This is a genomic window from Ignavibacteriota bacterium (genome assembly GCA_016218045.1).
In the GTDB taxonomy this organism is placed as follows: Bacteria; Bacteroidota; Ignavibacteria; order SZUA-365; family SZUA-365; genus JACRFB01.
Genome location: JACRFB010000057.1, coordinates 1 through 57,671, shown reverse-complemented (window position 1 = coordinate 57,671; position 57,671 = coordinate 1). Strand labels below are relative to the sequence as shown.

At 56.1% G+C, this 57,671-nt stretch carries 36 protein-coding genes and 1 pseudogene (1 of these 37 running past the window's edge); 22 read left to right on the top strand and 15 right to left on the bottom strand.

Annotated features, from left to right (window positions below; genetic code table 11):
- The 4 genes from HY962_14970 to HY962_14955 all read right to left on the bottom strand — a co-directional run.
- Nucleotides 1–576, bottom strand: partial view of a VWA domain-containing protein gene (locus HY962_14970; protein ID MBI5648231.1) — the 5' end (the start) only. 648 nt of this gene lie to the left of the window's left edge; 576 of the gene's 1,224 nt are visible here — the first part of the coding sequence; the start codon lies at nt 574–576; its stop codon lies off the left edge, out of view.
- A 111-nt stretch (nt 577–687) separates the two neighbouring features.
- Nucleotides 688–1,344 carry a VWA domain-containing protein gene (locus tag HY962_14965; GenBank protein ID MBI5648230.1) on the bottom strand — a complete coding sequence of 219 codons (657 nt, stop codon included), beginning with the start codon at nt 1,342–1,344 and terminating at the stop codon, nt 688–690.
- A 12-nt stretch (nt 1,345–1,356) separates the two neighbouring features.
- Nucleotides 1,357–2,667, bottom strand: a complete 1,311-nt coding sequence (locus tag HY962_14960) for a hypothetical protein (GenBank protein MBI5648229.1) — start codon at nt 2,665–2,667, stop codon at nt 1,357–1,359.
- Between the two features lie 20 nt (nt 2,668–2,687).
- Nucleotides 2,688–3,266, bottom strand: coding sequence for an RNA polymerase sigma factor (locus HY962_14955; GenBank protein ID MBI5648228.1), 579 nt, complete (start codon nt 3,264–3,266; stop codon nt 2,688–2,690).
- 761 nt (nt 3,267–4,027) lie between these two features.
- On the opposite strand from HY962_14955, the gene HY962_14950 reads away from it, so the two are divergent.
- From HY962_14950 to HY962_14925, 6 genes and pseudogenes are all read left to right on the top strand, one after another.
- Nucleotides 4,028–4,483, top strand: coding sequence for a hypothetical protein (locus HY962_14950; GenBank protein ID MBI5648227.1), 456 nt, complete (start codon nt 4,028–4,030; stop codon nt 4,481–4,483).
- Nucleotides 4,484–4,929: 446 nt separating this feature from the next.
- The gene (locus tag HY962_14945) at nt 4,930–5,688 is read left to right on the top strand and encodes a type I restriction-modification system subunit M N-terminal domain-containing protein (GenBank protein ID MBI5648226.1); all 759 of its coding nucleotides are present in this window, start codon (nt 4,930–4,932) and stop codon (nt 5,686–5,688) included.
- Nucleotides 5,689–5,838: 150 nt separating this feature from the next.
- Nucleotides 5,839–6,933, top strand: coding sequence for a DNA cytosine methyltransferase (locus HY962_14940; protein ID MBI5648225.1), 1,095 nt, complete (start codon nt 5,839–5,841; stop codon nt 6,931–6,933).
- On the top strand, nt 6,933–8,912 hold the full coding sequence (locus tag HY962_14935; GenBank protein ID MBI5648224.1) for an ATP-binding protein: 1,980 nt from the start codon (nt 6,933–6,935) through the stop codon (nt 8,910–8,912). The genes HY962_14940 and HY962_14935 overlap by 1 nt, the downstream gene beginning before the upstream one ends.
- Nucleotides 8,909–10,081 (top strand): hypothetical protein, encoded by a 1,173-nt coding sequence (locus tag HY962_14930; GenBank protein ID MBI5648223.1) that lies wholly within the window; start codon nt 8,909–8,911, stop codon nt 10,079–10,081. Before HY962_14935 ends, HY962_14930 begins: the two co-directional genes overlap by 4 nt.
- Before the next feature lie 230 nt (nt 10,082–10,311).
- Nucleotides 10,312–11,399, top strand: a pseudogene (locus HY962_14925) (IS3 family transposase).
- 1,055 nt (nt 11,400–12,454) lie between these two features.
- On the opposite strand, the gene HY962_14920 reads toward HY962_14925, so the two are convergent.
- From HY962_14920 to HY962_14905, 4 genes are read right to left on the bottom strand one after another with little or no spacing between them, the layout of a single operon-like run.
- Complete coding sequence (locus HY962_14920) at nt 12,455–15,625, bottom strand: type I restriction endonuclease subunit R (GenBank protein MBI5648222.1); 3,171 nt, start codon at nt 15,623–15,625, stop codon at nt 12,455–12,457.
- On the bottom strand, nt 15,622–16,596 hold the full coding sequence (locus HY962_14915; GenBank protein MBI5648221.1) for a restriction endonuclease: 975 nt from the start codon (nt 16,594–16,596) through the stop codon (nt 15,622–15,624). The genes HY962_14920 and HY962_14915 overlap by 4 nt, the downstream gene beginning before the upstream one ends.
- Nucleotides 16,593–17,921 (bottom strand): restriction endonuclease subunit S, encoded by a 1,329-nt coding sequence (locus tag HY962_14910; GenBank protein MBI5648220.1) that lies wholly within the window; start codon nt 17,919–17,921, stop codon nt 16,593–16,595. The genes HY962_14915 and HY962_14910 overlap by 4 nt, the downstream gene beginning before the upstream one ends.
- A complete protein-coding gene (locus HY962_14905) occupies nt 17,911–19,554 on the bottom strand; it encodes an SAM-dependent DNA methyltransferase (GenBank protein ID MBI5648219.1) in 1,644 nt (547 codons plus the stop codon). Before HY962_14905 ends, HY962_14910 begins: the two co-directional genes overlap by 11 nt.
- Nucleotides 19,555–20,586: 1,032 nt before the next feature.
- On the opposite strand from HY962_14905, the gene HY962_14900 reads away from it, so the two are divergent.
- Together HY962_14900 and HY962_14895 are read left to right on the top strand one after the other, a co-directional pair.
- Complete coding sequence (locus HY962_14900) at nt 20,587–20,931, top strand: hypothetical protein (GenBank protein MBI5648218.1); 345 nt, start codon at nt 20,587–20,589, stop codon at nt 20,929–20,931.
- A gap of 159 nt (nt 20,932–21,090) precedes the next feature.
- Nucleotides 21,091–22,323, top strand: coding sequence for an HNH endonuclease (locus HY962_14895; GenBank protein MBI5648217.1), 1,233 nt, complete (start codon nt 21,091–21,093; stop codon nt 22,321–22,323).
- 120 nt (nt 22,324–22,443) lie between these two features.
- Here the strand turns inward: HY962_14895 and HY962_14890 are convergent, their stop codons facing one another.
- Nucleotides 22,444–22,653, bottom strand: a complete 210-nt coding sequence (locus HY962_14890) for a hypothetical protein (protein MBI5648216.1) — start codon at nt 22,651–22,653, stop codon at nt 22,444–22,446.
- Between the two features lie 197 nt (nt 22,654–22,850).
- On the opposite strand from HY962_14890, the gene HY962_14885 reads away from it, so the two are divergent.
- The 5 genes from HY962_14885 to HY962_14865 all read left to right on the top strand — a co-directional run bounded on the left by HY962_14885 (nt 22,851) and on the right by HY962_14865 (nt 31,255).
- On the top strand, nt 22,851–23,315 hold the full coding sequence (locus HY962_14885) for a mobile mystery protein A (protein MBI5648215.1): 465 nt from the start codon (nt 22,851–22,853) through the stop codon (nt 23,313–23,315).
- Nucleotides 23,306–23,902 (top strand): mobile mystery protein B, encoded by a 597-nt coding sequence (locus HY962_14880; GenBank protein MBI5648214.1) that lies wholly within the window; start codon nt 23,306–23,308, stop codon nt 23,900–23,902. Before HY962_14885 ends, HY962_14880 begins: the two co-directional genes overlap by 10 nt.
- Nucleotides 23,903–24,171: 269 nt before the next feature.
- Entirely contained in the window at nt 24,172–24,537 is a 366-nt protein-coding gene (locus HY962_14875; protein MBI5648213.1) for a hypothetical protein, read from the top strand.
- A 28-nt stretch (nt 24,538–24,565) separates the two neighbouring features.
- Complete coding sequence (locus tag HY962_14870; protein MBI5648212.1) at nt 24,566–24,961, top strand: carboxymuconolactone decarboxylase family protein; 396 nt, start codon at nt 24,566–24,568, stop codon at nt 24,959–24,961.
- A 375-nt stretch (nt 24,962–25,336) separates the two neighbouring features.
- Nucleotides 25,337–31,255: a VWA domain-containing protein gene (locus HY962_14865; GenBank protein ID MBI5648211.1), complete on the top strand. Its 5,919-nt coding sequence runs from the start codon at nt 25,337–25,339 to the stop codon at nt 31,253–31,255.
- A gap of 313 nt (nt 31,256–31,568) precedes the next feature.
- On the opposite strand, the gene HY962_14860 is transcribed toward HY962_14865, so the two are convergent.
- The 3 genes from HY962_14860 to HY962_14850 all read right to left on the bottom strand — a co-directional run bounded on the left by HY962_14860 (nt 31,569) and on the right by HY962_14850 (nt 34,559).
- Nucleotides 31,569–32,237, bottom strand: coding sequence for a hypothetical protein (locus tag HY962_14860; GenBank protein MBI5648210.1), 669 nt, complete (start codon nt 32,235–32,237; stop codon nt 31,569–31,571).
- Between the two features lie 28 nt (nt 32,238–32,265).
- Nucleotides 32,266–33,243, bottom strand: coding sequence for an alpha/beta hydrolase (locus HY962_14855; protein MBI5648209.1), 978 nt, complete (start codon nt 33,241–33,243; stop codon nt 32,266–32,268).
- A gap of 152 nt (nt 33,244–33,395) precedes the next feature.
- Nucleotides 33,396–34,559: a helix-turn-helix transcriptional regulator gene (locus tag HY962_14850; protein MBI5648208.1), complete on the bottom strand. Its 1,164-nt coding sequence runs from the start codon at nt 34,557–34,559 to the stop codon at nt 33,396–33,398.
- Nucleotides 34,560–35,177: 618 nt separating this feature from the next.
- Here HY962_14850 and HY962_14845 point away from each other — a divergent pair.
- Nucleotides 35,178–35,696 carry a hypothetical protein gene (locus HY962_14845; protein ID MBI5648207.1) on the top strand — a complete coding sequence of 173 codons (519 nt, stop codon included), beginning with the start codon at nt 35,178–35,180 and terminating at the stop codon, nt 35,694–35,696.
- Nucleotides 35,697–36,247: 551 nt separating this feature from the next.
- On the opposite strand, the gene HY962_14840 is transcribed toward HY962_14845, so the two are convergent.
- Nucleotides 36,248–40,963, bottom strand: coding sequence for a PAS domain S-box protein (locus HY962_14840; protein ID MBI5648206.1), 4,716 nt, complete (start codon nt 40,961–40,963; stop codon nt 36,248–36,250).
- Nucleotides 40,964–41,659: 696 nt separating this feature from the next.
- Between HY962_14840 and HY962_14835 the strand changes: the two genes are divergently transcribed.
- Nucleotides 41,660–45,205, top strand: coding sequence for a VWA domain-containing protein (locus tag HY962_14835; GenBank protein MBI5648205.1), 3,546 nt, complete (start codon nt 41,660–41,662; stop codon nt 45,203–45,205).
- A gap of 270 nt (nt 45,206–45,475) precedes the next feature.
- On the opposite strand, the gene HY962_14830 is transcribed toward HY962_14835, so the two are convergent.
- Entirely contained in the window at nt 45,476–46,141 is a 666-nt protein-coding gene (locus HY962_14830) for a dihydrofolate reductase (protein ID MBI5648204.1), read from the bottom strand.
- Between the two features lie 628 nt (nt 46,142–46,769).
- Here HY962_14830 and HY962_14825 point away from each other — a divergent pair.
- The 7 genes from HY962_14825 to HY962_14795 all read left to right on the top strand — a co-directional run bounded on the left by HY962_14825 (nt 46,770) and on the right by HY962_14795 (nt 55,604).
- A complete protein-coding gene (locus tag HY962_14825) occupies nt 46,770–47,954 on the top strand; it encodes a hypothetical protein (GenBank protein ID MBI5648203.1) in 1,185 nt (394 codons plus the stop codon).
- Between the two features lie 79 nt (nt 47,955–48,033).
- The gene (locus HY962_14820) at nt 48,034–48,783 is read left to right on the top strand and encodes a 4Fe-4S dicluster domain-containing protein (protein MBI5648202.1); all 750 of its coding nucleotides are present in this window, start codon (nt 48,034–48,036) and stop codon (nt 48,781–48,783) included.
- Entirely contained in the window at nt 48,783–49,940 is a 1,158-nt protein-coding gene (gene nrfD / locus HY962_14815) for a polysulfide reductase NrfD (protein ID MBI5648201.1), read from the top strand. The genes HY962_14820 and nrfD overlap by 1 nt, the downstream gene beginning before the upstream one ends.
- A 166-nt stretch (nt 49,941–50,106) precedes the next feature.
- The gene (locus HY962_14810; protein ID MBI5648200.1) at nt 50,107–51,765 is read left to right on the top strand and encodes a hypothetical protein; all 1,659 of its coding nucleotides are present in this window, start codon (nt 50,107–50,109) and stop codon (nt 51,763–51,765) included.
- A 287-nt stretch (nt 51,766–52,052) separates the two neighbouring features.
- The gene (locus HY962_14805) at nt 52,053–53,312 is read left to right on the top strand and encodes a hypothetical protein (protein MBI5648199.1); all 1,260 of its coding nucleotides are present in this window, start codon (nt 52,053–52,055) and stop codon (nt 53,310–53,312) included.
- A 249-nt stretch (nt 53,313–53,561) separates the two neighbouring features.
- Nucleotides 53,562–53,708 (top strand): hypothetical protein, encoded by a 147-nt coding sequence (locus tag HY962_14800; GenBank protein MBI5648198.1) that lies wholly within the window; start codon nt 53,562–53,564, stop codon nt 53,706–53,708.
- A 129-nt stretch (nt 53,709–53,837) separates the two neighbouring features.
- On the top strand, nt 53,838–55,604 hold the full coding sequence (locus tag HY962_14795; protein ID MBI5648197.1) for a hypothetical protein: 1,767 nt from the start codon (nt 53,838–53,840) through the stop codon (nt 55,602–55,604).
- Nucleotides 55,605–56,085: 481 nt separating this feature from the next.
- Here the strand turns inward: HY962_14795 and HY962_14790 are convergent, their stop codons facing one another.
- The gene (locus tag HY962_14790) at nt 56,086–57,468 is read right to left on the bottom strand and encodes a sodium:proton antiporter (protein ID MBI5648196.1); all 1,383 of its coding nucleotides are present in this window, start codon (nt 57,466–57,468) and stop codon (nt 56,086–56,088) included.
- Nucleotides 57,469–57,671: the final 203 nt, after the last annotated feature.

The window sequence follows — 57,671 nt, the reverse complement described above, 5'->3', positions numbered from 1 at the left end:
ACCTCCGTCCGTCATCACCACCACGGCCTGCGACGAGGTGTCGTTCATGGCGTTTGTGTATTCCAGTCCCATATATGTGGCGTCCCATACTGCGGTGGCGCCGGTCGCGGCGAAGCTGCGTATGGCCGCGATGAGATCCGCGGTGTCGGCGGTGTATGGACGAATCAGATTCGGCTTGGAACTGAAGGTGATGATGCCGAGTGAATCCGTAGCCGGATCCATGTATCGGACGAGTGTTGTTGCCGCGGTCTTGAGTCCATCGAGACCCTGTCCGGCCATGCTTCCGCTTACATCCAGCACAAGCATCGCTTTGAACGGTTTGCGTGTCTGCGCAGAAGCCGAATTCCCGATGGTGAACTGCTGCACGAGTCTGCCGTTGTCGGTGAGCACAATCTTCGAGGATTCGAGACCGTAGTACGTGAGTCCGTTGCAGAGGACGTGTAACGTCGTCCGTGCCTGCACGTTACCCTGTGTCGCCTGTACAGTCGTGACGCGTGCGCTTGTCTGCGCCTGCGCGGCCGTCGCCGCGAGCAGCAGGACAAGGAGGAACAGCGGAAATGTGTGGCTGCGTTTCATGATCGCTCCGTGCTGATCAGGTGGTGTAATAATAGGTAAGAATCAGGTCCTGTGGAATTCGTCTCGTGCGCCGCTGTTCGCGGGTGCGGAGCTTCTATCGTGTGCGGAGTTTCAGCGCCGCGTGCGTAACGTCTGGAGGACCTGTAGATACGCGGCCTCCGACTGTGTGTTGTTCGTGATCCCTAGATAGCTGCCTCCGGTCGAATCGGCGAAGGCGGTGAAGTCGGCCGCGTTCTGTCCGCCCGTGTCGAAGTAGATGAAGAACACCGGCACCTTGTTCTGTACGGCGAAATCGAGTGCCTCGCCGCGCGTGTGTGTGCTGGAGTTGTCGGCGCCGTCGGAAAAGACGATGACACCGCGCGACGGATTTTTCGCGGACGCGCGGAGTGCGTTCGTGCCGGTGTATATCGCATCCCACACCGCTGTCGCTCCGCCCACCGGCAATCCGTAGATACTTCCGCGCAGCGAATCCTGATCCGTGGTCATCGTCATCCGCTGAATGATGACGGACGTGAACGAGAAAATGGTCGCCTCGTCCTGGCTCCCGTCGAGGGAGTCGACAAAACGCAGGCCGCCCGCGATCGCGGCGCTGTTGCCCGCCCCGAGCATGCTGCCGCTCGCGTCGAAGACCAGGGCGACCGACACGCGCGCCCTACCGAGCGAATCTATCCCGTCCACATCGCGTTCACGCGGCGTGTCAATGTCGATGGGGGATGTACATGCGGCGATGATACACAGAAGCAGAGGGACAATGATGCGGATCTTCATGCGTGAATGCTCCTAGAATGTGACCGCCAGTCCGGCGGTCGGTCCGTATTTTTTGCTTGTCAACCAGAGATTGCTGTGGCGGTACGCCACGATTACACCTTCACCGGCGAGATATGTTTCCACACTGCCCGTGATGGGGACGCGGACCCCCGCGCTGCCGCGCAGCATGGGTCCGAGTTCATTCACCGCGCCGGCGTTGATCTTTGTGAACACGGTCAGCAGACCGGAGAACAGCGACACGTGTGCACGCTCGTAGTAGGCCGACAGCCAGTACTCGAGCGGATTCTGTTGATACCGCGCATATCCCTCCGTCTCGAGTACACCGAAGCGCTGCGCGAACGCCTCGCGGCCCAGCTCCACACCGACCCTGTCCTTGCCGCTCACGGCATATCCGGCTGCGAAGGCGAGATCGCGCAGCGCGGTGGACGACTTCGAACCGATAGTCACCGCGGGTGATGAAGTGCCCGCCGAATACCGCAGCACAAGAACCATTCCCCGGAGAAATGTCCCTTCGTTGTGAGAAACGTCGTCTGTGTGTTTCGACACCGTATCCACGTGCACTGACGAGTCTGCCCTGAGTCCGGGTGTTCCCGCATCACTCCGTATCGGCGGCATTACCGCGGGTGTGTGCACGGTCGCGGCAGGAGGGAGTGTGATGCGTAATTCCCGCGTGGCTGCATCCTCAGAAGGGGCGCCGAGAGTAATGGATCTTTCCCCGTTGATACGCGGCTGTGTTGCCATGTGACGAGAATGATTGACGTGAGACTTTGTTGCTGTGATCTCCGTCCGCAATGTGTTCGTGACAGAACTGCCGGCGGCTGTGTCCGGCACCGGCGGAATCGTGTATACAGGTGGAAGCTGTTCGGCTTCCTGTACCGGGATGGCTGTGTTGCTCTCCGCGGATGGCGACACGGACGGCGATCGCCATAGAAATACCATGACGGCGGCCGTACCGAGCAGACCGAGCAAACCGGCCAGGCGGCCTGTGGTCCACCAGACTGCCGCTGCCGTCTGCACCCCGGGCACAGTTGCAGCGGGGGCCGCGATTTCAACACCTGCCGGTGAGGCCGTGTGTGTTACCGCTTCGGGAATGGCCAGGCCCAGCGACGAAAACACCGCGGCGGTGTAGGCGGGCGGGACGGACAGCGAGCGGGCGTCCTCCTGCATGGCGCTCTGAAGCCGCACGAGTTCACGGTAGCGGCGTTGCAGTGCGACGTCGCGCGACAGACGGCGGAACACGTCCTGCTGCTCGACATCATTCAGCTCGCCCTCTATCAGGGCATGCAGCATCATGTCGTCGTTCATGTCGTATGTGGAAGCCATGTATCTCTACCTCGTACGAATCAGTTTTCCGTGAAATAAGGCGCGAGGATGGTGCGAAGTTTTTCCTTCGCCCGATAGAGGCGGATCTTCACCGTCGAAATCGGAATGCCCAGGATTTCGGCGATGTCGGCATAGGGGAGATCATTGTACTGCCGCAGTATCAGCGGTTCCCTGAACTCGAGCGGAAGCAGTTCTATGGCGAGGCGCACGAGTTCCGCGCGTTCCGTTCTCTCGAGCGCCGTGTCCTCCACACCAAACGTATACTCCTCGGCCGGGACCGTGTGTTTACGATCGCGCAGCGCCGTCAGGCAGCGGTTGCGGGCGATGGTGTAGAGATATGGTGCAACACGCACCGCGGCCTCCGCCGTGAGCGCCTTGCGGTACAAGCGGATGAAACACTCCTGAAACACATCCTTCGCGTCGTCGCGGCTGCCCAGCATGCGGATGCAGTAGGCAAAGATCCCGGGCGCATGCCGCTGATACAGCAGGTGAAACGCCTCCTCTCCGCCGCCCGAGCGCACGTGTTGGAACAGTTCTTCGTCCGTTTCCAGGCCGAATCGTGTCACATCCATCTGCGTTTCAGTATCCAGCGGTGTCATGCTGTAATCAGGTTCTTCATGTCTACACAACTCACCGGCAGATTAAAAGTTACAGATGCCAGCGGTGTCGGGTGTTGCGAAGGCGGGGTCTGAAGGTTCAGATGCCCTTCATCACACTACAAGACAACACACTGTGTGGAGACCTGACGAGGACGGGGAGCGGGGACGGGGGACGGGGGAGTGGGGACGGGGGACGGGGGAGTTGGGAGTTGGGAGTCGAAGTGCGACGAGGCAGCGGAACAACGAACCTGTGTCTCACGGAGCGGAGTCGAAGTGCGACGGAACAGCAGAACAACGAACCCGTGTCTCACGGAGCGGAGTCGAAGTGCGACGGAACAGCAGAACAACGAACCTGTGTCTCACTGAGTCCGCCGCCGACGGAAAGTGCGACGGAACAGCGGAACAACGATCCTGTGTCTCACTGAGCGGAGTCGAAGTGAGACGGGGCAGCGGAACAACGAAGCTGTGTCTCACTGAGCGGAGTCGAAGTGCGACGGGGCAGCGGAACAACGAAGCTGTGTCTCACTGAGCGGAGTCGAAGTGCGACGGGGCAGAGAGGAGGTACTAGTGGTGCGGTGTTGCTGGAAGTCTTAGGAAATATTTCCGCACGTCTAAATGGTTTTGTTGAACTGTACTCCCGTTTTCCAATACGTTTGTTTTCAGAGTGGCGAACCGGCACTTAATAAAACTCATGGAACAGGGGCCTATCTCGAAGGTGTTCCAAACAGCTACCAGATCAACCATGTTTGAGGAGGAATCACATGCTCGCATTCATGAATGGATTCATGTCCGATCCGGCTGTAGCAGCGGCTGTACTCTCAGCGGTTGCAGCAGCCGTGAGTTTGCTTATCGGCGTCTGGACGTACCGCCGGCAAATCAACGTCCAGGCGTTTTTCGAATACACGCGGCGTTTTGAAGACATTATCAATCAGCTCTCCGTCGAAGAACGTTCGACATTGTTCGACGCAAACCCTCCGCCGGAAACGATCAGCCCGGAAGCAAATCGCTTCATTCTGCGTTACCTGAATCTGTGCTCGGAAGAGTACTACCTTGTGAAAAAGGGATGGCTCTCGAAGGATGTCTGGAATATCTGGAAACAGGAACTCGAACGGACGATCAAGAGTCCGGTCGTGGATAGGGAGTGGAAGACATACCGCGACGAATTCTCGGCATACACGGAGTTTCGGAGTTACGTGGACCAGCTCCTACGGAAGTGAAGGTGAGTCAACCATCCCGCAGTACAACCGCACATGAGATTCCCCTGTTTAGGCCAGGAAGGCAACCCATGGTTGCTGGATTAATGGCTGATATGATGTTCCTGCTTCGGTCGGTGCGCGGTACCACAAAGGTGGGACAACGGCTGCCCACAGTTTGATTCACTCCCGTTTCCTTCGCACATTGCGGCATAATTACTGAGAGACGTGGGTCGTCGAAGTATGAAGTGTGTGTGGTAGTCTGATTCATTCAGGGAATTCCGTTCTATCTGTCCGATTTTGTACATTTTGTTGTACCACCATTACACGTGAACAATCGAATTGTGGTTTGCCATTTCCCCGACAGGGATACCTGCCAATTCACTTCCACTCTGCATACGTTTTTCCTCCCTGCCGATAACTGCGCCGGCATGGCGAATCGTTTCTTGACCCACCTCCTCACGTAACACATGCCCCGTACAAAAACCAAGACCTTCGCACAGTCCACCGCCAACATCGGGTTCGAGGCCAAGCTCTGGCTCGCCGCCGACAAGCTGCGGAACAATATGGACGCGGCGGAATACAAACACGTCGTCCTCGGTCTCATCTTCCTCAAGTACATCTCCGACACCTTCGAGGAACACCGCACAAAACTCCTCGCGGGCGTAGGCGACTACGCCGGCGCCAATCCCGAAGATCCCGACGAATACAAAGCCGAGAACGTGTTCTGGGTGCCGGCAGAGGCGCGTTGGGCGCAGCTCCAGGCCAATGCCAAACAGCCCACCATCGGCAAGGCAGTGGACGATGCGATGGTTGCCATCGAGATCGACAAAGTGCGCCTCAAGGGAGGCAATGCGGGGCACGGTTGGGCAGAGCATTTCAGCCATCACTTCGAGCAGCAGAGCATGGCCGGGTTTGTCCTAGCCAACGGCAGAATGTTCCCCAACCAGAGCGGCGGAGGCGACAACCACCGCGTCTGTAACGAGGCCTACCTCATGGATAGTATGATCGTCTGCCTCTGCCAGCTATATTACGGCACGCAGATAAAGGCCTGCTTATGGTTTCTCTTGAAGACCCGAAGAACCGTTACAAAACGCGATCTTGGCGATAGAAGCAAGCACTCCAAGTTGATCGACGCCCGCAAACTCGGGACTCTCATCGACCGCGTACACCACGTGCTGACCGAAGCCGATCTATATAAAATCATAAGCAAATATCATACGGCATGAAAAAAGGTAAGAAAAATGATGCAGTGCCTCTGGGGCGAAGAGCCGGTCGCTTTCACAGTACGGACTGTAGGAAAGTCTCCAATTCGCTCTGTTGAATAATCCTTGAATTTCTCGCCCAGGCTGGCGCAACACGCAAATCACTGATTGAAAATGCTTCTTCACAACCAAGACATCGGTACCAGTAGACGGCGAACCACGACACAACACAACGGCGAGGAAGATGGTATCGCCCAAAAATCAGGACCTTCGGATGCCGCTCTTCCGAAGATTGTAAGCCTCTTTTCTGGGGCAGGCGGTCTAGATCTGGGATTTCGCCAGCAAGGTTTTATCATACCTCTCGCAATCGATTTCACCGCTGCTGCAATCAAGACGCACCAACGAAATTTTCAGGAAACGCACGGAGTAATTGCCGATTTGGTAAAACTTGGGCCGATCGGTGTTCTAGCCCGTGTTACTTCAAGGATTCCACGAGGGGAACGAATAGGTATCATCGGAGGTCCCCCATGCCAGGGCTTCTCTCGAGGAAACCAAAATTCTCGAACCGATGATCCACGCAATGAACTACCTTCTCTCTACATCCAAATCGTTCGGTACCTCAGGCAGCACTACTCGGTTGATTTTGTCGTGTTTGAGAACGTTCTCGGAATGAAAGACAAGAAGCACTTACCAACCTTTCATGCACTTTTAAAAGATCTCAAAGGCCTGCAATTCGACGTAACTGAGAACGAACTGTGTTCCTTGGATTTCGGTGTGCCGCAGAATCGGAGGCGGCTCATTCTAACAGCAATGCGGAGTGATCTGGCTTGCGAACTCCCGGCTCCGAAAAAGCGGAAGGGACCTGCGACGGTTAGTGACGCCATCGCCGGGCTGCCGGACCCAGTGTTTTTTACCCGTGGACTTACAGCGAGTGAATTCCCGGTTCATCCAAATCATTGGACGATGAAGCCGAAGTCTTCGCGATTCACAAATCCGGCGACTACAGTTGGCGGCCGAAGTTTCAGAAGACTCGCCTGGGATAGGCCGAGTCCTACAATCGCCTTTGGCCATCGTGAAATCCATGTTCATCCAGATGGGCAACGACGGCTGAGTATTTACGAGGCGATGGTGCTACAAGGATTCCCAAAGAGTTTTGTGCTCGAAGGTAACCTCTCTGAACAAGTTTCACAGATCTCGAATGCCGTCCCGCCTCCAATGGCAAATAGTATTGCTGAAGCGGTGAAGGTTGCACTAAAGAAAGCCAATTAATGAAAACGCCATCACCATATTGGGTTATCGATTCTGCCGAGAAGGATCTTGTTGCTAAAATTCACAATAGTGAAAGTAGCGGTGAAGTCGCCGAGACTACTTTACGGACAGATGAAAGAGTAATCGCACGAGTTACCGATGGCATTTATCGCCGCCCAGGGTCAGCAATCCGTGAATTGATCTCGAACGCCTATGACGCAGATGCAACTAGAGTCGTGATCAAGACCGATGCCCCACGTTTCGATCGAATTACTGTTGAAGATAACGGCCATGGCATGAGCCCTGAAGTGTTGGCTCACATGATTTTCCACATCGGGGGAAGTGCCAAAAGGAGTAAGGAAGGACAATCCCTTGGTGTTGCGGCAGCTGATAGTCAGTTTCACAGTCCGGGTGGCCGCCGTTTGATTGGAAAAATTGGGATTGGATTGTTTTCCGTCTCACAACTTACACGTACATTCCAAGTTATAACTAAGGTTGAGGGAGACAATTTTCGTACAATCGCGACAATTGTACTAAAGCAATACGCTGACGATCCTATCGAAGGCCTCCCGCTGGGCGAAAAAAGGTATGAATCTGGAAGGGTCAATATTTGGCGAGAATTTGCGAGCGATGTTGATTCACATGGTACGACAATTGTCCTGACAAGTATAAGGCCACAAGCCAAGGATACGCTTCGAAGCCGAGATACATGGGCAGCAATCGAACAGTCTGAACGGTCCGACGACTCGGATAGTAGTTCAATCTTGACACCGCCTCGATTTCATATTGGCCGCGTCTCCTCTGATGAACGGCTATTAAAAAGGGCAGGCACGTATTATTCCTCACTGCCTTGGGATAAAAATGATGACCCAGAAGTAGCATTCAGTAAGCTTGTGCAGGCGGTCTGGGACGAAATTGGTCCATCAGGCCCGAATCCAAAACTTGAGAGGATCTTTGACAACTATCTCCAAATGGTGTGGCAGTTGGCTCTGTCCATTCCTCTTCCCTATGTGGACCGACATCTTTTCGACCTCGAACCCAAAGGTTTAGCTAATGTTTACGAGCTTTCAAATCAGCCGAAAGAGGTTGCAACACCTGTTTCCTTCAAAAAAGGGCAAACTATCCGAGAGCGATTAGCACTCATGGATCCAGCCGGCTCAATTGGCCGCTTTGATATCTGGTTTGATGAAATAAAACTTGCCCGTCCGCTCAAGTTCGAAAAACTCCCCGAGAGTCGAGGTGCGTTAACTACACCGCTGGTGTTCATCGGTAAGCTGAGAGAAACTTTTGAGAAAATACCTAGAGAATTTAGTGGCGGTCCTTTGGAGTTTGAGGCGTACTTGTTTTGGACGCCGAAGATAGCACCTACTGAACACCAAGGAGCATTAGTCAGAATTCATGGATCGAGCGGGACTCTTTTCGATTCAACATTCTTGCGTTACCAGACTGCTGAACTGATAAGGTTGAGACAAATTACCTGTGAGATCTTTGTTCAGGAGGGCTTAGAGGGCGCTCTGAACATTGATCGTGAATCGTTCAATGCATCCCACCCACATTCTGTATTCATAACAAAATGGCTTCACCAAGCACTTTTACAACTCACGAACACTCAGAAAAAGCTAGCGCACGAAGCTCGGCAACGAACCCGAGACGCAAGCAAGGATTTGGCGGTCTCAGGCATCCAGCAAGTAGCGTTAGATGTTTGGATGAAGGAATCAGGAGACTTTGATTCAATACCACCCCAGATAGAGTTTACAGACTCGGAAGCAAAAGCGAGAACTGGAAGCGATATATATGTTTTTAGTCGCACTGCTGTTATTCCTGAAGGCAAAAAGATTCTGACTCAGAAACAGCGTGCTCACGAGGCAATTCTTGAGGAGAAACTTAAGTCGATTGCCCAAGTGCTCGCTGCTTATGGATTGCTCGACTCTCTCAATAAGAGCAAGCAAGAGGGGCTTCTTCGTGCAACCTATAAAATTCTTACAGCACCTGAGGAATGATGACGAATAAAGGTAGTGGCCAAGCAATTGGTTTGATGGATACGTCCTTCGACAACGCCAAGTACGAGGCACCGAAACCTTCGAAAAGAAAGTTTTTACCTTGGCATCGTCCAAGAAAACACTATGTCCGTAAAGAGCAATGGCAACACCAAATTGAAGAACTTGCCAATATTGGTGCACTTGAAGCACAGACCCTCAGGTATTTAGGGTTACCTGGGACGGATTTGTTAGACATAAGGCATTTTCATAAAACGCTTTGTGTACCTAAGAATCTCGCCTTGTATTTCCTTGGGTTTAACAATGCAGCGCAATCCCAACATGACGACCAGATTGAGTTGAATATATCACTCGACGAGGTTCGAAAGATGCCAAGGGTTGATGCTCGCTCCGACGTCATCCAAGATGATTTCTGCCTTCTGGCTGACGATAGTTCGCTGGCTTGGAGCCGTGTTAGGGAATACGGGCCTTTCAACGTAGTGAACATTGATTTGTGCAACGGCTTTGCGAGACATAAACCGGGTACCATAGACATCAATTATTACAACGCCATAATTAGGCTGATGACGCTCCAAGCTAAACAAAAGCAGCCTTGGCTATTATTTCTCACCACAAGAACGGGTAAACAGGATATCCATAAGGATGTGTTGGATATTCTGACTGATAAATATCGCAGCAACTTAGCCGATTGCGAGTTGTTTAAGGAACAGTCATCTATAGAGTTTGGGATAGCCGACGAAGATGAATTAAGCAAAGCGGTGATCACTCCGGACGGGCACCTTTCCGTGTTTTTAGTCGCCTTGAGCAAGTGGATGATAGGAATAGGCACAGTCCAGCAACCGCCTTTTGCAGTTACCATTTCGAGCACGTTGACCTATCGAATAAAGCACAATGCGAAACACAATGATTTAGTTTCAATTGCGTTTAAATTCGATCCGACATTTGCGGCCGCTCCGGATCCTATGGGGCTTGCCAAAGTAGTCGATGATCTGCCTACCGAGTGTAAACTTGCCTCTGCCACGGTTAGGCACATCAAGAATCGGAAATGCGTTGATACCATACTTCGTGATAATCCTGCGATTAGATCCGCTCTGGTGCACGAGACGGTTGAGTTACTAAAACTTGCTAGATACGACACTTCGGGATTCGTCGATTGGTTGGAGGCACAGTAGACTGCTCCTTCCTCGGCTAAGGTATCACGTAAATTCCACAACGGTGGTAACATGATTGAAAGGAAAGGCAGCTTATCCTAGTTCTTCGCGAGCAACTACACGACGTCCTGCAGAATGCACCGTTCATCGGTTTCATAGAAACACCCATTAACCTGACACCTGTAAACTGGTCCGGCAAGAAGTAGAGTTGTTTGGCATATTCCCGTCAAAGAAAGAGGATGGAGGTGCCGATAAAGAGGTCGAAGTTCACCGAGGAACAGATTGAATTCGCGCTCCGCCAGGCGGAGGGCGGGATCAATGTGGAGGAGGGCTGTCGTAAGCTGGGGATCGAGGAGACGTCATTTTACGTCAGGAAGAAGAAGTACGGAGGGTTGGGAATGACGGAGTTGCGACGATTTAAACAGTTGGAAGAAGACAGCCGTCAGCTCTAGAAGTTGGCGGCGGACCTGAGCCTGGATAAACAGATGCTGCAGGACGTGCTGCAAAAAAACTCTGAGGTCCGTTGCGAAGCGGGCCGTAGCGGCCCATTTGTAGGAAGCGTACTGGGTGAGCGAACGGCGCTCCTGCACCGTCACGGACCTGTTCAGGTCGCAGCTACGTCGGCACGCGCGATGACGATCTGCCGATGCGTATACGTATCCGTGAGATCGCAGCGGTGCGTGTCCGGTACGGTTTCCGCCGCATTCACACACTGCTTCGCCGCGAAGGGCACATCGTGAATCAGAAGAAGGTGAATCGCCCGTACCGGGATGAGGACCTGCACCTACGGCGACGGTGCCCCCGCAGCCGTGTGAGCGCCTACCACCGTCTGTTTCAACCTCGTGCCACGAGCATCAACGAGTGCTGGAGCATAGATATTGTGACCGACAGTCTGTCCACTGGGCGCAGGTTCCGGGCGTTAACCATAGTCGATAATTGTACACGCGAATGCCCGGCGATCCACTTGGCACCAGCGCTCACAGGGGAGTGATGTGGTGGACGTTATGAACCGTTTGAAAGCAGACCGCGGACTGCCGAAGCGGATCCAGGTCGACAACGGGAGTGAATATATCTCGAAGGCACTGGACAATGGGTGTACGAGCACGATATGGCGCTGGACTTCTCGCGGCCCGGAAAGCCGACAGACGATGCGTTTATTGAATCGTTCAACGGCAGCTTCCGCGACGAGTGTCTGGATGTGCATTGGTTCTTGTCCCTGGAAGATGCCACCGCGAAGATCGAGGCCTGGCGCACGGAGTATAACGAGCTTCGTCCGCACAGCTCACTTGCGAACAAAACCCCGAAGGAGTTTGCCGAATCACAAATCGTCGTAAATTAAAAATCTCAAATTTTGTGTGGACCAGATTTGGGCTTCAGGCAACAAGCAAAAACCTCTAGTATTGAGTGGACCAAATTAGGGCTTTAGGTTACCGCTTTTTACTTATATTTGCAATTGAAGACATGTAAAAAGTTTATTCTTCTAATAAGGTACTATTAGGATAAGTTTATGACAACCAAAGATATTCTATTGCTGCTCTTCGGTGCGCTTCTATCAGCCATTCCAACGTGGTTATTCTCAAAATGGTATTATCATCGCACATATCGGATCCGTAATTTGAGGATAAAAGCGAGAAGGCTCCCGAGTAATGCGGACCTGTCCAATTCAGCAATTGTGATATCGAATACAACTCGAGCTAAACTAGCGGCCCTCGTCAGTAAATACGGTCAGGAAGTTGATATTTGGAATATAGTTATTACCAATACGTCTGACCAAATTATAAAACCGGAAGATCTTAATTCCGTATTGAAAATAAATATATCCGGAGAGACGCAATTAATCGACGCTGTTTGTGATGCAGAGGATACGACAGGATCTCGTGTGACACTTCGCGACTCAGTGCTAAAGGTTGAATTTAAACGATTAAAACGGCGCGCGAGGATCGTAATTGACGTTATTACCGAGAAGGGGAGCGACATCTCGTTTTCGACTGATAACTTTCTGAATGGTGCGTCAGATGTCATGTCGGTAATGAACGTGCAGACCTATACCCCAGCGCCTCCGAGTACTAGAAATGATCCAATAGACCTAATTACCATTTTGCTTGTGTTAACTCCATTGTTTGCATTGTGGTATGGCCCCAGTTTGGCGGATTACCTGTCAGGCATTACGTTCATAAGAACATTTATTTGCCAAGACAGTCTATCTTTAGCGAGTAGGTTGTTTTTCTTTCGATGGGGATTCACAGCGTGCTTGGCGATAGTAACCGGGACGATCACGACGAAGATTATTAGAAAGTACTTGTGGCGACGTTTTGTTCGACCATACATTCTATGGATAGAAAATCAGTAGATTTATGAGCAACGAGATTGCATCGCTGTGGCGCCAGATAAACGTCATTCGGTATGTACTTCGATCCACCCCTCCGACAGCACTTCTGCCTGCTCCAGGACTGTCTGTGTAGCTTTCTCCTGCTTGTCGGGCGGATAGCCGTACTTCCGCAGGATACGTTTGACAATTACGCGGAACTGGGCGCGGACGTTCTCCCTGATCGTCCAGTCGATGGTGACACTTTCTCGAACCTTCACGACGAGCTCTCGAGCGATTTGTTTGAGTATTGCGTCTCCAAGTTCGAGGACGGCACTGTCATTGGCTTCCAGTGCATCATAGAAGGCAAGCTCGTCGGTCGTGAGTCCCAGTTTTTCTCCACGTTCAGCTGCTGCCTTCATGTCTTTGGCGAGCTGAATGAGTTCTTCGATCACCTGTGCCGTCTCAATCGCGCGATTCTGGTAGCGGCGGAGGGATTGTTCCAGCAACTCTGCGAATGACCTTGCTTGCACGATGTTATGGCGACCTCTTGTCTTGATCTCTCCTTTGAGTAGTCGTTCGAGGAGTTCAACGGTAAGATTTCGCTGACGCATCCCTCGCACTTCTACGAGGAATTCATCGGACAAGATGGAGATATCTGGCTTCTTGAGTCCAGCAGCAGTAAAGATGTCGATGACTGAGTCAGACGTGATGGCCTTTGAGACAATCTGGCGGATAGCGAAATCTAGTTCCTCATCGGTTTTTTGATCTGTGGGTTCGGACTTGGCGAGCACGGACCGGATGTTCTGGAAGAATCCGACATCATCCCGGATCTTGTATGTTTCCGCGTGTGGGACAGAGAGGGCGAATGCTTGCGACAATTCAGTCACAGTTCTCAAGAGCCGTGGCTTCCCATCATCCTGGGCGAGAATATGTTCCAGGGCTTGTTTCAAGACAGTCAGTCGTTTGATCTGATCTGGAGTGAAGTACTCATGCCAGTCGAATCCATGAAATAGACCACAGCATACTTCATATTTCTCCAGCATCACTGCAACTGCAGCGGCTTGATCGATTGCCGTATTTCCAATCCCACCGGCTTGCGTGTAGGTGGCAAGTGCATTCTTCAGGTCATCTGCCAGACCGAGGTAGTCTACGACTAGTCCGCCCGGTTTGTCCTTAAACACACGATTCACGCGTGCTATGGCCTGCATGAGTCCATGTCCACGCATGGGTTTGTCGACGTACATGGTATGCATACTTGGAGCATCAAATCCAGTAAGCCACATGTCGCGAACAATGACGATCTGGAAATGATCCTTGGGATCGCGGAATCGTGTGGCAAGTATCTCGCGTCTCGACTTGTTGCGAATGTGATCCTGCCAGTCTAGTGGATCTGATGCAGATCCAGTTACTACCACCTTGAGCGTCCCAGTGTCATCTCCCTCGCCATGCCACTCGGGCCTAAGAGAGACGAGTTCACGATAGAGTTCGATCGCGATCCTGCGGCTCATGACAACGATCATCGCCTTGCCATTCATGACGGACAGGCGGTTCTCAAAATGGTCCACAATGTCGCGTGCGACGAGCCGCATGCGCTTCTCTGATCCGACAATTGCCTCCAACTGCGCCCACTTGCTCTTCAGCCGCTCCTTCTTCTCGACCTCTTCACCTTCTGTTGCCTCCTCGAAATCAGGATCGATATGTGGCCGCTCTGTTTCACTAAGGTCTAGTTTGGCGAGCCGCCCCTCGTAATAGATGGGTACGGTCGCACCATCAGCCACGGCACGCTGGATGTCGTAGACACTGATGTAATCACCAAATACGGCACGAGTGTTGGCATCTGTCAATTCGATGGGTGTACCGGTGAATCCGACGAACGAGGCATGTGGGAGTGCATCCCTCATGTGTCGTGCGAATCCGTCGATGAAATCGTATTGACTCCGATGTGCTTCATCTGCAATAACAACAATGTTCCTGCGTTCCGAGAGAATGGGGTGGCGATCTCCTTTTTCATCCGGGAAGAACTTCTGTATCGTGGTGAAGACCACTCCCCCGGATGCGACAGTCAGTTTTGACCGGAGATCGGCCCTGTCCTCTGCTTGTTGAGGAGGTTGTCGTAACAGGTCCTTGCACCGAGCGAAAGTGCCAAAGAGTTGATCGTCCAGATCATTACGATCTGTGAGGACCACGATGGTGGGATTTTCCATTGCTGGATGAAGAATGATACGCCCCGCGTAATACGCCATCGTAAGACTCTTGCCAGATCCCTGTGTGTGCCACACGACACCGACCCGCCTGTCACCCGGTTCACCACCCGGGCGTTTCCGTGTCATGTATGTGCCTCTCTCCATCGCGGCTATGGGTCTCTCGCTTTCGAGGGCGGCACGCAATGTTTCCTCGACCGCTATATTCACGGCGTGGTACTGGTGATACCCAGCAATTTTTTTTGTGAGCGACCCGCCGCCGCCGCCCGAGGAAGAATCCTCGAACACGATGAAGTAGTGGATGAGATCGAGAAACCTCTGCCGCTCGAAAACGCCCTGCAGCATGACCTGCAATTCTGTGAGTGCAGAGGGCGCGTCCCCAAGGCCGTCTATCGTGCGCCAGGGCTTGAACCATTCCTTCCCCGACCCCAGTGCACCAATGCGTGCCTGGATGCCGTCAGAGATGACGAGAACCGCATTAGAATTGAACAGGGATGGGATCTGGTGCTGGTACGTGACAAGCTGTTGGTGTGCCGTCCAGATTGTGGCATTTTCGTCCGCGGCGTTCTTGAGTTCAATGACACAGAGTGGCAATCCATTTACAAAGATCACAACATCCGGCCGGCGCGTGTGCTGTCCTTCCGCCACAGTGAATTGGTTGACGGCGAGCCAGTCATTGTTCTCTGGGACGTCGAAGTCGATAATGCGAGCCAATCCGCCGGAAATGGATCCATCAGGACGGATGTACTCCACCTGCACTCCATCGAGGAGCATGCGATGCATGGCGTGGTTGCGCTGCAGAAGTGAAGGGAAGTCCTGCCGCGTCACCTTGCGGAATGCCTCGGTGAGTGCCTCCTGGGGCAGCAGTGGATTCAATCGCTGTAACGAGGACCGAAGCCGACCTTCGAGAATGACATCTCGGAAAAGTGGATCTGAACGCTCTGGAGTGTTGCCGTCAACTGCGATGGATGGACCGTAGGAGATATCGTATCCCAGACCATGCAGCCATTGCAAGGTCGCTTCCTCAACAACTGATTCAGTCATGAAGTGTGTCATGCGAGCACGAGTCCGGGCTTCAAGCCAAGCAATTCCTGGAAATCCTGTGGAATGTCATTCCAGTGTTCGATGAGGAGGTCGACGAGCTGACGTCCATTAATGAGGCCGATGCGTGGGAAGCCTTGCTCCGTGGCAACCTCTGCCGCCTTCGACTGGAAATCTGCCGTAGTGATGAATGCGCCTTGACCGCCAAATGGAATTGCCTGCCGGAGCTGCCTGACTGCTGACGCGGAGATTTTCGTCCCCTGCTTATACCGCTTGGCCTGAACAAATATTTTCACCTTCGCGAGGTTTGATGCATTCAGTTCGCCGATTGCGTCAACTCCACCGTCACCCGTTTTCCCAACAACTTCAGACCCCTCGAATCCGAGCGCAGTGAGAAGATGACCGACAAGGATTTCAAATTCAGTTGGATCGAGTTCGAGGATTTGTTCGATGACCGCGGCGTATGGATCGTAGGTCGACTTAGACACTGTTGTAACGAGATCCGTACGACCGATAACTTGGAAGAACTCATCTCTCTGGGATACAGAAAACACACTCTGCATCGATGTCATTGTACGCTGGAAGGGAACAGAGAACTCACTCCGGCGCTTACGGTCATTTGCCCATGCTACGGGACGGCGATGACGATACGGGCAACCATCCTCCCCATCCCAGTAGATGTACAGTGGAGCAGACTGTACGAGGCCATAATGAAACCATTCTGTGTCTTCGGCAGGAGTGATGATATAGTCACCAGGTTGGATCTCGAGTAGAAATCGGCCCATCTGTCCCACCCACAGTCCAATGACTACTGGACTGGCAACATCAGAATATGCATCCTTGAAAAGTGGATACAGCTCATCTCGAGATGTTATATGAGCGAGTGAAAATGGAATTTCGTCCGCACCAACTCCAGCATATCCTCCTTTGAGATAATTTGCCGTATACTTTCCACCGCTTGCCCGGACACACCAAACATTTGTCATGTTGTCACCTCGGTGAGGAATTTATCGGCATTATGTATTCGCAATTCACCTGACATGAGCTTGGGTAGAAGCGTGTCGCGCAGGGTGGCGAGGGTGCGGGATTCAAGACTGTTCAGGCGCATTTTGGCGAACCAGACACTAGCGTGGGCATCGAAGGCATCGACTATCTCCTTCGGTGGGACGAGTACATTTTGCTGGCCGACCAAGTTCGTGTTGAGGTTCTTCTGGACCGAGCCATCAGCGATGTGAACGAGGTGTTCCGCCAACTCGATGAGAACGTGGAACAGGTAGAGTTTCGAGATTGAGCGGAGATTCTTGAAGTAGAGCCAGCCGTCATGAATACAGCCGTGCAATTCGACGAACATCGGAATACCGCACGTAGCGCTGTTGGAGAGGATGAGGTCACCTGGGGCGACTGCGACGCTCTTCTCAGCTCCCTCCTTTTTGACCATCTCCCTTGTCTCGAACAGGAATGGACCAGCAGCGGATGTAGCGTCTGCAATCTTCACCCATGGAACTTCACCATTCATGTAGTCGTTGATGGGTCGCGGCGAAGCACCACGCCCGAGTTGGCAAAGCTCTGAGAGTGGCTTCACGTCCCAACCAATTGGCGCATGCCCGATGGCGGTGTCTTCGAAGTCTGGGGGGAATAGGGCGGCGATAGCGGCGTCGAGGGCGGAAGGGGGGCTGCCGTTGAGCTTGGCGCGCACAGGGTCGAAGTCCACGAACCAGCTCTGGAACAGCGCCCGTGCCGTCGCCTCCAGCGTCTCGTTCATCCGTCGGTTCAGCTTGATCTTGTCGTCCAACGCCCCAAGCACCGACGCGATGGCTTTTTGCTCGGCGAGAGGGGGGAGTGGGATACGAATCGTACGCAGATAAGTAACCGGCTGAGCTATCGAGGGAACACCGGTTTGAGAAGTGTTCGCCAAGAGTTTATGCTGGCCTTCAGGTGAGCGGAAAAAATAGACAATATATTCCGGGATAACTTTGGCCAGGTTGCAGCGCATATAGAACTGCCGCTGCGAAATCACGTATCGGTCGTACTTAGATGTTGGAGGAATATAAGCAACTTGGCCTATGTTTCCGGCGTGAGTGAAAACCACATCGCCCTTTCGGACATTGGCGTTCTTCAACACTTGGGCATGTTCCTCCGTGATGAATTTGTATTCGTGATCTTCGAGGCACGAGCCGTGAAGATGTTGCCCGCTGATAACAGGGATACCGTTTTCAACAAATGTGGAAACTTTGATAGAAGAGCCGAACGGGCCCATTGACACGCGTTCGGCAACTTCCTCAATCGTGGCAGTTGTCCACTCACCCGCCATAACCCAGTTCCCGCAGGTTCGCCTTGATCGCCTTCTCCAATTTCGCGGACTCCACAAACTGATCGTTCAATTCAGCCACAAGCCGTGCCATCTTTTCCTCGAAGGGCTCACCGTCGTCTTCTACATCCTCGGCGCCAACATAACGGCCGGGGGTAAGGACGTGGCCGTGGGCGGCGATCTCGGATGTAGTAGCGGATTTGCAGAAGCCAGGGATGTCTTGATAGCCTTCATCAGCAGGTGGAATGCATGCTCCGGCCTTCTCGGCTTCCCCGCGCCACGCACGCTGATCGAAGCGCCATTCGTGATAAGTGCTTACGATTTTTTCGAGGTCTTCCTCTGTGAGTTCCCGATGCACACGGTCAGTGAGTGTGCCCATTTTCCGTGCGTCGATGAAGAGGGTCTCTCCACTCCGGTCACGGATACAGTTAGGTATATCACCGTCCCCGTGCTTCACTGTGCGTGCCTTTTTGTTCTTTGTCAGAAACCAGAGACACACTGGAATTTGTGTGGAATAAAAGAGCTGGCCAGGGAGCGCCACCATGCAGTCCACGAGGTCTGCTTCGATGATCGCCTTTCTGATCTCACCTTCGCCAGACTGATTGGACGACATTGAGCCATTGGCAAGCACAAATCCCGCCACTCCATTTGGAGCAAGGTGATGGATGAAGTGCTGCACCCACGCGAAATTCGCATTGCCTTTGGGCGGTACTCCATACACCCAGCGCTTGTCGTCCTTGAGCAATTCCCCGCGCCAGTCACTGTCGTTGAACGGGGGATTGGCGAGGACATAGTCGGCCTTGAGGTCTGGATGCCCGTCCGAGTGGAACGTATCACCATGGGCGATCTGCGCGTCGATGCCACGGATGGCGAGGTTCATCTTGGCTAAACGCCATGTTGTGTAATTCGACTCTTGCCCATAGATGGAGATGTCGCCGATACGCCCGGCATGAGCTTCGATGAACTTTTCACTTTGGACGAACATGCCGCCTGAGCCACAACATGGATCGTACACCCGGCCCTTGTATGGGGAGAGCATTTCGACAAGCACGCGCACCACATGGGATGGAGTGTAGAACTGTCCACCACTCTTCCCCTCTGCGCTGGCAAAACGAGCAAGGAAGTACTCGTACACTCGTCCTAGAGTATCCTTTGAGCGGTCCGCGGCCGACCCGAGTGCAATGTCACTCACTAGGTTAATGATTTGCCCGAGACGCTGTTTATCTAGACCGGGACGAGCGTACTCCTTTGGCAACACGCCCTTGAGCGATGGATTGTCGCGCTCGATAGCGGTCATGGCATCGTCCACCATGGTCCCGATTGTGGGCTGGGGTGCATTGGCCTTCAGGCGCGACCAGCGTGCCTCTTTTGGCACCCAGAAGATGTGTTCGGCTTTGTACTCATCTGGATCTTCGGGGTCAGCGCCATGCTTCTTCTGCTTCTCGAGTTCAGCGTGATGGGCTTCAAACGCATCTGAGATGTACTTCAGGAAGATGAGGCCGAGGACCACGTGTTTGTACTCGGCGGCATCCATGTTATTGCGCAGAGCGTCCGCCGCCGCCCAGAGTGTGGCTTCAAAACCAAGATTAGAATTTGACCCTGTATCTGTGCGTTTTTCTTTCTTTCCCCGGGGCATGATTGGTCCGCGCTACTGGTTGAAGCGTTCAGAGGGGTGCTGCTGATCCTTCCTGTGAGGGAGAAGATCAGCCAATTGGGAGCAAGAACACGAAAAGATACTCGGATTTAGATCGAATGACAAGGTACTCCAATCGGCCGGATATGCTGATGCAGAACCAGTTCCGGATCGCGAGACTGAGGTGGTTTGGGTGGATTTTTGGAATACATGGACCGATTTGGATGGATTTGCACTAACAGTACATCATATGTCCATAGTCAGGCACTACACGGAGATATTTTGCACTCATGCTCCTCGAAACACGAGGACGAGCGGAAAAGGAGGCGATGCTGTGAAATGACCGACGCAGCCAACTTTCCCGAACTCAGGAGTCCAGAATGATGAACGAACCATGAAAAATGGACAAGTGTGTTGACCCACTGCGTTTTTAAGGTCGCATTGGGAAGAACTAGAAGAACTATTTGGATGATAACCTGCCATCCAGGCCTACAGGAAGAAGCCGTCAAAACCGTGCTCGCCCAGGCAGAGTTGTTGTGTGAGGAGTGGGTTTGAGGGGGTAGGGCGTGGATTTATCCCTCGCCCCTCCACCCGGACGTCTCCGGGTGAGGGGGATAGGGGAGTGTGTGTTATTTGAGCGCTGCGGCGGTTGCTCAGAGTCCTTGACTTTCAAATCGTCAGATTCTAAATTTTGAGCGGGATGTACCCCGCGTCGAATCCAACCGTGGGTTCTAATATGTCGAAATCAGGCTCACTTGCTGCAAAATGTTGGGATGGCGTTCTTGCGCGATGCTTTGTGTTCTTCACACGGACGGAGGAGATGTCGTGATGATCCGTATCGCATGCATGAGCAGGTTGCTCTGTGGTCATCGCGTCGTACGATCATCGTTATCATTCTCATTGATGGAAAAGCTGAGAATTGTAAATCCGTTACAGCGGGGAGAGCGAAAGTGAAAACATGGATTAAGATGTAGCACAGCATCTATTCACAACTAATTATTCTCACAATAATTGTTCAAACAACGGAGTGGAAAAATGAAAATGAGAATCACTGTCGGATTCATGCTGTTGTCGATCGTCATGTATGGCTGCGCGCCTTCAGTCTCAGATCAAATAACAACCGGGCTAAATCATCCCTCATCACCATGCAAAGATGGTACGTTCCTACATCTTAAAACAAAAGATATTGAATCGTTGACACTTAAGGAGCTGGAGTTGCTTAAAATCAAAGAACAGGCATGTGCGGAACACCAGTCTAACATGATCGCAGCGGCCCATATTGCAAAGGGCGCAGCGTATGCTGGTGAAGTGACTCTTAGCATATATTTGACTGCTGTAATTGCATCGCTGGTTCTTCTTGTGATACAACAAAATAAATAATGCTGTGGCTACATATCCTATGGAGAGTTAAATCCGGATGTCCGTATTAATGCCGTTACCAGTATCATTTGCATTATCATGGTAGTCTTGCCTGCATGATAAGATTTGAGCATAGTGCGAACGGGGTATTAATCAACTAGAAAGTGTGTGTATGAGGTCATGAAATACGTTCCGTTTAACTGGCGCCGTTTCCACGCCTACCGCGTTTTCGACGAGTTTCTAGATCGTTTCGTGCTCCAGCGGAAGAGTTACGTAACACGGCACAACGAATATCTAGATTTTGAGGCGGCATTTGAAGAAATCAAAGCGAGGTTCGTCGCAGCATTCGATGATTCCGAAAAGCATTTCGAAGAGAAGGTGGTACGCCAATTCGAAGGTGCGGCAATACAAACTAAAATCGTCTTTGCCAATGTCGAATATCTTTGGGCAATGCCCATGCAGAATATCTCCCCGAAGAGGAAACGGGCTTATGCCGAGAGGTGGTTTCCCGATACGCAACTAGTCGTCAGCGGTGATGAATTCTATTTTGTTTCTCCTCATATCATCGCAGATCCAGGCTCATGGTATCTGCGGAACAAATATTGGGAGATTATCGCTGCGCTGAGGGTTCTTTATATAATCACAACAACCCCTGGTCTCTCTGAATTGAAAGAGTTAAAGGAGAAAATCGCTGAAGTCTGTCATTCTGCTATGTATCAAGGCGTTTCTGCTAAGGAGAACTTCGCTGTTACCAAGCAGTGCGGTATTCACTCTGCATTGATGCACCTTGCCGCTCCCGAACGTTTTGAATCCATAATTTCGGCAGCGCACCGAAGGCAAATTTGTGCTGTGTTTGGACATGTGGTTGAAAACCCATCCCGGGATGTTGAAATATTGTTGAAACAGATCCGAAACACACTTTTCGATTCTCATGGTAACGGCGAAGAAGCAGATAATAAATATCGATGGTTCTTTTACTCGAGAGATATTTTACCGCTGTGGCTCGACAAGAAGAGCAAGAAGGAACAAAGGCTGACTTCAGTTGTTTTCGATGTGCGGAACGAGGAAGACGCTGCTGCTTTCGAAGGAGACAAGGAGGAATTCACAGGCTATCGGATCCGACGCAGCGCTAAACTTGTCAAAGAAACGAAGAATCGTGACGGCCATACCTGCCGCGCATGTAATTTTCACTTTGAAGATCAGATCGTCCATGTCCACCATCTTGATCCAATAGGTGAATACAAGTATCCCCAAAAGACTAAGCTTGAAGATCTCGTCACACTATGCCCAACATGTCACTTTCTCGCGCATTACTTGCTACGAGATAGTGCCAAGTTCAAACAAATCGACCCTCTTCTGGCCGAGCTTACGAGGCTCAGTTCCTCGCCCAAACGAAATAGGACGCTATCCTAGACTGGACACTTCGACAACGCGCGCTTGCGAAAAGCGGAGTCACAGTAAGCGCAAACAACCAAACATACCCCCCCCCCACCACCCGGACGTCTCCGGGTGAAGGGGATAGGGGAGTGTGTGTTAATTGAGCGCGGCGGCGGTGGGTTGGACGGCGGCGGGGGTGGGTGTGTCGGGGATGGGTTGTCCTTCCTCGAGCTGGCCGTTCTCCTTGCGGTAGCGGACGGCGAGGGCCTTGGGGACGCGCAAGGCCCGGTAGGTGTCGAAGAACACGGGGTGGGTGGTTCGGAACAATCCCGTTTCATACTTTGAGGAAAGTCGCGAACGGGGCATGATATCGATTCTCTAACCTATTCATATAAAACAAAATAGTTGATACGGCTCAAGTTGTATCGCCAGTAAGGAGATCAATAAATCAGGATATAGACGTAAAATGGTTGCATGGCAATCAGGTAATAACCAGAAAATACACTTGCTTCCATCAGGATGTAACCTTATGTTTGTTCTTGTGAATGAAAAAAGGTATCCGTATGAAACGCGAAAACAGGAAATTGGTGCTGGAGCAGCTCGATAGAAAGCTCCGTGATTTCCAGCCGCTCGGTGGAGCGATAGTACCTGAACGAGGGTGGCTCCACGCCATTCGGACTGCGCTTGGAATGTCACTTCGCCAGCTTGGCGGCAGACTCGGAATATCGACTCAAAGCGTCAAGGAGATCGAGGACCGCGAAGCAGATGCTTCTATCACTCTCAAGACTCTTCGCGAGGCCGCCAAAGCCCTCGATTTAGAACTTGTGTACGTCCTGATTCCGAAAGCAGAGTCCCTTGAGGCGATGATCGAGAAGCGTGCAATAATGGTTGCACGCTCCATCGTACTTCGAACCTCCATGTCGATGGAACTTGAAGATCAGGAGGTATCGTCGGTGCGCATAGAAAAGGCGGTCCGGTCGAAGGCCGAGGAGCTTGTCCGCATGATGCCGAGGTACCTATGGGATTAAATCTCGAATACATCGCTGGTCAAACACCCATTGACGAGGATGAGAAGTACGGGCTACTCATCCCGACCCTCACCCTTCGATCGGAACTCGACGAGTTCGAGCAGCAAAACATTGAGAATGCCATCCAGTGGACGATGTCGCGCTCATTCACTGTCTCCGAAATCCTGACCGAGGATTTCGTGCGTCGGCTGCACCTACGCATGTTTTCAGACGTGTGGAAATGGGCAGGGGATTTTCGTCGCACAAACAAAAACATCGGTGTGGATAAATTCCAGATCGGCATCGAGCTCCGCAATCTCCTTGACGACTGCAGGTTCTGGATCGAGCACGAGACATATCCCGCAGACGAAATCGCTGTGAGGTTCAGCCACCGTCTGGTTCTGATCCACTGCTTCCCTAATGGTAACGGACGGCATTCCCGGTTGATTGCTGACGTACTCATCGAGAAAGCTCTGGAGCGACCGATTTTCACGTGGGGAAGCGTCACGCTCACTCAACAGGGTGTGGCGCGTAAGGAGTATCTACAAGCTCTGCGGTCTGCGGACAAAGGGGATGTGGCTCCGCTTATCGCTTTTGCGCGAGGATGATCACCTCCATACAAACTCAATACAGTACGGCATCGTCGGAATCAACGCAACGCGCGTACAAGTAAGAACCGCGTCAGATGGCAATCGTCTGCCACCTTTCTGCCCGGGAGCGTCACTTTATCCTTGCATTTGCCTGCAAGGGCGGCTAATATGGCGGTGTCATTCCTGATCATACATCAGCCACGCCACGGCACTTTGTGGTATTGGACGCATATCGAGCGGACCGCACCTCGAATTATTGTCCAACAATCCCAGAAAGGAGTCTTCCCATGAAAATCACGGGCAAGACCTCTGCACGCGTCGTGTCGCTCGTCCTGTGTCTCCTGGTTGCCGGTTCGGTATTCGCCGGCAATCCGAAGCCGAAGGGCAAGCTGCAAAGCTACCTCGTCGTCTCTTCCCACACGAAGGAAGAGTGTTTAGCCGCATTGGACAAGGCCTCCGCGATGGGCGCCAAGAATCTTTCGCAGTGGAAATGGGGCTGCATGGCCGGTGATCACACCGGGTATGCGGACGTCCGGGCGACATCAACCGAGGAGGCGTTGGCAAACGTCCCCGAACCGTTGCGCGCAAAGGCCAAGGCCGTGCCGGTACAGGTCTTCACGCAGGCGCAGATCAAAGCATTCCACGACATGTGACATATCCCGTCTCGCGAAAGGACGCACGATGACACGAAAACAAGTGTATCAGGAAATAGAAGGAATGTTCGGCATCGTCCCGACCTTCCTGAAGAGCATCCCGGATTCCTCCCTCGAAATGGAGTGGAGCTTAATGAAACGGGTGCAATTCGACGAAGGGCCGATTCCCAACAAATACCGCGAGCTGATAGGCATCGGCATCGCGGCGGTGTCGAAATGCCGCTATTGCATCCTTTTTCATGTGGAAGCGGCGCGCCTCAACGGTGCAACGGACGAGGAGATCGAGGACGCAGTGCATTTTGCCAAGTCCAGCGCGGGCTGGAGTGCATACCTGAACGGCATGCAGATCGATTACGACGTGTTCAAGGAAGAAATGCAGACGATCAGCCGCTACGTCCGCTCCATGGCCGCAACTCCGGCGTAATCCCGCCGAGGCCGTGAAACGTCCGGCACAACGACGTTCATACATGTGAACAAAGAGACACGTACAACACAGGGACGGCCCGGGAGGGCCGTCCCGTGTATAATACGAACACGTGTGCCAATCAGGGGGCGGCTGGAACGATCGGGCAGCCGGGATGATCGAACCGCCGAAACGATCGGACGGCCCTGAGGGCCGTCCGTGGATATGCCGCATCCACGCGCGCCGACCGCGGTGCGCCAAAACAAACGGACGGCCCGGAGGGCCGTCCCGTGTATGGCCCTAAATATCAATTGAAGATATTGATCTCCATCATTCAATTACCGAATTTGGAAGATCAATTGATTCCTGGTCCAGCAACCGACCAAGAGGCATACTATGCGCGTCATTCGTATCCTCATATTCTCGTCCCTCATTCTCTGTGCAGGCGTCGGGAGCTACGCGCAGCCGGTGCTGAACTTCAAACGTCTCGTGAACAATTGGCCGACGGTCGAGATCTTTTTTTCCACCACGTGTAATGGTCTTCCGGCCTATTTCACGGACAAGCGGTACTTCAAAGTCTACGAGAACGGCCTCGAGGTTGGTGAATTCGAGCTCTGGTGCCCTGACCCGACTGTCCGCTGCGCCATTTCCGTCGCAATGGTATTCGATGCCAGCTTAAGCATGAACGGCTCCGGCGTTGCCGGCGCACAGGCGGCCGGACACGCCTTTGTCGATCTGATGGACGGGGCAACAGACGAGGCCTGCGTGATCATGTTCAACCAGTTCGTCGTCGTCTCACAGCCGATGACGGTGTACAGGGACCTCCTTCATGCGGCCATCGACAATTATCCGACAGCACTGTGGACAAATGCATGGGACGGCTTGTATACCGGTATCAACAATGTGATCAATGATGGTGTCAATCCGTGCCGCGCGGTGATACTTCTCACCGACGGATATGATACCGGAAGCCAGCGTTCACCAGGGGAATGTATCTCACTTGCAATGCGAAATCGTATTCGTGTCTTCACCATCGGGCTCGGCAACAATCCCACGCCCGCAGTGCTGCAAAACATCGCCGACCAGACAGGCGGCAAATACTACGAATCGCCGAACGCCTCGCAACTGACCGCGATCTACCAGGAAATCTCATCGATCATCTTCCAGGGCTTTCAGGAGTGCCTCATTACGTATCAGGCCAAGTGTATGGATGGCGGCATGCGCAAGGTGGATCTCTCCATCCTCAATTTCTGCAATGGCTCCGATACAAAAACGAAGAGCTTTAAAGCCCCGAAGGACACTTCCACGTACAGGCCGCTCAACATCCGCCTCGGCACACGCGAGGGACGCGGCAACCAGGATGTGAAGGTGCCGCTGGAACTGACGGATCCGATCACGCCGCCGGAAATCTTCTACGGCGCAACGTTCACGATCAAGTACGACGAATCGTGTCTGCAGTTCAAGGACATCGAGACTCCTCCGGGCAGTGTGCTCGAAAACGTACCCATCATCATTACGCCGCTGCCGGGAACCGTGACGTTCCAGATCATGGACAAGAAGGTGGTGGAAGTGAACGATGTGCCTGCGATGCTCGCTGAACTACGATTCAGAACATCCGATCCCGACGGGAAGGACACGGTGTGTTGCGACCTGCAGCTCATAAGCTGGGTGTTCGAGGCGGGTTGTTTCCGGCCCGTGTTACAAAACGGCAAGATATGCATCATACCCAGGCAGCCCGAGGTACACTGCGAACTGCAGATGCCGCAGACCATCAACTGGGAACGCGGCCTGAAGGATTACAACCCCAATCCCTTCCCGGTCACGGCGGCACTGTCGAACATCGGCGATCGTGATGCGCGAAACGTCCGCTTCAAGATCGAATACAATAAAAACGATCTCTCCCTTGTCGCTCCGGTCAACAATGTGCAGAACGGCGTGCCGAAAGACCTGAAGCCGTCGGGCATTTCCGAGGGCCGCTGGGACGTCCTGGCAAAGCGCCGTACGGTGGGTGATTCGGTGAACATCTGTATCGTCGCCGCCTTCGACAACCACGACTCCGTGCGCTGCTGCAAGAAGGTGTGGGTGCCGTCCGCGGATGCAGTGCTGAGCTGCTCCGCAATCACACCCGAAATCAAGGCCGACAGGGTGAACACCAGATACAATCCGATGCCATTCGATATCACAGTAACCGTAACGAACGAGGGCGGCAAGAAGTCCGACTCGGTGTTCGCCCGCATCATCGTGCCTGCGGACCTGCGACTCTACGGTCCGGATGCACCGAACCGCAACACGAAGCGTGTGCTGCCCGCGATTCTGAATCCGGGACAGAGCGGCGGTGTGTCGTGGACGCTGTGGCACCCGATTACGCTCACCACGAAGGACTATCTCGTGGGAATATGGGTGCGGACATCGAATGCCGACTCCTCATACTGTGAGGTGAAGGTGATCATTCCACCTCTGGAGGCGCCCGTCCTGGCGCCCACATGCCGCATGCCCGACTCGCTGCATTTCGAAGAGAACATCAGCGCCTATGTGCCGAATCCCTTCCAGGTGTCGCTCGGCTGCGTCAACCGCGGCGGCCTGCCCGCCACGAATGTGACGGGGTTCATCTATCTGCCCGCAAACACCGTGCTCGCGAATCCCACAGAACCGCTGCGCAAGTCGTTCCCGAGTCCGATGAACGAATGGACACCAGGCGACCCATTCCCGGCCGTCACGTGGGACGTCACGTACACAAAAAAACTTCGCTACGACACCTACCTCGACTTCAAGTTTGTTGTTGGCGGCGTCGGCCCAACGGGCCTTCCGACCGATTCGGTCGAATCCTGGTGCCGCGTCCGTGTGCCCGGCCTGCAGCCGTCCTTCGCATGCGACATCAGCATGCCCGATTCGATCTCGCTGAATGCGACGGAAACCGATGTAGAACCGAACCCCTTCGACGTGACGTACCGTGTGTGGAACACGAGCAAACAGACGGCCACCATCGCCACTGTCACGCTGCAGTACCCGTTCGGCGAAGGTTTGACGGTATCACCCGGCACACCTGTAACTCGGAATGTGAACCGCGCGCTCGGCCCGAACGACACGCTGAGCGTGACATGGACCATCGCCGTGCAGAACCGCATCACACGCCGCCTCGTGAGACTCACCGGAGTGGCCTACGACGACGAAGGCAACCCAGTCATCTGTCCGGATGACCTGCCCATCGCGAACCTCAGAACATCACTCGTCTGTGATGTGCAAACCGACGTCTCGGAGGTCGTGTACTATCCGGTGCTGCAGGAATACGCGCCGAAGGAGTGGGTGATCGCATCTACGCTGACCAACACCGGCGGCGCTCCGATCACGAACGTGGAAGCCGAAATCGAACTGCGCGACTCCTCGCTGGTCGGCTACCTCGCCGAGTTCAACCCGGGCTTCGCCGACAATTCGAATCCGAAGACCATCGGCGTGCTCTTCCCGGCATCCTCGCAGACGTTCCAGTGGGGATTCCGTTTGTCGAATCCAAACCAGAAACTTGTGCCGGAATTCCTCAACTATACAATCAAGTACAAGTCCAAGGAAACACCACCCATCGACGCCGGCTGCGAAACCGTTGTCGAGATCAAGCCGGTCGTGATGCCGAAGCTCGAATGCGCGCTGCTGGCTCCCGACACGATATACTTCAACATCGACACGTACGAACCGTCGCCGTTCGATCTCAAGATCCAGATCAGGAACGTGGGAAGCGGCGACGCCTACAACGTGAAGGCCTTCGTGCTGCAGGGTACCCGCTTCAACATCCTGCCACCGGCCTCGCGCGATTATGGCGACCTGCCTCCGGGCCGGTTGATCGACTTCGACGACGAATCGCTGAACACCCCGTTCCGTCTGCGCGTAAATCCACGTGACACGGACGGCTTCGACACGATCCGTGTCGTGGTGATCAGCGACGGTATCCCCTCGGCAACCTGTGAGTTCCCGGTGTGGGTGCAGCGTGAGCAGCGTCCACGCTTCACAATGACCTGCGTCGCGACACCCGACCGGCTGACCTTCGACGATCAGCTCAACGACTACGTGCCGAATCCGTTCACGGTCGTCACGACAGTGGTGAACACGGGTGACACACGTGCCGAGAATTGTCAGCTTCTGTTTGTGGGTCCCCCGCGCTTCACGCCGGACGACAACACACCGATAGTGAACGTGGGCACGATGCCCAAGGGTATCGTCGATGTGGGCGACACGGTCACTCACTCGTGGCGACTCGTTCCGCTCCGCCGCACATTGGGCGGGTGGGATGAACTCGTGTACCAAATTCAGGGCCGCGGGGGTCTCGGTAATCGCCTCATCATCGGCGAGTGCCGCGTCCCCGTGTACGTGCCTCCCGCACGCGCCGCCGAGTATCAGCTCGCTTGCGACGCGCCGGATGCCATTCAATTCGACAATGCTTCGGGCACATACATCCCGGATCCCTTCCAGTTCAAGGTGAACGTTCGCAACGCCGGCCTGGCGCTCGGGCAGAACCTCGAGATCACCGCGATGCTACCTCCGGGCCTGATTTTCACAAGCGGGGAGACCGCCACGAAGCAGCTCGGCGACCTCGCTCCAAACGGTACGACCCAAGTGATCTGGCTGGTGAAGCCGATCGCAAACACGACGGGTGTGCCGCGCTCGCTGATGCTGTGCGCACGCGTGGTGGACAAACTCGGCAAGGAGGGCGAGTGCTGCGACAACGTCGTGATCGCAGCGGCCACGAAGGCGGCTTTGAGTCTGAGCTGCGAGGCCGAGTTCCGCGCGCTGGTGGTGGACCATGCCCGTGGTGAATATGAAAAGAATCCAATCTGGATCGCCGTGAAGGTACGCAACGACGGCGACCGTCCGGCACACAACGTTCGCGTCGTGTGTTTGCCGCAGTCGAACGAAGTGAAGGTGCTGGGCGATCCCGAGCGTTTCGTCGCCCTGCGTCTCGATCCGAAACAGTCCACCGACACTATCCGTTGGGAGATGTACGCGATACCGCGTGTGCTGTCCGGCGACATCAACATCCAGTTCGTGGTTACCGCCGACGATCTCCCGTCCACCGACTGTATCACACCGGTGTTTATCCCCGAAGTGGGCCGTCCGGTGTTGACCTGCGGTATGGAATCCTCGATGAAGAACACGAACAACGTTCTCACGTTCGACTACTCGATCGGCGACTATCGCGACGACATCGGCACGAAGGGCTCGGCGGGCAACTACAACGTCTTCACCGTCACGGCACGACTGCAGAACATCGGCGCCGCACAGGCGCACCGTCTGCGCGCAACCCTACTTCTGCCGGAGGGCGTGTCTCTCGACGCCGGTGAAACTGGCATAAAGGATCTCGGCAACCTGCTCGTGCAGGGCTCGGCGAGTGTGAGCTGGAACATTGTACCGCAGCGGCAATCCGCCGACGCGCTGCGACATTTCGCGGTACGCTGGAGCGCCGACAATATCGATCAGACCACGCCATGCGCGATGGACGTGACGATCGAAGGCGCACCGAAGATCGTGAGACTCCGCTTGCCGCAGGACAACGTGGGGCGTTTCGGCGAAAAGATCACGGTGCCGGTGTATGTAGACACGACGATCGGCAAGGACATCTTCACATACAAGATCAACGTGAAGTTCGATCCCGAGGTGGTGCGCTTCGTGGATGCAGTGAGCATGAACACGCTGACGGCACGCGGCTGGACCGGCCCGCGCGGCGTACTCTACCGCGAGTCGGGTCTGCCCGACACGGCACCCGAGAACATAGTGCGCATCGAAGACTTCACCACCGGTTCGCCTCTGAACGTGCGGCGTGAGGGCATCCTGGTGGGGCTGGTGTTCGAGGCGGTATACAACGGAGGCGAGAAATCAACCGGAATACGGGTTGATTCATTGACATTTATCGATTCCATTAAAGCAGACATTGCCGGGTCTGAGAAAGTATTCGTTTCATCCATGAACAGCATACACGATGATTCTCCGGGCAAGGAGGTGAGAATCACCTTCGAAAATGGTCTGATAACCATCGCGGGTTACTGCATCGTGCCTCTGGTGGGCGGGAGCGGATACAACCTGGCGCAGAACACGCCGAATCCGTTCAATCCGTCGACGGTGATCGAATACGAGATCGGCGACGAGACGGCGGTGAAGCTGGTGGTGTTTGATCAACTTGGTCGCGAAGTGGCAACGCTGGTGAATACGAAGCAGAAGGCCGGCAAATACGCCTACATCTTCGACGCCTCGGTGCTGGCCTCGGGCACCTACGTGTACCGCCTCGATGCAGGCCAGTACTCGAAAACGCTCAGAATGGTTCTCGCCCGGTAAAGCTGACGGATATCACGGGAAGTCTGGCGTAATAACTTCGAACTCGTTTTCTCCGGTTCGCTGACACAAATCTCGCGCACAACGGCGAGCGAGTACCCACGTCATTCGTACACACCCTTAACGCCCAGCCCCCGCACCGCGGACTCCATGCGGTACGGGGGCGGGGCTTCAGTATGTTGGTTGTGCATACGCGGCGACACCTGTTGGGAACTCACCACACCAGCACAATGGCGATGATCCACAAGAGCAGGCTGCCGAGAAAGAGCAGAATGCGCAGGATGTGAATTCCCGGGATTTTCATGGGTGCGTTTGTTCAGAAGGTCACACCGCACCCGAACTGCAGATAATAGGGCAGCATGGCGTTGGTGTCGTCGAATTGCGCGTTGGTGGCGCCGAGGCGCAACGAGAGGTCGGCGCCGTGTGTGACCACAAGACCCGCCTGTACGCCGTAGTGGTAATTGCCGCCGGTGGGCACATACCATCCGTCGCGGATGCCGGCGTAGCCGTACCGGCGCATCGCGGCGGAATGCACGAGTTGTGTGGTCACGGCCTTGTCGAAGCCGAACTCGGCGGCGGCGTACCATGCCGGATCGTAGTACCCGGCCATCGCCGTCAGGTCGGCGCCGAAACTCACCATGCGCACCATGGCGTTCTGGAAGCGGCGGAAATTGGATTCGATTTTTGCGGTGGCCGTGAAGCCGCGCCATTCGAACACCGACACCTGCGCGCCCGTCCGAATGGCGACGTCGTCGAACACACGTTCACCCATGGGCAGAGCCACATGGATCCCCGCAACAACGGGCCGCACTGCGGTGAAGGATCTGCTGTAGGCGAGCGACGTGGTGGCAGCGTAATCGTATCCGAGGTTCAGTTGCAGGCGGTTGGGACGTTGCGCGTCGATGGATTTCCAATTCACGTTTTGTGCGTGTGCAGTCACAACGGTGAGGGCAAGAACAATCAGGGCGAGACAGGTCGTTTTCATGATATCCTCTGGTATGATGTTTTTCTTATTATCGAATTGTGGAGAGATAGGACTTGGCGATGGGATAGAACGATTCCCATCCTGATGTTGATATGTCGTGACCCGAGCCGTGTATCTCTGCGAGCTGCACGTTCGGATAGGCCGAGGACACACGCTCGGCGTGTGTTTTGCCATAGACGCGGTTGTATTCGCTGTACACAAACAGCACCGGACGGGTGTAGGCGGCGAGTTGTGTGGTGAAGTCGAATGAATGTGTCCGCACGTACTCGTCAGCACCCATGGCGCAGGCGGCGCCCATGCGCCAGAAGGGATAGGGACCCGCAATACCCAGCGCATTCCCCGGCGCATACTCGGCAGCACCCTGTATCGCGGCCTTGTAATCGAGTCGGGCGTGATCACTCGAGGTGATCACCTGATCAACAAAGGCCGCATCGTTGGCGCTTTCGTCGAGCGGATCGAAACTGCGCCAGCGGCGGATGTATTCCTTCGTGTCGTCCCAGGTGAAGCCGCCCGGTTCCATCATGATCACGCCGCTGATGTCGCCCGGATGTTCATTGACGTAGGCCGTCGCGAGCATGGCGCCCCACGACTTCCCGAGGAGAATTACTTTCTGTCCGGGCGAGCGATAATGGCTGATGACGCCGGCCAAATCGTCAATAAAGAGTGTGGGACCGGACTTGGCGTACAGGGACTTGTCGTGTCTGCGGGAGAGTCCGCAGCCGCGCTGATCATACAATACAACATAAAAACCGTCGTCCACAAACGTTGTACAGTTCAACATCGCGCGGTAGTCGCCTCCCGGACCTCCATGCAGCACAACGATCATGGGATCACGCGGATTGCCGAAACTTTCCGCATGAAGAAGGGTGCCATTGACCGCGATGGACGGTAGGGAAGAGTCTTCGTCCACTGTTTTCGGAACCAGATCTCCCGGCAGTCCGGGTTCGAGGATGTCGCAGGCGCTGACGGACAGGACAAACAGGGCCGCGGAAAGGATTGTCCACATGGGGTGTTTCATGGTGTTGCTCCAGATTGGTGATTGGATGTGTGACCAAATTCTGGCGCAAATGTACCCGCGCCGCGCAGCCGTTTCGGCGCAGCGTGGAAGTTGGGACCCCGTATCGACGTGCCACCGTGTACGATGGCACTGTGCCCGGCCTACACGGCCTCTTCGACACCCTCGGAAAACGACGCGGCAAACTGCGAGGGTGTCTGACCCGTTTCCTTCTTGAAACAGCGATTAAAGGATGATTTTGAACTGAATCCGCAGTCGAAAGCGAGGGAGAGCAGGGTGAATTGCCGGTTCTTTCCCACCTCGATCAGGTGTTTAAATGCCGCGACCCGGTACGCGTTCACAAAATCGTAGAAGTTTTTCGCTTCCATCTGATTTATCACCTGCGAGAGGTGATTCGGTGGCGCGTCCAGCTCGGCGGCAAGATCGTCGATAGTCAGATCGGGCTGTTTGAAGCGCTGCTTCTCGACCATGAGACGGATCAGGGCCGTGTGCAGCGCGGCCGCGGCCTCGTCACCGAGTCCCGACTTCGAGTATTTTTTCGGCTGCTCCGCTGTCACGTCCCCTTGAAGCGGCAGCATGGCTGTTTCCTCATCAGCAACATCCGGTTCCGGACCAGGAGCGGCGTCGAGGCGACCGTGCGAAAAGATGTTGCCCTGTCGTACACCAAAAAATCCTATCAGGAAAATGAAGGTCACAACGCCCGAGAAAATCAGTATCTCGCTGCGAAAGAGCAGGATCAACAGCCAGATTCCTCCCAATCCGATGGTCAGTACCCGCAACCACTGCAGCTCCACCTGCGCAAGATCGGAGAAGCTGTCACGCACATTTCGCCTGTGTCTTCGAAGCAGCACACTCGACACCACGACGTACACGATTCCGGAGACAGCGATGGTGTAGAGCTTGATTGCGCCGAACACTTCGTAGCCAGCGCCCTTGTTCCTGTACACCGCGATTTTTTCCTCGTCCGGCAGGGAAAAAAAGGACACGAGATACCCATACATCAACAGCGCGGGCAGCAGGTGCAGCAGCAGTGTGGTGCGGCGTTTCGGCAGTTGTTCCGTGACGGAGGCGACGTAGTAGTAAAGGAACACACCGTGCAGCAGTGGCAGCGGATGTTCGATGCCGAGCAGGAAGGGCACACGCAGATGATCGCCGGTAAAGAACAGCGTGAAGAGAAACAGATGCAGGATGATGAGAACCATCCACACAGTCAGTATAACGTCCGACGACGACTTCCTCTTCTTGCTCAGGAGCAGAAATTCGATAAAGACGGCGACGCCGATTCCGGCTACAAAAAGCAGACTCATCCCGCGGCTCCGGTGTGCTTCCGACCAACATATGGTATATCGGCGTGTGTGGTGCCGACCTGTGCCATTCTCTCTCCGATGTGTGCGAATGGGAAATAATGTATTGCGGGAAAGGGAATGATTCAAGGACGCGGAATGATGAAGGGGCCGCGGCTGCGGAAACACGATCACGTTCGTTGTACACCACGTCTCCGGTGCGACCGCGTCACGTCCGCAGGGGCGACCGGTGGTCGCCCTAATTACGGATTTGCAACCTGGATCGCCAGGGCGCCACAACGACCACCACGGGAACACGATGATCGCCAGGGCGACACAACGACCACCACGGGAACACGAGGATCGCCAGGGCGACACAACGGCCACCACGGGAACACGAGGATCGCCAGGGCGACACAACGACCACCACGGGAACACGAGGATCGCCAGGGCGACACAACGACCACCACGGGAACACGAGGATCGCTATGTGCGTATAAAGGATGTCCGCGGTGCGACGATGTCCGTACCACGGAGAGAGTACAACGAAGGCAGAAGGGGGAACGAATGAGTGTTGCGGCGACACGATATCGGAGGAGGAATTCGCGCCGGTATCCAATTCAGACATATTATGGCGATGGAGTGTACCATGTCACATTGCATGTGGCAGTACAAACACATCTCTTTGGTCTGCTTACTCAAGAAGGTGTGGTGTTAAGCGCATATGGCAGGATTGCGGAAGAAGAGCTTCTTCGGTCTGAATCCATTCGCGCGGAACTCCGTCTCGACACGTACGTGATCATGCCGGATCATATCCACGCTATTATTCGGATCAATCATTCGATGGATTTCGGATTATCCAACGCGAGAAGGAGTGTGCACAAGTCTCCCTATCTTCGGCGACGGGCAAACGACGAGGCAGGATGTGCAGCAAGACATCGCCGCAACGGCCCGTTGCCGCGTACTTTGGGGGCGTTCGTTGCGGGCTATAAGTCGCTGGTGACACGGCGCATTCGCGAGGCATCCGGTTCGGGTCAGATGATCGTGTGGCAAAGAAATTACCACGATAAAATCATTCGCTCTCTACGCATGTTGCGGATCACTCGGAGGTACATTCGCAATAATCCTGCTCGTGAATGGCAACGTCTGGTGCCTAAATGACACGGTGTTTACGCCGCGGGTAATCAGGTGGGTGGACCGCTGTGGCTGCAATGGAGTCACGGGACAGCCGTGCCAAGCTCTCGACCAGGGGCGACCGCCGCGGGTAATCAGGTGGGTGGACCGCTGTGGCTGCAATGGAGTCACGGGACAGCCGTGCGAAGCTCTCGACCAGGGGCGACCGCCGCGGGTAATCAAGTGGGTGGACCGCTGTGACAGCAATGGAGTCACGGGACAGCCGTGCCAAGCTCTCGACCAGGGGCGACCGCCGCAGTAATCAGGTGGGTGGACCGCTGTGACCGCAATGGAGTCACGGGATAGCCGTGCCAAGCTCTCGACCAGGGGCGACCGCCGGTCGCCCCTGCGGATTACTAGTGATTGTGACGTCTCATGCCGATACAACGCATCGGCGCCATGACGCGCACTTCGACCAATCGTTCCCCGTTCAACCGTTCCCCGTTCCGTCGCGCTTTCCCGCTAGCGGGACTCAGCGTGACACTACTTCGTTGTCACGCGTTTCCCCGTTCCCCGTCTAACGTCTCACGTCTCACGTCTCACGATTTTTTCAACGGCAGGGCAATGATGAACTCCGTGCCCACACCGGGTGTGCTGTCGACAGTGAGTGTGCCGCCGTGGTCCTTGACGATGATGTCGTAGGTGATGGTGAGACCGAGCCCGGTGCCTTCACCGGTGGGTTTGGTGGTGAAGAACGGATCGAAGATACTTGCGAGTGTCTCTTTCGGGATGCCGGGTCCGTTGTCGCGGATGCGTATCTCGATGCCGTCGGGAATGTTTGTCGTCGTCAGGCATATTTCGGGGACGTATCCCGGTTCGGCCGACCCCGATCGCGCGCGCTGACGCACGGCATACAGCGCGTTGCCGATAAGATTCAGGAGAGCGCGTGTCATGTTCTCGACAAACAGATTCATCGATACAAGATCGGGTGTGAACTGCCGGACGATGGACACGTCCTGCGTGCCGCCGCCCTCGGCGCCGCCCGGACCGGCCAGCTCGATCGCCTTCTCGATCACATCGTGCACCTGCGCGTGCTCGAGGCGTCCCACCTGTCCGCGCGCATACTGGAGCATGTCCGACACGATGCCGTTCGCGCGTTTTCCGTGCTCGTGTATCTTCTGGATGATCAGCGCAATCTCGTCGATCATTCCTGTGACATCCTCGCCGCGTGTCTCGGTGTCCTTGTACTCCTCCACGAGTTCCGTTCCGAGCGAGGCGAAGTTCACAATAAAATTCAGGGGATTGCGGATCTCGTGCGCGACACCCGCGGTGAGCTGCCCGAGAGCCGCCATCTTTTGCTGCAGATGGAGCTGTTGCTGCGTGCGCAATATCTCCTGATTCTTCATCGTCAGCGCCTGCAGCGAGCTGGCCTTCGCAAGCGCCGAGATCGCGTGCTCGCGGAAACGATTCAGCTTTCGCGCGTCGTCCGGTGTAAACGCGTCGGGATCTCGGAGATTGTCGAAGACGAGATACCCGTCGTTTCCGCTGCGTGTCGCGTCCCAGTCCACCGCCATGATCAACATGCAGTGTGCCCATGGGAGCGCCGGCAGTGTGTCGTCGCCCAGCAGCGATTCCGTGCGGCGGAGTATAAACACGCCCGCCTCGATTTCCGTTGCTTGTGTGAACCGTTCGGTGATCTCATCCGGCGTCAATGCGGAACTCATCTCCACCGTTATCTCATACCCCACAGCGGCCACCCAGCGGAAACCGTCAAGCGATTCGTCGTAAATGAAAGCCCCCGCTGCCTGTGCTGTTGGCAGCAGCTTCATACCCTGTTCGAGCAGTGCGCGGATCAGGGGGACGAGTTCGAACTCCCGGTTCACGACCTTCACAATCCTGTCGATGGTTTCGAGTTCCCCGGTCCGCTTCGCGAGTGCTTCCTCGGTGCGTTTCCTCTCGGTGATGTCTTCTTGAATCCCGATGTAATGCGTGAGTTTTCCATCCGCGGACAACAGCGGACTGATGAAGGCCGACGCCCAGTACGAGCTGCCGTCCTTGCGTTTGTTGTGCAGTTCGCCTTTCCACTCCGTCCCGCTGCTGATCGCCTTCCACAGCCGCGCGTATTCCTCGTCGGACTGCGCGCCCGACTTCAGAATACGCGGCGTCTTCCCGCGGATCTCGTCGAGAGTATATCCCGTCACGTGTGTGAACTTCGGGTTGACGTATTCGATACGGCCGTGCGTGTCCGTGATGAGCACGATGGCCGGACTCTGTTCCACCGCCTGCGACAGCTTCACGATCTCTTCCTGCGCACGCGCGCGTTCCGTCACATCGGTCGCAACACCGATGGTGCCGATAAAAGCGCCCGACGCATCGTGCAGCGGCTTGGCGCGCACTTCGAAGACCACGGGACCAAGATCCACCACCGAGGTGAACTCTTCGCCCGCGAGCGCACGGCGCGAGAATTCGAGGACGGGCGGACTCTGCTGATAGACGTCAAACACGGATCGACCGACTGACTCACCGGGTGCGACGCCGAGCTGCCGCAGTCCGAGTCCGTCCGAAATGGTGAACACACCCTCGGCATCCATGGCGAAGAGCACGATGGGCGCGGCCGACACCACGGCCGAGAGGCGCTGCTGGGCCGCGGCAAGATCCGCGTGTGCGTTCTGCAGCGCGGCGTAGGCCGTGCGTAATTCCTCCGACTTCCGCAGTTCCGTCTCCTTGCGTTCATTGTCGGCCGCAAGTGCGCGCGACCGCGCCTCCGCCGCCTGTATGCGCAAGTCACGTTCGCGCGCCGACGCCTGCAGGCGCTCAGCGCGGATCACACGTTTCCGCTGCATCTGTGCGGTGGCGAAAATCAAGAGCATCAGAAGCACGCCGTACGCCGCATATGCCCAGCGCGTCTTCCACCACGGAGGCAGCACGATGATACGCAGCGTGATGCCGTCGCGATTCCATACACCGTCGGAATTTGATGCCTGCACACGCAGACGGTATTCCCCCGGATCGAGATTGGTGAAGGAGATGTCGCGCCGTGTTCCGAGCTGTGTCCACCGGTCGTCGAAACCCTCGAGCATGTATCTGTATGTGTTCCGCTCGGGTGTAAAATATTCGAGCGCCGCAAATTCGAACGTGAGGGCGACATCGTTGTGTGTGACCTCCAGCTCCTTCAACAGCCCCACGCCGCGGCGGGATATCCGCTCCGGCTCATCCTGCGCCAGTGTGAACCAGCTTACGGATGTGAGCGCCACGGGCGGCAGGAAACTGTTTGTCCCGATGCTGTCGGGGTGGAACACCGTCAGGCCGCCGTAACTCGTGCGGTACATCCTGCCCGTGCGCGGACAGAGGCGCAGGGCGTTTAACGCCGACGATGCGCCCGCCAGTCCGTCCCGCGGTTCATAATTCCTGACGTGCCGTGTCACCGGATCGAAGGTCGAAAGCCCGACGTTGGTGCTGAGCCAGATCGTTCCCTGTGCGTCCTCGGCTATGCCGGAAATCCTGCAGCTCGGCAGTCCGTCATCCTCTGTGAGATGGGTGAAACGGTCGCGCGCGGCATCGTACATGTCGAGTCCGCCTCCCCAGGTGCCGATCCACAATCGGCCGTTGCTGTCCTCGAACATCGAGAGGATACGATTCGCGCCGATCGAATGCGGATCGTAGGGGTCGTGTCGGAAGCGGCGGAACGTGCGTGTTTTTCTGTCGAAAAGATTCAAGCCGCCATCGGAAGTACCGATCCACACGTGTCCCTTGCTGTCCTGCATGATGGCGCTGACACGCGGGGCGCTGAGACTTGTGGTGTCGGCGGGGGAGTGCAGGTAGCGGGTGAATCGTCCTCGATCGAGACTGTCGAGATGCAGGACGGACAGGCCGCCGACGGTGCCGACCCACAGTTCATTCTCGCGTGTCACACAGATGGATTCCACAAAATCGTCGCACAAGCTGTGGGGATCATTCGCGTTCCAGCGCAGGTTGCGGAAGCGGCCGCTCACCGGATCGCGCATGTCGACACCGCTGCCCCAGGTGCAGATCCAGAGCCGTTCTCGCGTGTCCTCGTAGATCGCCGCGATATAGTTGTTCGATAAACCTCCGCGTCCGTTCCGCGCTGCCTGGATGTGTGTCACCTGCTGCCTGACCTCGTCGACGCAGGTGAGTCCACCCTGCTGATACCCGATCCACACCTTGCCTGAGCGCGTGGGCACCGCGGCAGCGAGCGAGCCCTCGTGCAAGCCGCGCGGATTCTGACCTCGCGGGAAGAAGGGGAAGAAGTCCTCGCGCCGCGTGTTTGTCAGCGCGACGCCGCTGGTGGATCCGATCCAGAGCATGCCCGACGTGCTGAGGAACATCGTGTTGATGTTCCCCCTGGGGAGACTTCGTTCGGAGAGCGGGTCGTGGATATACGTCGCGCTGGTCTGCAGGAGTGTATCGAGCACTATCAGACCGCCCGGTCGACACCCGACCACGATTTCTCCCGATGACAGCGCGGCCACGCTGAATATATCCGCGAACGGCGTGGACGATACGGCAAGCACACGGCGGAGCTGTTCGCGGTCGGGGAGAAATTGATGCAACATCCCGTCGGTGACCCAGATCCGTCCGTCGATCGAGACGGTGATGTGGTTGACCCATTCCCTGCTTTGTGCGCTGGGAGTACCATCTTCGCCGAGGCAGCGCGAGAAGCGTCCGGTGCCCGTGTTGTAAATATAGAGCCCCGATCCCCAGGTGCCGACGAGCACTTTGTTGGCATCCTTGCCCGGATACGCCGCGAGGGCGCTGACGCGCCGCATCAACGGCTGCGCGGGGTCGAGAAGTGGATGGAAAAGACGTGTGAACGTTGCGGTGCGACGATCGAGCTTGTTCAGTCCGTCCGCCGTGCCGACCCAGAGTGTGCCGGATGCATCCTCGCACAATGAGAGCACCTCGTTGTGGCTGATGCTGCGCGGATTTTTTGCGTCGTGCCGGTAATGGATGAATTGTTCCGTCCGCGCATCGAAACGGTTGAGTCCGTCCATGGTCCCGATCCACAACACACCCGCGCGATCCACCAGCAGTGTGTTGACCGTGTTGTCGCTGAGACTGCGCGGATTGCCCGGCCGATGCAGATACTGCGTGAAGCGGTACCCGTCGAATTTGTTCAGGCCGGCCCTCGTGCCGATCCACATGAAGCCGATACGATCCTGCACGACAGACGTGACATCCGATTGCGACAATCCCGCGTCCACCGATTTCCGCGTGAACTCGAACAGTTTCTGCATGCGCAGCAGATCCTGTGCAGCCGCGGCGCCGGGCAGCACACACAGCAGCACGAGCAACATCACATGCCTGCAACTGCAGGCATGACGGTTGAACGAGGGGCGGCACCTCCCGACCTGACTCAAGCGAACGAGATCCTGTTTTCTGGGTGAATATCGCGGAATCTACACCTCTGAGAACAGGAAACAAATGGACAACGAGACAGCGGGAGAGCGGGACAGCGACCTAGTGTCACGCTGAGCTTGTCGAAGCGCGACGGGACAGCGGGAGAGCGGGACAGCGGGAGAGCGGGACAGCGGGAGAGCGGGACAGCGGGACAGCGACCTAGTGTCACGCTGAGCTTGTCGAAGCGCGACGGGACGACTTCGATATTGACAATGACGCGAGTATTACGCGATAATCGGAGCGGCCGTTCTTTTACTTTTCCACCTTGCTACTTTCCACATTCTACATCCAACGTAGCAAGGTATAAGAATCGGATCGGTAGATCTTTTACATTCCACCTTGCTACTTTCCACATTCTACATCCAACGTAGCAAGGTATAAGAATCGGATCGGTAGATCTTTTACTTTCCACCTTGCTACTTTCCACATTCTACATCCAACGTAGCAAGGTAAAAGAATCGGATCGGCAGTTCTTTTACTATGCCACCTTGCTACTTTGCTACTTTCCACATCGCTTTTCACTTTCTACATTCAACGCGCTATGCTACATTCCGTGCGGGAACGTGATGCACTTCATCAGTTGAGAGTACGGTATGTCTGCTTTTCGGATGTTGTATTTCGTGGTGCTGTGTGTGAGTGTGGTGACGGGATCGGCGGCGCAGCCGGTACTGAACTTCAAACGGATCAACATTCTCTGGCCGACGATAGAGCTGCATTTTGCAGTGTCGTGTAATGGCACACCTCAGTTTCCTCTCGATCCGGCCAACTACCGCGTGCGTGAAGAGGGTGTCGACATCACGAAGTTCACGGTGACATGCCCGGATCTGAACACACCGTGCCCGGCCTCCATCGCGGTGGCCTTTGATGCAAGTTCCTCGATGGTGGGAGCATGGAATACCGGTGCCAAAGAGGCGGGGCACGGATTTGTTCGCGCCCTCACTCCCGGCACCGATCAGTGCGCCGTGTTCTGGTATTCAGGCACCGTAACCATGGCGCAGGGCATGACCTCCGACACCACCCTCCTACACACCGCCATAGACGGACTCCCGGCCTCTGGAGGAGCAGCGGTATGGGACGGCATATACAACGCGGTACAGCACACCATCGCTGCAGGCGCTAATCCCTGCAGCGCGGTGATAGTGCTCTGTGACGGCGGCGACAACGCGAGCACCCACGATTTGTATGACTCGCAAGACCTGGCCATAAGAAATAGATTACGAATATTCACTATCGGATTAGGTACGACGGCTCCATCCGCAGCCTTGCAAAGTGCAGCAACGTCTACTGGCGGCCGCTATTACCAGGCACAATCCGCGGCTGAAGTCCCGGCCTTTCTTTCGGAGATTCTCGATCTGGTCCGACATGGCTGGACGGACTGTATGCTCTCGTACCAGGCCGTGTGTAAAGACGGCACGACGCGCAGAGTGGAATTATCAGTACTCGGGGTATGTAATGGGGAGGTCATGGTAGGCCGGTCTTACAAGGCCGCGCACGATACTTCGAGCTTTACATCGGTGAATATCGGCCTCGACAGTATCGACGCGATGGGTGGCTCGACTGTGACGCTTCCGTTGCGCCTTCTTGCACCGCTGCAGGGCGGTACGACCTTGCAGCCTGCCGTCTGTGCGCTCGAGGTCGACACCACTGTGGCAACCTTCATCGGTATACAAACTCCCCCCGGTTCACTGCTCGCCGGAGTGCCGACACAATGGTCGCGGATCGGAAACACACTCTACATCGAAACTTTGGGAAAAACAGAATTCTCCGGCCCGACAACGACAGATACGCTGGCCCTGCTGACCTTTGTCCTCAAGGATATCACCGCGACGGATACGGTACGTCTGACGTTGAACCTTCACGATTGGCACTTCACGAGCGGCTGCCTGCGGCCGATGCTGCAGAGCGGATTGATAACCATCGCCCGGCGCAAACCGGAATTGCGGTGTGAGCCCATGTATGTGCCTCCATTGAAATGGGACGCTGCCGCGGGCCGATACAGTCCCGAACCCCAGTTTTTCTCCGGCGCCATTTCCAACTCCGGAAGCCGCGAGGCCATCAACGCGTTTATGACCATCGGTTTCGATACACGTGATCTTGTGCTCGTGCAGCCGACGACAACCACCCAGCAGCTCACGCCGAAGGATGTGCCGCTCCGATCCACAGCGCAGGCGACGTGGGAAGTCGCTGTACGTCCGCGTCTCAAGGGCGACACGATCGGTATCTGCTACACCACGACATTCAACAATCATCTGCCGTTTCTCTGTTGTTACAAAGTCTGGATCCCCGCCGCACAACCACGGGTGAATCCTGCCGGACCTGTGTTCGTCTGCGCGGGCGACAGTGTGTTGCTGCAGGGCGCGCAGGGTTTTGCATCCATACACTGGTCCACCGGCGACACCACACCCACGCTGCGTGTACGAAGCGTGGGCATGTTCTGGTATCGCGTGACGGACTGGTATGGAAACACGGGCTATTCCGATACGGTGCAGGTGTTGTACCGCGCGCCGGTGATACCTGTGCTGGAACTTGCAGGCGCACTGACCCTGTGCGAGGGCTCCGTGGTGCCACTCCGCACAGTGGGGAAATACGTGTCATATGTCTGGTCCAACGGCGCGCGCGATTCCGTGGCCATGATTTCACAGCCCGGATCGTATTATGTGACTGTGGTGGACAGCAACGGCTGTGTCGGTCGATCGGACGCACTTCATATAACAACAGCCGCGGGCCCCCGGATTTCCGTCGGCGGTACGGCGAATGTCTGTTCGAATACCGAGGCCGTCTACTCCATGCCGCGCCGGTTGCGAACACGATATGCGTGGTCCGTCTTTGGTGGCGAGGTGCTTACAGGGCAGGGCAGTGACAGCGTGCGTGTGCGCTGGGGAAAGAATGGAGACGGGCTGGTCATCGGCGCTTTGAGCGACAGTGTTGCCGGATGTACGGCGTTCGATACCCTGCGTGTCCGGATAACGCGGCCTTCCCACCCGCAGATCCGTGTGCAGCCCTCCACCACAATCTGTGAAGGGGATTCGGTACTGCTTGAGACGGAGGAGGGATATGCCGCCTACCTGTGGTCCGACGGCAGCCGTACACGCAGCATCACCGTGCGGAAGGAGGGGCTCTATGCCGTGACAGTATCGGATGTTTCTGGTTGCAGCGCCCTGTCGGATTCGGTAGTGGTCCGGGTGGAGCAGCGTCCTCTGCCGGTGATAGCAGGTCCTCAGCGGGCCTGCAGGAGCGCTGAAACACAGTACGGCGTGCACGGAAACGCGGGTGCATCCGTACGATGGGACATACGCGGCGGCCTCATCGTGCGCGGGGCGTTCGATACGGTGGTGGTAATTCGATGGACCGCCACCGACACTGCACATGTGGGCGTCGATGTGACGCAGGGGCTCTGCACCGGCAGTGCCACACTGCCTGTACTGCTCGGGTCCAGCATCATTCCCGTGATCACCGTACACGGCTCGAGCACCCTGTGTGCGGGTGACACCGCCGTGCTGGATGCGGGTGACGGGTATACCGTGTACCGCTGGTCCACCGGTGCGCAGACACGCAGCATCGCGGTGACAGAGGCGGGAACCTACACCGTGAGCGTGGAAAGTACCGGCGGCTGCAGCGGGAGTTCCAATCCCGTAGTGGTACAGGTGCTGCCACGTCCTCCCGTGCCGCTCATCACACGCAGCGGCGATCGATTGAGCACACGCGAGGGGGCCGCGCGATACCAGTGGTATCACAACAACACGCCCATAGCGGGCTCCACAACGTACACACATCAGGCCGTCGCCACGGGTGTGTATCATGTGGCCGTCACCGACAGCAACGGGTGCAGCAGCGCTTCGGCGACATTTGATGTGGGCACGCTGGGAGTAGTCGAAATTGAGGGCGCGACGGACTTCGACGTGTACCCCGAACCCAGCCGTGGTGAATTCACCATCACATTCCCGCATCCGTTCGTACAACCGCTCACACTCACCCTGCGCGACATACTCGGCCGTATTGTACACACAGCCACGCTGGATCCAGGCGCCACCGGCCGCACACACACAGTTCGCCTCGGCAATCCCGTCGTCGGCGTGTATTACTTAGAAGCGCGGTCGGGACAGGCCGTACGGTTGCGGATGGTGCGGGTGGTCGAGTAGGCAGGGGGCACGTTGCTCGTGTCCACGTTACACGTGTCCATGTTGAAAGTAGCAAGGTAGCAAAGTAGCAAGGTAAAAGAATCGGAGCGACAGTTCTTTTACTTTCCACCTTGCTACTTTCCACACTGAACGTAGCAAAGTATCAAAGTAGCAAAGTTGCAAAGTAGCAAGGTAAAAAAATCGGAGCGGCAGGTCTTTTACTTTCCACCTTTCCACTTTCCACTTTCCACTTTCTACTTTCTACTTTCCACTTTCCACATTAGGACGATATCACCTCGCTTCGCCTCCCTGCTCGCGTCGTGAAAAGAACAGATGCGTGGCGCGTTCGCCGGCGATGCTGCGGTCGCAGGTGTAGCTGAGGGTGTGGAGGTCGAGTCCGGTGAAGAGGTGTTCGCCCGCGCCGAGCAGGGCGGGGCTCAAGGCGAGGTGCATGTCGTCCACCAGGCCGGCGTGCAGATACTGGCGCAGCGTGGCGACACCGCCGCCGAGGCGCACATCCTTGCCGCCCGCGGCGTCCTTCGCCTGTTCCAACGCCTCGTGAATGCCGCCGGTGACGAAGTGAAATACCGTGCCACCGGCCATGGTGATCGGCGCGCGGGCGTGGTGGGTCAGCACAAACACGGGCGTGTGGTACGGCGGATCGTCTCCCCACCAGCCCTTCCAGCTCTCATCGGGCCAGGGACCGCGGACGGGACCGAACATGTTGCGTCCCATAATCGACGCACCGATGCCCTCGAAGCCCTGCGCGGCGATGCCGTCATCGACGCCCGTCTCACCGTCAGCGTTGCCGAACATTGCCCGGAAGGTGCGCGTGGGAAAGAACCAGTGCATCATCTCCTGGCCCCGCACACCCAGGGGATGCGCGCGGTCCTGCGAGTGACCGGCGCCGTAGCCGTCGATGGAGATTGCAAAACTTCTGACAACAAGTCGTGACATGTCGGACCTTTCTCAGGTGGGGGATGGGGCGATGTAACACGTGAGCACGTTGGAAGTAGTAGAAAGTAGCAAAGTGGAAAGTGGAAAGTAGAAAGTAGAAAGTTGCAAGTAGAAAGTGGAAGGTGGAAAAGTGGCACGTCGCGGGGGAGCTCTTCAATTTTCCACCTTACGCTTTTTCACTTTCCACTTTGCCACTTTTCACATTCCACTATCAATGAGGGATGGTTTATGAAAAATAATTGCGTGATAGAGATTACGTACTTGACTTTGTCAAACATCCGTCTATTTTCACACGAAACACGCACCATCACCGCTGCACCACCGCTCTCCCATCCCATGTTCCTCCCCGCATCAGAAAAGAACAGCCACCGTCGGCGACCGGCATGCCGGACCGACGCGGGAGCGCGCACCCTGCACTTTCCATCCGCACATACCTAGCGCAGCCGATCGCTTTTGCCGGGAAGCGCCAGTAGAGTGACTTCCACGGCCTCGTCGCCAGCGTCGTTGTACCTCCCATTCCTTCTGATCCCGACCGCGCCAGCAGCATGCGCCGCAGGCGTCCCGGTCCACTGGGCTTCATATAGAGTGCAGTACCGTTTCAGGATTCTCATCATCCAACGGGAAGCCCATGTGGAAAAACAGTCGTCACGCGGTTCTGATACTGTCTCTCACCGGCGCGGTGCTGGTGCTCGTCTTCTTCACGACGGGCCTGCTGCGCCCGGAGAGTTTCGGCAAACACGGCCACTTTCGATGGAACGCGCTGCAAGAAATCCGCGCGCAGGGTGTGGCACTCGCGGGCACAAAAACCTGCATCGGTTGTCATAAGGACGTGTGGCTCCTTCACGAGAAGGATGCGCATTACAACGTCCCGTGCGTGGATTGTCACGGCGCAAACGCGCGGCATGTTGCCTATCACAGGCGCGATCCCGGCTCCGACACGATCTCCGCGACAGGAGCGCGCATGCCCCGCGAATACACGCTGGAGGGCTGTCTCTTCTGCCACCGCCAGTTGAAGGCGCGGCCGAAGGATTTTCCGCAGGTGGATCCCCGCGCGCATTACACCTTCCTGCATGTCAACGATCCAACAACACCGTGCATCGCGTGTCACAATCCGCACGAACCGATCTTTCTGCTGGTCGAGGCCCGCAAGGCCCGTCTGCACCCGGTCGTGTCGCGGTGCACCGACTGCCACGAGACGCAGCCCGCGGGCGATGTGACCGAGGTGGCGGATCATCCCACCATTTTCCAATGTCGCGACTGTCACGGCGACATCGTGCGTTCCTTCGCGCAGCGCCCGCACGCGGGGAAAGTCGAATGCCGCACCTGCCATCTTTTTCATCTCGAGAATGAGCGGGCGGGACGGATGTATAAAAATGGCAACGCCATGTTCTGTCTGCTCTGTCACGAAAAGAAATCCTTCAAGGATCCTGACAATCCACCGAAGATATCCTGGCCCGCACACATCGGGCGTATTCCGTACGTGGACGCGGTGGATCAGCGGCTGTGCCTGGAATGCCATCGCGATCACATTCACGCGATGCGCAGTACCACGGTTGGAAGTCCACACCCTGCCGAATGGCGCACGGGACACAGGGCCTTCCTGATGACCCGGTACTCCGGACGGCTTGCCGACGCGCGGTGTAGCGACTGCCACACGGCACCGTTCTGTGCTGACTGCCACAAGACGCCCATGCCGCATCCGCAGGGTTTCGGCGAGGCCCATTCCGACGAGGTAACGAAACGCGGGATGCCCGTGTGCAGGACCTGCCATACCAGGGATTACTGCGGCACCTGCCACGACGCGCCATGGTGAACCCGTACCACTTTACCGTCTCACCGCATTGCCCAGGAGGCGAGATATGAGCGAACAGAGAACAGAGGGTGACAGCACGATGGACCGGCGACATTTTGTTCGCCTGGCTTTGGTGAGCGGCGCCGGAGTGCTCGCGGGCAGTCTCACGGTATACAGCGCACTGCCGCGGAGCACCGAGGTGCGCAGCGAGCAAGACCTGCAGAACTTCGACTGGGGCTACCTGATCGACACAACACGCTGCATCGGCTGCGGCGCCTGCGTGCGCGCATGCAAAGCCGAGAACGACGTGCCCGACACCTACTTCCGTACCTGGGTTGAACGATTCGAGATCAACGCCGACGACGTTGTTTCGGTGGATTCGCCCGACGGCGCCATGTCGAGCTTCACATCAAGGGACGGGGAAGACGCGCGGATAGTGAAAGCCTTCTTTGTGCCGAAACTCTGCAATCATTGCAGGAACAGCGCGTGCACACAAGTGTGTCCCGTTGGGGCGACTTTCCACTCGCCCGACGGCGTCGTGTTGATCGACAAGGAGCACTGCCTTGGGTGCGGCTACTGCGTGCAGGCATGCCCGTACGGATGCCGGTATATCGATCATTCACGGGGTACAGCGGACAAGTGCACCTTCTGTTATCACCGCATCCATCGCGGCGAATCGCCCGCCTGTGTTATGGCGTGTCCGCGCGGCGCGCGTGTATTCGGCAACCTCAAGGATCCCGAGAGTCCCATAATCCGGACGTTGCACGAGAGGCGCTACGGTATTCTGAAACCCGACCTCGGGACCAATCCCAAGTGTTTTTATGTCGGACTCGACATGGAGGTGAAGTGATGGATGCCGGCGCGGGATACGTGTTCCCAAACGAATTACACGTCACATGGACGGTGATGATCGTATTGTACCCGTATATCACAGGCATGGTGGCAGGAGCGTTCATCGTCTCATCGTTCTACCATGTGTTCGGCATGGAGAAGTTGCGGCCTATCGCCAAATACGCGCTCGTGTCGTCGTTCGCGTTCCTTCTGTTCGCCACGGTGCCGTTGCTGAACCATCTCGGGAAGCCCGAACGGGCGTTCAACATCCTTGTAACTCCCAATTTCTCGTCCGCCATGAGCGGATTCGGTTTCATCTATCTGTTCTACATGATCATCGTGTTTCTCGAAATCTGGTTCAGCTATCGAGTCACATTCATCCGCCGGCACGAGGCGGCGCGCGGGCTTGCCCGGCGTTTGTATTCGGTGCTCCTGCTCGGACAGACGCGCGATACCGAGGAGACGCGCGTGGTGGATCGCAAACTCGTGGTCTTTCTCGGGGGTCTCGGTATTCCCGTGGCGTGTGTACTGCACGGGTACGTCGGCTTCCTTTTCGGATCCATCAAGGCGAATCTGTGGTGGTCCACGCCGCTGATGTTCATCATCTTTATTTTTTCGGCCATCGTGTCGGGGCTCGCGGTGCTGATATTCCTGTATCTCATCATCCATTGGACCCGAAAACTTCCGGTAGCACAGGACTCGATCGATCTCATGGCGAAGTGGCTGTGGGGATTTATGATCATCGCCGTGGTACTCGAATTGATGGAAATCCTTTCCATCTCGTACGAACGCACCGAGAAGTGGGCCATTCTTGAGACGCTGATCAACGGCAAGCTCCGTGTCTCGTATGTGTATCTCCAAATCGGTCTGTTTTCACTGGTGCCGTTTTTTCTGCTTTCGGTCACGACGCTGGCGAAGCGCCTCGACACGCGCGTGAGAAACATCCTGATCTGGCTCTCGTCGGGCATGTTGTTGCTGCAGGTGCTTTTTATGCGATGGAATGTGGTGATAGGCGGGCAACTGCTTTCGAAGAGCATGCGGGGATTCACGGAATATTTTCCGGGAATCTTCGACAAAGAAGGTCTGCTTGTTTCGTTTCTGTTGATCATCGCCCCGTTTCTGCTGCTCAGGGTTTTCGACCAACTGTTCCCATTCTTCCAGAGGCACGAGACCTAGCCGTTATGTGTGACCGGTCGCGCAAAAACCGCGTGACATCTCGTTCCGGATACGCGCAATCAACAGTCACAGCACCTGCAACAGTGTCAGTACCTGCATCAGCGTCAGCACTTGAATGCGCACGCACCTCACACCTCTTTCACGTCACAGAGTCAGGAGCACGGTGATGACATCAGCAGATACAACCGCCGGGTTGGAAAAAATTCTCACAACTCTCGAGGCGCTCAATCATCGAGTCGCCGAAGTCGAACAACGGTTACACGTAACGGCGGACGGGGACACGTCTGTTTCCGCAATCCCCGTGGAGCGTGAAACCGAGGACGAGGACCGATTGGAGTTTCGCATCGGACAATTCTGGTTGGCCCGCGCGGGCATCGTCATGTTGATCACCGGCTGCGTGTTTTTGCTGACCCTGCCGTACGGCACGTCGGCCACCGCATTGCCAAGTCTGATCGGCACCGTCATCTCGGCGACACTGTACGGCCTCGCGCGCATTTGGCGCACTTCGCTGCGGCAATTTGCGGGCTATCTGCTCGGCGGCGCGCTCGCCGTGTTTTATTTCTCGGTTTTGCGCCTCGGGCATTTCACCCCCGTCCCGCTTGTCAGCAGCACGGTGGTCGAGGTCATTCTGCTCCTCGGCGCCTCCACCCTGTGTTTGTATTTGGCATGGCGGTCGGAGTCGGTGTATCTCACCGCGCTGAGTCTTGGCTTCGGCTATGTCACGGCCATCGTGAGCGACGTCCCATACGTGCAACTCCCGCTCATTCTCTGCACCGCGGTTCTGTCGGTGTGGATTTCGACACGGCGCTGGATGACACTCATCTGGTTCCCGGCCATGTGCACGTACGGCGCACATTTTATGTGGTTCCTGGGCAATCCCGTCATGGGCCACCCGCTGCAGCTTGTGACCGGGGCCGAAACGAATCTGATCTTCGCCTTGGCGTACATCGTCGTGTTCGCGGTGGGCACGTTGTGGGCGAGGAAGGAGGAAGACGGATCGGAGATGCTCTTCGCCACCGCCTTTTCCTTCATGAATGCGGCGATGGGTTTCGGCATGTTTGTCATCATCGTCGAATTGGGTGCCGCCGTCGGCAAGGCGCCGTTGTATCTGGCCGCGTCCATAGTACTTCTGGGCCTTGCGGTGATGTTCTGGGTGCGGCGACGCAGCATGTACTCCACTTTCCATTACGCGATGAGCGGATTCATTGCGATGAGTTGCGGCATCATCCACGCCGAACCCGTGCCCGATCTGTTCCTCTGGCTCGCGCTGCAGGGCATCCTGGTGCTGTCCGTAGCGGTGTGGTTTCGTTCGCGCATTATTGTCGTGGCGAACTACATCATCTTCGTGATGATGTTTGTCGGGTATTTGATTGTCGCGGAGGGTGTGACCGGGATCGGAATGGTGTTCGGCATCACGGCACTGCTGAGTGCGCGCATTCTGAATTGGCAGCGCGACCGTCTCGAATTGAGAACCGATGTGATGCGCGGTTCGTACCTCGTCGCCGGCGCTGTGATCATCCCGTTGTCGTTGTATTCCATGCTCCCGGCGCAGTATGTGGCCATGTCCTGGCTGTGTGTCGCGGCCGCGTATTACGGATTGAGCAAGGTGCTGCGGAACAAGAAATACCGGGTGATGGCTCTCGCGACGCTGCTGGCCACCGTGGCGTATGTGCTGCTCTTCACGATGTCGGGCGTGTCGATCGAATATCGGGTGCTCCTGTTTGTGCTCGTCGGCCTGGTACTGCTCGTCATTTCCGCGCTGTATTTCCGGGCAGCGCAGAATTCTAACCATTCTATGGACACTACCGCACGACCTGACGCATAGCAGGAAGGGGTGTTTCATGCGGCTTTGCGGGCTCTCCCGCCATTGAAACCGAGGGTTGCACGGATGTGAATCATTTATTAATTTAGACTACGTCTAAATAGTGGCGGTAGTCCGATACGTTTCGAACGTGGCGGCGACATTCCCCACTGATTCACACTGCTCCGCACCTCCTCCCTCCGCATTGTATGACCCTCCGTACATCAACACCCCGCAACACCTGTCCGCGTTATTTTCGAAGCGCCTTTCGTCGTACGTATCGCGGCGTCGCTCATATGGCCGGCAATGCCATGTGCACGACCGACACACGTTGTCCCCTGTCGGTACGGGTTTGTCTGGCGGCAGCGCTCCTTATATTCCAGACACTCGCCGCGCGAGCTATGGGAGGCGACGAGCCGGCCGCGACTCCGCCACGACTCACCGGTGCAGCCCGTCTCAATTATTTTGGATATTCGTGGCAGACAGCCCCGCGGCTGCGGAATGCGCTCGTGTTCGAGGAATTGACGCTTGGACTCGAGTGGCAGAGCGATCCAAGAATCTCCTTCGTCTGCGAGATGGAAGTTCGCGGGGCAGGGGCCGTCTCGACTGCAGATGTGGTGACGGGAAGCGGAAACTCGGGAATCGTCGCCGGGAACACGGCGCAAGGGCCCTCGCTGGCGATCGGTGAAATCGCCGTCACCGTTCGCCCCGCGTCGTGGCTGCACCTACGCGCGGGACATCTTGTACTACCGTTTGGACTGCTTCCCGGGAGAGACAAACCGCTGGAATATGCGACCATTTCCCCGTCCGCAGTAGAAGAGAACCTTCTCCCCGGAACCTGGCACGAGATCGGCGTGTATGCCGCAGCCGATCTGGGGCAATTCACCGTGCACGGCGCGGTGGTGAGCGGCCTCGACGCAGCCGGATTCAGCAGCCACGCGTGGATCCGCGACGGTCATCAGAGCGGAACCGGCAGTGTCCACGCGGCGAGCCTTGCCTACGTGTGCCGCGCTGAATGCCATATCCACGACAACCTGTCGGCGGGACTGAGTGTGTACTACGGCAAGGCGGGGTCGAGCAAGTCGGCATTGGCGCATAATACTGCCATCGACGTGGGTATAGCGGAAGCTGATGCCGAGATACAGCACGGTCCGTTGCGCCTTCGAGCGCTGCTTCTGTATGGAACACTGGAACACGCCGAGTCCCTCGCGGATACACGGCAACCCGAGCCCACTGCTGACAACAGTGTACCGGGGCGTGCCGCGGCCGGCGCGTACTGTGAGGTCTCGTATGATGTGCTTCCACACCTTTGCACCGGCGGCGCGGAGGAGACCTCGCTGGCGCATGCGCTGCGCCTTTTTGCGCGTGGTGAATATTATGACAGTGTTTTCCGAAGCATGACAGTGGCGCCCGACGATCCGCGCTGGTCTCGCCACGAGTTTGCCGCGGGATGCGCGCTACAACTTCTCGATGCCGCAGTCGTCAAACTCGAATATCGCCTCCGTCGGCTCGGTCTCGATTCCCGCAACACCGAGAATACGTTTGGAGTGGGATTGGGAGTACAGTTCTGACACCATCGTGCCATGTAGTGTTATAAAAGGAGACATTACTCCTTTTCACCTCTTGCATTTGATAAAAAAATCCGTATGTTCGCGGAAACGTCGGTATTGTGCGGCGCAGAGGCGTCGTCAGGCGGGAAACTGATCGATACACACGGTGTGACACGGCCGTCCGAGGTCCGTTGCGGTGCGCAGGCGCGGCGGCGGAACAGGCAGCCCGGTACTTCTGTACAACTCTCGAGAGGAGGGAGTGTGGACCCCATGATTATCTTTGGTGTGACAGTGGTGATCTTCCTGCTGTCATGCTCGATGCTGGTTGCGTTTCTTGTGTCACAAAAGCGGATGAATCGGGAGAAGCAGCGCCTCGAGGCCGCCAGGGCGGAGAGGGACAGGCCGCGCGGTTCGTAGACGACATGCTCCGCAGGGAGCCAGTCTTCATCCATTTCTGCATCAGGGAAGAAAAAAGCAGTTGCCGCTGGGTACGCGCTCCAGTACCTTCAATCCGTACCTTCTATCCGGATCAGCTTGGTGTGTGCCATGACACGTTTCATCGGGACCCTGGTATTCCTCGTGTTTTCCCTCGGCGTTCTGCGTGCCGAATCTCACACCCCGTACAAAGCTCTGGCGCGTATGCCGGTGAAGGAAGTGACGGTGTTCAAGGACGGCCACGCCTTCATGCTGCACAGCGGCAGGATGCCCGTGGACGACAAGGGCAACGTGGTGATGGACTATCTGCCCAATCCGGTGATCGGCACGTTCTGGCCCTTCTCCTCCGACAGCAGGGCCGCACTTTCGTCGGTTACAGCGAGCAGGCGCACGGTGCTGGTGGACCGTACCGCGCTGCAGCTCCGGGAACTGATCGAAGCAAACATCGGCGCCGAGGTGCTCGTGACCGAGACGGGTACACCCGCACCCACGCCATACAGGGCCACCATCATCGACGTGCCCGCGCAGAGCAGCGACGAACTTGAAGCGGCCGACGAGCCGTATTCCGGCGAGAAACTGACACGAAAAAGCGACATCGTGCTGCTAAAAACCAGCGGCGGCGTGAAGGCCGTACACATGGACCACATCCAGGACGTAAGTTTCACGGGCTCGTATAAGAAGGTGCTGCCGCGGGAAGAACTCCGCAATCTGCTCACATTACAACTCGACTGGGCCGGTGGCACAGTGCAGAAAGAGGCCAACGTCGGCCTGTTGTATCTGCAGCGCGGCATCCGGTGGATACCGCAGTACAAGGTGGTCATCGACGGGAAAGGGCAGGCACTGGTCACACTGCAGGCCACGCTGATCAACGAGATCGCCGATCTGCAGGACGTGACCGCACACCTTGTGATCGGTGTGCCGAACTTTGTGTTCAAGTCCACCAACGATCCCATCTCGCTGCAGCAGGCCGTGGCGCAGCTTTCGAGTCATTTCCGCCAGGAGTCGGAAACCGGCTACGGATTCTCGAACGCCCTCATGACACAGCAGGCCATGCCGATGGACGATATGCGGCGCAGGGATGGCGACGGTGGACGGGGTCCGGTGGATCTGGGTCCGGAGGTGGCGGAGTCCGGGAAAAACGAGGACCTCTACGTCTTCACCATCAAACACGTGACACTCGGAAAAGGGCAGCGGATGGTGTTTCCGATCGGCGAGTTCACGTTGAAGTACAAGGACGTGTACACCCTCGACATCCCCTTCGCACCACCGATGGAAGTGTGGCGTAATCTCGACGGCGGCAGGCAGGGTGAACTCGCCTCGCTGTTGAACGCGCCCAAGGTGCGGCACAAAATCCGGCTCTTCAACACAAGCGAGTATCCGCTGACCACCGCGCCGGCGTTGATCTTGCGCGACTCGCGTCTGCTTGCCCAGGGACTGATGACCTACGCAGCGGCGGGCGACAACACCGATCTCGAAATCACCATGGCGCTCGACATCCGCGTGAAAAAATCCGACAACGAGACGCGGCGAGTGCCGAACGCCTCCACCTTCCAGGGCGACCAATACGGGCGTGTGGATCTCGCGGGCAGTATCACACTCACGAGTTACCGCGACGACGCGGTGGAAGTGGAGGTGACACGGCATGTACTCGGCAATGTGGAGAGCGCGGGCAACAAGGGCAGGATCGAAATGGTGAACGTGTTCGAGGATGTATCCTACTCGAGCGGCCGCGGACCCATGCCCGCCTGGTGGGGCTGGTTCTCCTGGCCATGGTGGTGGCATCACTTCAACGGCGTGGGCCGCATAACCTGGACGGTATCACTTACCCCACAAAAACCGATGGAGCTGGGTTATACATGGAATTATTTCTGGAGATAATAATTGGTGAAGGGGTGAAGGGGTCAAGGGTAAAGAGGTAAAGGGAGAGAAGGTGGCTGCCGCTCTACTTTGCTGCTTTGCCACATCTCTACATCACGACAAAGCAACTGTGCCACCTTGCTACTTTATTACGGTGCAACCGGCCTACCCGCACTCCGTGGTTAAAACCGACGCCAAAAAAAATAAGGGCCAAGAACTAACCTCCCTGATTTTCTTGGTCCTTATCTATGTACCGAACGCCCTAGTCTCACATATACCGCCCTCCGTGACGGGTACAACATGAAGTTCGGTGCTGCTCAAAGATGGCATATGGAAGAGCGAATGGAAATACGTGGTACTACGTGTTTTTCCACATAATTTTCAGGGGTGACTCTAGGGCTGAAAAACAGCGTAATCTCGAATTTGCAGCAAAAAGGCGCCCCGGGAGTGGATTCCGGGGCGCCTTTGTCCGCTGCAGGAGCGGATCTTTAAATCGACGGGTTCAGCCCATAAAAAAGATCAGCCAGACGAGAATCAGAATGGGGAGCAGAACGGGAAGGGAGAAACGCACCATAAAGCCGAAAAACGACGGAACACGGGCGCCGTTCTGTTCGGCGATCGCCTTCACCATAAAGTTCGGCGCGTTGCCGATATAGGTCATCGCGCCAAAAAACACCGCCGCGACACTGATGGCGGTGATATGAATGCTATGCACCGCGAGCAGGTAGGCGATTTGAATTGTTGCGGCGGACGGCGCCGCGGCGCCATTCACAACACCGAAGCGGCTCTGAAGCATCGCGACGGTCTTCTGAATCTCCATCGGATACTGCGCAAGCTGCGCCGGTGTGGGAGCGGCGAAAATGGATTGTATCGCGGCGATGGACTCCGGCGCGACGAACAGCCCCACGGCGGCGCTGAGGAAATTGAGATAGGTGGGCGCGTTATCCAGCACTGCCGACAGCGTCCCCGTGCCCCAGTAGAACGATGCGGGTGAATGAATGCCGAGTGTGGTCGCATGAAGTTCCAGCCATTGCAGCGCCGGAACCATCGTGGCAAAAAGTCCGAGGAAAAGGAAGCCGACCTCCTTCACGGGATGGAAGTTGAAGCCGTTCGCCGCATGGATGTGGCGCCTGGTGGTGTAGAAAGATCCGGCCGCCGCGAGAATCATGATCAGTTCGCGCAGGAAGGGCGGATTCTGAATAAAGACAGCGACAAGAATCACAAGCAGGAAGCCGAGATTGTGCAGACCCTCGACTGCCACCGACTCGCCGAGCGCGGACTTTTCGTCTCGCACGTGTTTCGGAACCTTGTGATAGAAGCGGGAATCGATCACATAAAACACCGCGAGCAGCAGTCCCGTCGCGAGCAGCCACATCGGCCAGAGGTGTTCCGTCACCCAGAAAAAGGGGATGCCCTTCAGGTAGCCGAGGAAGAGCGGAGGATCACCGATGGGTGTAAGAGCGCCGCCGATATTGCTGACGAGAAAAATAAAAAACACCACATGGTAGGGATGCATGCGGTACTTGTTGTTGCGCAGCCATGGTCGGATCAGAATCATGGATGCGCCCGTGGTGCCGACAAAATTCGAGATCAGCGCGCCGAAGAGAAGCAGGAGAACGTTCGACACGGGAGTGGAATAGCCCCGCAGGCGAATAAACACGCCGCCGGAGACCACAAAGAGCGAGCCGACCAGACTGAGAAAGCCCACATACTCGATGCCCGAATGAATGATGGCTGTTGTGTCCTTCAGCAGAAACAGATAATACGACACGGTGATGGCGCCCAGCGTACAGGCCACGTGCGGGTAGTATTTCTCCCACCAGTGTTTCGCGAGGAAGGGCATGAGTGCGATCGCGAGCAGCAGAACCACGAAGGGGAGGATCATCCAGGGCGATGGCTCGCTCGTGCTTCCGTCCGCCGCGAGCCCCGTGCCAGAGAACACCGTGGTGAAAAGAATGATGGATGTCAGCAGGGTGCGGGTTTTCATTGGAAGTATCCGGCTGTGTCCCGCTGAAGATACGATATGAGACCGTCGGAGTCCATGTGGACGGGGGACGGGGGACGGGGGACGAGGGACGGGGGACGGGG

What these genes read in the sequence shown, in the direction of transcription:
- HY962_14965 (MBI5648230.1), bottom strand. Translation starts at nt 1,344, where the DNA reads ATGAAGATCCGCATCATTGTCCCTCTGCTTCTGTGTATCATCGCCGCA.
- HY962_14960 (MBI5648229.1), bottom strand. Translation starts at nt 2,667, where the DNA reads ATGGCTTCCACATACGACATGAACGACGACATGATGCTGCATGCCCTG.
- HY962_14955 (MBI5648228.1), bottom strand. Translation starts at nt 3,266, where the DNA reads ATGACACCGCTGGATACTGAAACGCAGATGGATGTGACACGATTCGGC.
- HY962_14950 (MBI5648227.1), top strand. Translation starts at nt 4,028, where the DNA reads ATGCTCGCATTCATGAATGGATTCATGTCCGATCCGGCTGTAGCAGCG.
- HY962_14945 (MBI5648226.1), top strand. Translation starts at nt 4,930, where the DNA reads ATGCCCCGTACAAAAACCAAGACCTTCGCACAGTCCACCGCCAACATC.
- HY962_14940 (MBI5648225.1), top strand. Translation starts at nt 5,839, where the DNA reads ATGCTTCTTCACAACCAAGACATCGGTACCAGTAGACGGCGAACCACG.
- HY962_14935 (MBI5648224.1), top strand. Translation starts at nt 6,933, where the DNA reads ATGAAAACGCCATCACCATATTGGGTTATCGATTCTGCCGAGAAGGAT.
- HY962_14930 (MBI5648223.1), top strand. Translation starts at nt 8,909, where the DNA reads ATGATGACGAATAAAGGTAGTGGCCAAGCAATTGGTTTGATGGATACG.
- HY962_14920 (MBI5648222.1), bottom strand. Translation starts at nt 15,625, where the DNA reads ATGACACACTTCATGACTGAATCAGTTGTTGAGGAAGCGACCTTGCAA.
- HY962_14915 (MBI5648221.1), bottom strand. Translation starts at nt 16,596, where the DNA reads ATGACAAATGTTTGGTGTGTCCGGGCAAGCGGTGGAAAGTATACGGCA.
- HY962_14910 (MBI5648220.1), bottom strand. Translation starts at nt 17,921, where the DNA reads ATGGCGGGTGAGTGGACAACTGCCACGATTGAGGAAGTTGCCGAACGC.
- HY962_14905 (MBI5648219.1), bottom strand. Translation starts at nt 19,554, where the DNA reads ATGCCCCGGGGAAAGAAAGAAAAACGCACAGATACAGGGTCAAATTCT.
- HY962_14900 (MBI5648218.1), top strand. Translation starts at nt 20,587, where the DNA reads ATGAAAATGAGAATCACTGTCGGATTCATGCTGTTGTCGATCGTCATG.
- HY962_14895 (MBI5648217.1), top strand. Translation starts at nt 21,091, where the DNA reads ATGAAATACGTTCCGTTTAACTGGCGCCGTTTCCACGCCTACCGCGTT.
- HY962_14890 (MBI5648216.1), bottom strand. Translation starts at nt 22,653, where the DNA reads ATGCCCCGTTCGCGACTTTCCTCAAAGTATGAAACGGGATTGTTCCGA.
- HY962_14885 (MBI5648215.1), top strand. Translation starts at nt 22,851, where the DNA reads ATGAAACGCGAAAACAGGAAATTGGTGCTGGAGCAGCTCGATAGAAAG.
- HY962_14880 (MBI5648214.1), top strand. Translation starts at nt 23,306, where the DNA reads ATGGGATTAAATCTCGAATACATCGCTGGTCAAACACCCATTGACGAG.
- HY962_14875 (MBI5648213.1), top strand. Translation starts at nt 24,172, where the DNA reads ATGAAAATCACGGGCAAGACCTCTGCACGCGTCGTGTCGCTCGTCCTG.
- HY962_14870 (MBI5648212.1), top strand. Translation starts at nt 24,566, where the DNA reads ATGACACGAAAACAAGTGTATCAGGAAATAGAAGGAATGTTCGGCATC.
- HY962_14865 (MBI5648211.1), top strand. Translation starts at nt 25,337, where the DNA reads ATGCGCGTCATTCGTATCCTCATATTCTCGTCCCTCATTCTCTGTGCA.
- HY962_14860 (MBI5648210.1), bottom strand. Translation starts at nt 32,237, where the DNA reads ATGAAAACGACCTGTCTCGCCCTGATTGTTCTTGCCCTCACCGTTGTG.
- HY962_14855 (MBI5648209.1), bottom strand. Translation starts at nt 33,243, where the DNA reads ATGTGGACAATCCTTTCCGCGGCCCTGTTTGTCCTGTCCGTCAGCGCC.
- HY962_14850 (MBI5648208.1), bottom strand. Translation starts at nt 34,559, where the DNA reads ATGAGTCTGCTTTTTGTAGCCGGAATCGGCGTCGCCGTCTTTATCGAA.
- HY962_14840 (MBI5648206.1), bottom strand. Translation starts at nt 40,963, where the DNA reads ATGTTGCTCGTGCTGCTGTGTGTGCTGCCCGGCGCCGCGGCTGCACAG.
- HY962_14835 (MBI5648205.1), top strand. Translation starts at nt 41,660, where the DNA reads ATGTCTGCTTTTCGGATGTTGTATTTCGTGGTGCTGTGTGTGAGTGTG.
- HY962_14830 (MBI5648204.1), bottom strand. Translation starts at nt 46,141, where the DNA reads ATGTCACGACTTGTTGTCAGAAGTTTTGCAATCTCCATCGACGGCTAC.
- HY962_14825 (MBI5648203.1), top strand. Translation starts at nt 46,770, where the DNA reads ATGTGGAAAAACAGTCGTCACGCGGTTCTGATACTGTCTCTCACCGGC.
- HY962_14820 (MBI5648202.1), top strand. Translation starts at nt 48,034, where the DNA reads ATGGACCGGCGACATTTTGTTCGCCTGGCTTTGGTGAGCGGCGCCGGA.
- nrfD (MBI5648201.1), top strand. Translation starts at nt 48,783, where the DNA reads ATGGATGCCGGCGCGGGATACGTGTTCCCAAACGAATTACACGTCACA.
- HY962_14810 (MBI5648200.1), top strand. Translation starts at nt 50,107, where the DNA reads ATGACATCAGCAGATACAACCGCCGGGTTGGAAAAAATTCTCACAACT.
- HY962_14805 (MBI5648199.1), top strand. Translation starts at nt 52,053, where the DNA reads ATGTGCACGACCGACACACGTTGTCCCCTGTCGGTACGGGTTTGTCTG.
- HY962_14800 (MBI5648198.1), top strand. Translation starts at nt 53,562, where the DNA reads ATGATTATCTTTGGTGTGACAGTGGTGATCTTCCTGCTGTCATGCTCG.
- HY962_14795 (MBI5648197.1), top strand. Translation starts at nt 53,838, where the DNA reads ATGACACGTTTCATCGGGACCCTGGTATTCCTCGTGTTTTCCCTCGGC.
- HY962_14790 (MBI5648196.1), bottom strand. Translation starts at nt 57,468, where the DNA reads ATGATCCTCCCCTTCGTGGTTCTGCTGCTCGCGATCGCACTCATGCCC.